This is a genomic window from bacterium (Candidatus Blackallbacteria) CG13_big_fil_rev_8_21_14_2_50_49_14, assembly GCA_002783405.1.
GTDB lineage: Bacteria > Cyanobacteriota > Sericytochromatia > UBA7694 > UBA7694.
Window position 1 is genome coordinate 1 of sequence record PFGG01000083.1, and the last position, 57,671, is coordinate 57,671.

Genomic DNA, 57,671 nt, shown 5'->3' on the forward strand with positions numbered 1-57,671 from the left:
AAATCGTGCCATCGCGAACCACCTTTTTAATTCAATGGGATACTTATATTATATCGCTTTTTGAATCTATTACTAGTTTTTCTACAAACTCAACGATGCAGATATCTTGCGACCGAAGGGAGTCAAGATGATCTGCCTTGTTGGCTGTCTAGGTTTCATATTTAATCCTTAAATGATATATACATTAAACCTGTTGTGCTTCGATTTAAACTCTCAAAAAGTGGAGATCGACTACTATTTACATATAACTGATTTAAAAAATTGGAGCTCACTTTTTGGATGTCTTTAATTTTCATCCAAAATCCAAAATCCAAATCTGAGTTGCGATAATACTGTGGTATAAAAAGACTCTCAGGGGTTATTCGTTGATCTTCTTTAGATATTGCAATTATTTTTGCGCGATAAACAAAACTTTTTTGCTGAGATGTTTTAACTAAAAAAACAAGGTGTTCTTGTTTACTTTGTTCAATTGTGCTTATGTACTCTTGTTTTATTGAGTTACCAAACTTACCAAACCAGACGTAACCATTTTTTTTGGCAATTATTTGATGCTCTGTGATGGTATCTGAGTTTTTTTCTGTAAGTAAATTACGATTTCTATTTATATATTGCTCATTAAATCTAATCATTAAATGTGTGGGTTTTATAGCATTCTTATTGTTCATTTAACTAGACCTAATTCCAACAAGAATTTGGAGGGGAGATAAGATGAGCTGCATTGTTTGCTTAAAGTGAAAATGTTTATCATCCTAATAAGATGCCTTGCCGAAAGTTTATTCAATAACGAGCTTTTCTGTATTCTGAAGCTTTTCCATAATTACTTCTGGATTGTTCTTTGCCAGTCCAAGAACATAATTAGTAAATGGTCTAACCTTATTTAAGATGTAATCTTCAAGTCCATATTGTGTGACAAAATCAATGAAAAATTTACCTTTTATTTCCCCTTCTTGCAAATCACGTATTAATGAAACATGATTAACCTTTACAGGAGTAGGGTTTTCGTCTTGGGAGTTCACATAGAATAACTCACCAGAAGTTACTACAACTGGAAAGCCGAGCCAGATATGATTTTTTCTATTGTTGTATTCTCTTCTTGAGAGGGTAGCTTTAATTAAAGGATAAAAAATTTGATTATAGAACCCTTCATGAACAGCCTTAAGCCTTCCTTTTTCATCTATAATTTTGCAGAATTGAACAGATTTTTGATCAGTTGAGTAATAATAGTGTTTAGAAGCTAAATCAAGCCATTGAAAAGCCTTGTACACATTATAAATACTTCTACCTTCGTCATTTTCAATCGGCTTATTATACTCTTTAACTGGAAAAATGTATTCCTTGGGATAGGGATGGTAGTCTAAGTTATTTTTATTTCTTCCTATAAATACAAATGGACTGGATGAGTTTTTGCACTCGCAAATTATCTCCTCGCAAAAAGTAATAGCGTATTTTTCATGGCTTATCACTTCACCTTTAATTGCTTTAATATCATATTCTCTAGATTTCTTTTCATTGATATCTTCGAAAACAACATTAGTTTCAACTAAACTATATTCAAGGCTCTCTAATTGTGTTGCGATGTCTTGCTCCATCAAATAGCCAGAGCTTTTCAAAGCATCCATAATATCAGATTCTGAAATAACTTTAGGTTGTTTTGTCATTATTTAATCCTTCTATTGATTGAAATCATGATTTCTTTAAAACTTTCAATGCCAGCCTCAAGGTTTTCGATGATATCATTGGCCAAAATATCAGGATCAGGAAGATTCTCAAGATCGGTCAAAGACTTGTCTTTCAGCCAAGTGATATCAAGGCTGGTTTTGTCTCGGTTCAAGATGTCTTCATAGGTAAATTTGCGCCAGCGGCCTTCAGGATTGGTTTCCGGGTGATAAGTTTCAGCTCTTTTGCTGATATTTAAAGGACTGTAGCATTGAATAAAATCTTGCAGGTCTTCAAATTTCAAGGGGTTTTTCTTGAGGGTGAAATGCATATTGGTTCGGAAGTCATAGAACCAGATTTCTTTTGTCCAGGGTTCTTTAGCCGCTGGTTTGTTGTCAAAGAAAAGTACATTGGCTTTCACACCCTGCTTGTAAAAGATGCCTGTCGGCAAGCGCAGAATGGTATGAAGGTTCGTCGTCTCCAATATTTTCTTGCGAATTGTTTCACCTGCCCCACCTTCAAAAAGCACGTTATCAGGTAAAACCACAGCACCACGGCCATCAGATTTAAGCATGGTTCGGATATGCTGCATAAAATTCAATTGTTTGTTGCTGGTTGTCACCCAAAAGTCCTGACGGTTATAGGTTAGATCTTCGCTTTCCTGCTCGCCTTCATCATTGGTGAAGGTCATGCTGCTTTTTTTGCCAAAAGGAGGATTAGCCAAGACATAATCAACCCGTAAGCCGCTGTCGGCGATCAAAGCATCTGTGGGCATAATGAAATTATCGCTCTCAAAGTCTCCGATATTATGCAAGAAAAGGTTCATCAAGGCCATGCGGCGGGTGCCTGGGACAATTTCATTCCCGAAAAAGGTTTTGTGTTTTAAAAACTCTTTTTGCTCACGATCCAAGGTATAGTTTTGAGGGTTGGCAATAAAGTCATAAGCAGCTAAGAAGAAGCCACCCGTACCGCAGGCCGGATCAGCAATTGTTTTGTTCGGTTCTGGTCGAATACAAGCCACCATGGCTTTGATTAAGGCTCTGGGCGTGAAATACTGGCCTGCTCCGCTTTTGGTATCTTCGGCGTTTTTCTCTAATAAGCCTTCATAGATCTTGCCTTTGATATCAGCCCCCATTGTGCTCCATTGCTCTTTGTCGATCATGTCGATCAGCTTATAGAGCTTGGCAGGGTCTTGGATTTTGTTTTGGCTCTTTGTGAATATTTGCCCCAGCACCCCTGTTTTTTGCCCCAGTTCACGCAACAAGGTTGTGTAATGGATCTCTAATTCTGCCCCCCGTTTTTGAGTCAGGGATTCCCAGTTAAATTCAGGAGGAATGGGCAGTTTGCGATTATAGGGCGGCAAACTAAATTCATACGCCATTTTCAAGAAGAGTAAATAGGTTAGCTGCTCCAGGTAATCGCCATACCCAACCCCATCATCTCTTAAGGTGGTACAAAAGCTCCAGATTTTACTGATAATGCTTGATGTGTTGTTGCTCTCATTGCTCATTGGGACTCAAGTTCCTTTTTCATTTTAGCTGTTAAAAAATAGCCACCCGTCTGCGCTGCTTTACCTTTAAATTCGATGAGACCAGCTTCTTTGAGTTGTTGAAGATATCTTTCAATCCGTCTCGCTGAAAACCCTGTTTTGTGCTGATAGTCAGGGACTCTTTTTCCTTCATCTTGTGAAATCATGCTTAAAAGCTGGCTCAGATTTTTCTTAACCGCTTGAGTTGTTCCGTCAATAGCTCCGTCAATAGCTCCGTCAATAGCTCCGTCAATAGCTCCGTCAATTTCCTGTAAGACTGACTTATCTTGGTGATTGAAGAAGGTCAAAGTCACAGAGTGACTGTCTGTTTTCCATTCCGGTTTTGGTAATCCGGCTTCTTCGCAAGCCTCTAAAATTTTGAGTGTCCCTCTACCAATTTTTTCAATCAAGCCTCTTAAATAAAAAATATGTGCAATGTCTGGGTTAACAGGCTTTGAAAGGTGATCTTTCTTTAATTCTTGTATTGTTAAGTTTAATTTTCCTGAATTTGTAATTTCTAATCGATCAGGATAAATTAAAACAGAAACAGTTCCAGATAATTGGGAGTAATCCCGATGAATCAAGGCATTTAATATACCTTCACGTAAAGCTGAAATAGGATAAACGAGGTCATTTTTGCGTTGCCATGAATTAGGGCTAAAATAAGTAACAGATGAGACATGTTTGTTTAAAAAATTAATAATATACTCGATATTATTAAATAAATGATCTTCTAAAATTTGGTCGTCCAAAAACTGGTCTCCGGTTTTTCCTGTTTTTAAAACAGAGACTCTAATTCTTGTTTGTGGAATATATTTTGCAGGATTTTTGACAAATAAAACAACAGCAGCATTTGTAAAATCGCCATTTTGATACAAGCCATAATAACGCATAAAATCAAAAATATCCGTTTTGGGATCTTTTATTCTATTAATCTCCATGGCCTTATCAATGGTTTTTTGGATCTCAGGTTGGTCCAATTCATCCAGATCAACCCCTAAGACAGAACGCCTTTCCCAATGAACTTCCGTCAACTGTCGATTGTGAATAAGTTCTGAAATTTGACGGGACGAAGCTTGAACCGTTCTTTCACCGTGGCGGTAATAGATGCTGCCACCAAAGACATAAGGTTGTTTTGAACCTGGCCAGACTTTAATTAAGAGAAGTTCTTTTTTTTGATGGGTTTCAATCGAAACCATGACAGGTGCTTCTGGAGCAATTTCATTCAGCAGGTAATATTCAAGCTCTTGCTTCCATTTTTGAGCGTCTTGAATCCCAATCACTTTTTTATCATCAGAAACACCAATCAACAGATAACCTCCTTGTTGATTGAGAAACGAACAAATGACTTTTCCGACAATGTCTTTTCGAACGCTTTCTTTAAACTCAAGCTGTTCGTTCTCACCTTGTTTAAGCAAATCTTTGATCAATTGATTTGAGTTCATGGTGCTTGCACCCGCATTTGTTCTACAATTTCTTTGATTCTGACCTTATCCTTAAATTGAGTTTCAATACAGGTCAGAATATCAATCAATTTGAAATACTCATCCACCCAATGACCGACTCGCTCCTGAGGAGGGAGATTGTTTAAAATGGTGTCATTATAAAGTTGAATCACCCGAATATCATCCAGTACCGCGTTTTTGCGATATTGGAAGTCGGGATTGATTGTGCCACCTTGATTGAACATATATTGCTTGAGCAATTGACGAGCAACACTGATATCTCGATGGGCAATGAACCAACGTGGTTTTTTAAGTTCAATTGCTTTGCGCATTTCATAATGTGTAATGGAGCGTTCCCCATCAACAACAGCACCGTATTGTGGGCGAATAATACCAAAAAATAGATCACAGGCTTCGACTGCTTTTAAACAGTTTTCTTGATTCGATAAGCCTGGATGAACAGGAATGGTTCTTTTATAAGAATTTAAAACAGTGTAACCATATCCCTGAAAAGTGGCACAAATCTGCTCCAACTGGTCTTCAAAGCCATAGATGGTTGAAGCAATCATCACTTTTAATCTGGGTCGTCTGCTCATAGAGGAATCATAACTTTCTTAGCTCTCGAAGTCTTGGTTTTCTTGGCTGGTTGGTTCTGCTCCCGCTCCGCTTTGATGCGATCTAAAAGCACACTGGCAGGCTCATCATTGGGATCTTGGGGAACTAATTTACCTTCAAAAGCTTGCTTCAAGATACTTTGCCGTAATGCTTCGGCTTGTTTGAGGCTGTGTTCAATTGATTCTTCGATCTTGTCGCAGACAGAGAGGCGGGATTCTATTTCGGAGACGATGAGGTTTTGTTCGTCAATAGAATGAGGAACAGGAATAATAATCTCTTTTAAAACATTTGCTGGTATCTGAGGTTGAGCTGTTCCAGATTGTTTTTCTTTTAGCTGCTTATAAAAAATTGGTGACGTGATAAATTTCATCAAATATTTATTGTTCAATATGCTTTGGTTTTTAACTCTAAGAATCAACATCCCAGAATTAATTCTAACATCTTTGAATTTTATCCTCTCATCGTAGAGAGCTACATTTCCCAATGTTCCCCTTGTTGTTATCACAACATCATTTAAGTGAAGTTTTCCTCCTCGTAACTGATCATCTTTTTCTTTTGAAATAAAAATATTGTCTTCAAAAACAAATCTATCTTCGCGAACATTTTTTGTGGATAAGAATAAGCAATGGCCAGCATCTAAAAATTCATGTTTTTTAGGATAGTTTTTCCCTCTATCTCCGTCAATAGATTGAATTACTTCGCCTAACTTGAAGCTATGCCACTTTAAATCTTTATCTTTGAACTGAGTTAACAATCCTTCAAACGCCCATTTTAAAACCGCCTGCCGATACACCTTAAGCTGCTGCTGGGCTGTTTTTAGACTTTCAACGCCCTTGTCCAATTCGCTGAAAAGTTCTTCAAGTTTGGCGACAATGCGGTGTTGTTCCGAAAAAGGGGGAATAGGAATGTCTAGTTCTTCCAAATATTGCTTGGGAACTCGCCTTTGGCCGACAGCGCCCGTCATATTTTGAGCGGCATCTTGTCGAGTTTTCGATTGAACTAAATAATAGAATAAATAGGTATTCACAACTGACTTATAACACCTAAAAACGTGAAATTCAGTAGAGCCAAAAGCAATTCTGTTCTTTAGTGAATGAACAGTTGCTATTTTTCCGTTTTCCATACAAGGTGTGATTTTTGCAAAAATCACGTCCCCGTCAGTCATTGGAGTAAACCCTTTTTTCACTTCTGAATACTTTTTAGTTTCAGTTAAATGAATAACATTACTTTCTTCTTCAACTAACTTCATTGGCAAAAATGAAACTTCTAAGTTGTCATCAATTTCCTCAAAAGGCAATTTTTGATTGATTGCACTGATATGTTTAATTTTTGTGACTTCCCAGTTTGAGGGCATAACATTTTCAGACATTTTTAAGCAGCCAAAGCCTCATTTAATTCTTCAAGAATGCTGTTCATTTCATCTCCAAATAATTGCCACATTTTGCCCCGACCGCCCTGGGCATCAAAGGGAGTATAGTCCAAGTCATCAATATCGACATGAATAGAAGTAGCGATTTGTTCTTTGAGCATATAAAGCCACTCCATTTGTTCTTTGCTGAATTTCAGAATACCCGCTTGTTTCTTAAACAGCCATTGCTGAAAATTGCGATCCACCGTTTTATCGTATGCGGTTAAGGTCTCATCAATGCCTGCCAATTTGCGAATCAATGCTACCAAAGCTACTAACTCATTTTTTGGCTGACCGCTGACAGTTTCCAATTGCTCATAAGCTTTCCAGATATTGAGTGGGGCCAGAGTCGGTTTATCTTGAATGAGTTTTTCAGCGACTTCTTTGAGCATTTTGTAGGTCAAATCCCGCCTTTGATATGGTTGACCATAAAATATTTGAAGTGCTATAAGCTCGTCCTTTTTACCTTCTACCCACTCAGAAAAGGTTTTGATGGTTTCTTGCGCACGATCTTTATTGTCTTTGTCCCAGCCTGCATGAATCACTTCATCCGTATTGACTAGATCAATCTTTTGTTCATGAGATCGGCGCACGTTTTCAATATACAGGTTTAAGTCACCTGTAAAGACGTGAGCTGCTTCATTTTGCAAGGCTTCTATTTCTTCTTGAATGGCTGCTTGAATTACAGCCGGGGCTTGTCCTTGTTTTTGCTGTTTGATTTCCTGCTCAATGCTTTCCAGAACATCGGGGTTAAAGGCATTCAAAAGCCCTTTCACGACCTGAGAAATGCTTTGACCCTTGGCTTTTTCTTGAAAAGCTTCCTTTTCTTTGTCGGTCATTTGTTTATCCAGACGGGTTAGACGGTTCGCCAAGGAAGTAAATAGTTCTTCATCTCTGGCTCCAACCGCCACAGCCGCTAACAGTTCTTTGAGGGCAACACCAGGCTTTTTCTCCAGTGGGCGGCTATCTGTTTTTAAGCTTTGGGTGACGCCGATGGCATCCACAATCACAAAATGGTCTTTGGCAATTTTAGCTGAAGGAGACACTTTTTTCAGGTCATCAAAATGAATCACCCGTGTACCTCGGCCTTTCATTTGCTCAAAATAGTTGCGGCTTTTGACGTCACGCATAAAGAGCAAACATTCCAGTGCTTTAACATCGGTGCCAGTGGCAATCATATCCACTGTGACAGCTATCCGAGGATAATAGTCATTGCGAAACTGAGCTAAAACCGATTTGGGATCTTCGCTGGCCCGATAGGTGATTTTCTTGCAAAAGCGGTTTTCTTCATCAAACTCTTCACGCACGATTTGGATAATATCATCGGCATGGCTGTCTGTTTTAGCAAAGATCAGCGTTTTGGGGACTTCAAACTGACCTTGTGAATCCATGCGATCAGGAAACATCTCAGGCAAATGCTCTTTAAATGTGCGAATCACCGTTCGGATTTGACTGGGATTTACTATGTCCTTGTCTAATTGTTTGTTGGAATAACTTTCATCTTCATCTTGCATCGCATAGCGTTTTTTGCGGCTCAGGCGTTCCCGATGCTCAATGTATTCGCCTTTCCAAAGCGTTCCGCCCTTTTTACTAATTTTGGTTTCAATCAAATACACGTCATAGCCAACATTTACCCCATCCGCAACGGCCATTTCATGAGAATATTCCGACACCACATTTTGCTTAAAATAGGCAATGGTACGGGCGTCTGGTGTCGCAGTTAGCCCAACTTGAAAGGCATCAAAATAGTCCAGAACTTGCATCCACAGATTGTAGATGCTGCGGTGACACTCATCTATGACAATGAAATCAAAATATTCAATTGGCAATTTTTCATTGTATTCGACAGGGGGAACTTCTTTGGGCTGCCAACGCTCATTGGGGTTTTCTTCTTCCGCGCTTTCTTCTAGCTCTTGGCCTTTCAAAACTGCATAGAGCCGTTGAATGGTGCTGATATACACCTGATTGTCATCAGGAATATGCCGAGACTTTAAGCGATGAACCCCGTAAAGCTCTGTAAATTTGCGATTGTCGTCATTGGGCAAGAAGGCCATAAATTCTTGTTCCGCCTGCTCACCCAGGTTTTTTGTATCCACTAAAAACAAGATGCGTTTGGCATTGGTGAATTTGAGCAGACGATAAATAAAGGTAATAGCAGTAAAGGTTTTACCGGAGCCAGTGGCCATTTGAACCAAGGCTCTGGGTTTATTGTGTTTGAATGATTGTTCCAGATTTGAAATCGCGTTAATCTGGCACTCTCTTAAGCCTTCAGTGGGAAGGTTGCTCAGTTGCAATAAAGATGCCCGTAGGGATTCAGACTTTTTTAACCATTCTTGCAGGGTCTTCGGTTTGTGGAAGGTAAAGACATTGCGTGCTCTCGGTTTGGGATCTCTAAAGTCCGTAAAAGTGGTGACTTCTGCGGTACTAACGTAGACAAAGGGTAATTTTTGATTATTGAGGTACTTTAATTTAGCAGCCGCATAGTCTTCTGCTTGATCTTCATGTACTGAGAGTCTGTAACCTTCGTCTTTGGCTTTGGCTTCAATCACGCCGACTGGTTTTCCTGCCACAAAAAGCACATAATCGGCTGGCCCCACATCTGTTTGATATTCTCTAACAGCGACACCCAAACCAGCATTTATGTTTATATTCTTTTTATTTTGAATCAACCAGCCACAAGCAATTAATTGTTTATCAATCTCGTCTCTCGCTCGTTGTTCTGGATTTTGATTCATCATTTTTCCTTGATTTTTTCAGTCTAGAATTTTCATCTTCCAAATGTCTTGCGCCAGTCAAGACGATGTAAGAGTTGGCTGTGCAAGCCGAGACCTTTGATTTGTAAGCTTTATGCGCTTTTTTGAAAAGATCACTTGCCCAGTATACCATCTCCATGTATGATTAAGAAGTGTCTCAAAAGCGCATTCTGGTTAGGTTTTAACCTCGGCTTGTCCAGCCAACGCCGCACATGTGCTGCGAACGTAGTGAGTCAGTACGATGTGCATTGTTGCGCGGCATATATTAACATGCAATTTCTTTTTTCATCTGTTTAAACCTAAACATCACTTACATTTTATTAGAAATAGTTATACGTAAAAAAGATCTCTTCCTTATGATTAGGACAAATAAAAACTCTTCCAATTACGGATGCTGGAGAAAACTCTACATAAGCATAGGGATCAAGATGGTAAATATTAGTCATAGGTTGAGAGCATTCTTTACATTTTGCAATTTCATCAAAACCAGCTGATAGTGGCCATCCTCCAAGCTTATCACTTTCGTAAGGGATTTCAAAAAAAGTGTGAGCATGTTTCTCTACTTTTGTAAATAAGGAAGAAATTTGAGGCATAAAATTTGTGAGATACTCTTCATCGGGTAACTCTTCTCCACCATAGTTCCAACTTTTGATTTGAACTGGTGAAAATATTACATAATCAGAATTTTCACCATATTCAGGATACTCTACAATGTTTTCTAACTCTTCAACTGGGACATAAGTACAGAAGTAATTTGGTGAGTTAGCATTTTGCTTAGGATCAAACAATTCACAATCACCAGATTGATCTACACAATAATAAATTTTTAAAGCCCCCTCTCGTATAGTAAAATCGAAGTTTTCAGGTAACTCGCTCAAATTTAGCTGAAGTAGATGAGTCAGCGGGTGCTTACAATTTTTGCAACTAGGATAATTTTTGTTTTTTAAGTAGGATGCACCTCCATAATGACTGGATTGAAGCCAGTCATTAGTCAGCTCAGTTGAAACTTCAGGTAACCAAAACGGTCTGAGTAAATGCTGTTCGATAAGTTTATTTTGAACTATTTGAGTTGTTTGTAGATAGATTTCTGATTCTTCGACTTCGACATAACCATTGGAAATAGCTTCTTCAATCTTTTCTTTGTAAATACTGCTCGCACGTAGGTAATCCGCATCTAAATTTGGACTGCCATCTATACGTCCGAATCTATATCCAGCATCTATTTTTTCGACATTATTTAGAATTGATTCAGCAAGTCCAGAACGAATGATTAAATTTGGATTACTATATGAAATTTCTATTGCTTTTGAAGGAACAATGTTTGAATTCAAGAAATATCGACTACCAGCACGTAATTTTGTGTCAATATTATTTTCTATTTCATTTGATGACATCTGTAATTAATCCTTCTGTATAATTGGAAAATTCTTGTTAAGATTACTATTCTTTCTCCATACCACTTGCGCAGTCAAGTGAGTGAGTTAGTTGCGCGGCGCAGGGCCTAAAATCTAGTTTTTTCTTATGCGCCTTAAATTGATTCATAGTCTAATTTCTTGCCTCACCCGCAATATTTTTACAGCCTAAAACGCGCATTATAACTTGGTTTTAACCGCACAAGTCCGCCGCAACAAGTAATTATCCAGGGGCAGGATAATCCCATCACCACCCCCAGCCCCCTTCTCAACACAAATCCCCATCAGCTTTTCAGCCTTGCGGTATAACTCCACTCTGTCCCCCAAATCAGCGAAATTTAGCATTTTCCAAGCAAGCCCCCAAGGTCCATCTAACACGCCAAAAATCAACTTATCCTGTTTCCGTATAACTCCACAAATCGGAGAATTATACTTCTGAATGGATGATCCCCTGTGAATCTTTCTTCCGTATAACCCCACCCCAGGAAGAATTATCCACTCAAGTAATTTTCCTCTGAAGAATTCTTCGCTTTCTGGATAATTCCTCTTTTTGAAGGGTTATTCGCTTTCTGGATAACTCCGAAAACGGAGAATTCACCACCCATCAAAAAACATCTTTCAGTAAGAGAAGGTATTCAGATTAATGCAAGATCAAAACCACACCCATAGAATACAATTCAATCGAAAAAGAATCAAGATCCCATCAGTACCTCAAAAATTTGTCACATAAGTACAAATTTTTAACAAATAAATGAAATCTGTTAAATTGTATTTTAATTGTCATAATTCAATAGAAATCGCGTAAGGCAAAGCATTACTCTTGGAACATTGAATGCCTCAAAATCGAGAATTCATCGCTTTCTGGATAAGCCACAAAATCTGGAGTTATACAGAAGAAGCACTATTAAAGGTTAATAAATAACTAAAATAAACTTAATTATTGGTAAATTCAAGCAAGACAGATCTCCATCCTCAGGATAGAAAATTATCAGCGGAAAATAATTCCGCCTTATAAATCAAGTGTTAGAGAAAGAGAGTTTCAATTCCATGCGTCAATTTATTATGCTTTCACTCAGTTTTTCAATTCTGGCAGCTTGCCAAGGCCCCACACCTTTGGCGGTAGCCCCCCGCTCCCTTCAAGCAGCCAGCGTCAGCCGTGCTTCTGCTCCCCAGATTCAAAACCCCACCCAAGCCCTTCCCACCAATGCCAATCAGGCTGATGCGCTCTATGGTTTTCGCAAACCTGTGGGCACCATGAAAATTGAGCTCTATTCCTCCACACAGACAGTTGACCGAGAATCAGCCATGCTGCATATTAAAGAGTTCTTTCGCAAATATGTCGACCAGAACGATATCGTCAACTACCAAGTCGTAAACAAAGACGGTGTTCCAGATACCTTTTTTATCAATATCTTTGGCGGCAATAAAACCTTCGTGGTACAAAAATTGCTTCCCGATTTGAGATACTATCTGACTCAACGTACCCGCATTAGAAATCTCGACTATTACTCCAACTAGCTTCTAAATAAAAAGCCTGGCTTTTGCCAGGCTTTTTTCATGGGGAAAACGCTCGCTATTCAAAGCAGAGGCCCAACAGCTTCGGCTTAAAGCGCACCCGCTTTGCGCGCTTTTTTTTCAAGATCCCGGTTCTGACCCAATTCTTTAAAACTCAAGAGCTGTTTGCCCGGAAAAGCATTCACAAACACCATATGCACAGCCCCTGGCCAGGTCAGTATCCAGTTGCGGCCATCCTGACTGGCTTGGTAAAGCCCATTCTGGGCCTGAACCACCAATTCGTGGTTCATATGTTCAGACAGATAGCCAATCGCATCGTCTTTGGGAAAAGGGCGGCCTTCAGAAGCATAGTCGCGGTTCTGAGCAACCAACCAACGGTGAAGTTTCAAAAGATCTGAAAAAGCAGCAAGCCATGGGAAACGCCTGACCTCACGAAGGGGGACGCGCCAGGAGGAAGCAAAACGGGAATTGTTCACATTCAAAGTTCTGCCATTGACAAAAACCTGAGATATTTCTTCGTAGCGTGCAGAGATCGCCAGACTCTGCACCCAGACCGACATCGCTGCCAATCCGGTTTCAGAATGCAAATAGAGTTGAAAATACGTAGTCACATTGGCGGTGAAATTTTCTATCCGATAAGCCCCCTGCACCTCAAAGCCTTCAGCCTCGATTGCTTCTCGGCGGGAGTCGAGCCATTCCTGAATCTCAGGAGATTCCTGCTCTAAAAGGGGGGTGATCTGCACCCGTCGCGTCACCCAATGTTGGGCTTTGACAATCGGTATGCCCACCACCAGGGGCGCGAGCAGATAAACGGCAAGCATGCCGCCAAGTGTTTCAATCAAGGCCATGGCAATACCTCACTGCTTAAGTAAAATCTGTAATTGAGCACGGGCTTCAGTATGGCTGCCATCCAGTTCAAGCACGCGTTGTAGCGCTTGACGGGCCTGTGTTTTCTGCCCCTGGGCCTGATAAACCAAGCCCAGATTAAACCAGGCCTTGAGATAATCAGGTCGCAACTTAACTGCTTTTTCAAGTGCGCTCTGAGCTTCAGGCCATTTTTCTTCCTGCATGGCCAAAACAGCAAAATTATACTGCAAAGTGGGGTTTTCAGGGGCCAGCCGAAGACCTTCTGTCAGAAATCGCCGTGCGCCGCCATAATTGCCCAATTGAATCGCCGTCTGGCCCAAATCGTTGAGGATATTTACATTCTGCTCATCCTCGTTCCAGGCCTTGAGCAGATAAAACCAACGGTATTTGAGTTGTTTTTCTGGGTTTTGCATCGCTTGGGAATCAATTTTAAGATAATCGCTAAAGGCTTCCAAGGCCCCGGCATAGTTTTCTTCCGAGGCATAAATACCTGCCAGCACCTGATACGCTTCGCCATAATAGCTGGGGTCAGAGAGCAGTTCCTGGTAAATCGGGCGGGCTTCATTCAGCGCGTCCTGCATCAGATAGACCGTTCCCAGCATTTGCAGAATCATCGTCCGGCTGAGATTGCGGGGATTCTGGGGCCAATGCGCCAGGGCACGTTTTAAATATTCCTGAGATTTGGGCAGATACGCTTGCCCCAGGCCCAAATACATCAAACCACGTGAAAACTCAAGCCAGGTATCCCCGGGTCTGCGTGCTTCCAAACTTTGATAGAGCTTTTCTGAGGCTTCAAAATCCTGCATCCCAGACAGTATGTCGGCTTTCTCGACCAATAAATCGAAATCATCGGGGGAAATTTTCAAGGCCCGATCAATCACTTCAAGGGCTTTTTCATGCTGACCCAAGGCATTGTAAAACGAAGCGAGCCCATTTAAGACTTCGGGTGATTCGGCCCCCATCTGCTCAACCCGCTTGAGCAGCGTCAGGGCTTCATCATTGCGTTGCAGGCGTACCAAAACCCCCAATTTGGCCAGGGGCACAAAGGGGTTCTCGGGCAAATCGAGAGCGGCTTCATCAAGTAGTTTTTCAATCCAGCCAAAATCGGGTTGCATGCGAAAGGCTTCCTGCAGAATGCCAATGCTGGCCAGGTTGAATTTGAGCCAGGGGTCATCAAAATTGGCACCCAGACTTTTTAAGTCTGCGCGTAGGGCCTTGATATCTATATTCGCCTGTTGAATTCGGGTTTCGATATATGCTGACTGCGCCCCCGTATCGCGGGGATTGATCCGCATCGCTTTGGTGCTCAGCTCCAGCGCTCGGTCGCGGTTCCCCCGGCTTTGCTCTAACCGGGCCAGGGCACTCCAGGCCAAGGGCAATTCAGGATTCAGGGCCAGGGCCTGTTGGGCGTATTGCTCAGCCAAGGCTTCATCGCCAGGGCCTTTGACCTGAAATCCCTGGGCAGGCGGCAAAACCACCAATTGACGGCGTTTGGCCGCCAATTGAGAATAGGCATCGGCCAGACCGGCATAGGCCAAGGCATAATTCGGGTCGGCAGCCAGTGAAGCCTTAAACGAACGAATGGCTTCCTGCGGGGGCAGACCCATACGCTGTTTTTGCAAGCCCTCTAAATAAAAGCGATGGGCATCGGTGGAGGAAGTTTCAGCAAAGGTCTTTTCGAGTTTCTGCACATCCTGCTCAGAGGCTTTAACCGGCATTTGGGCAATCAGCTGCCGGGCCAGGTCTTTTTGCAGACGAAACAAATCCTGAAACGAGCCCTCGACCTGGGTGGCCCATTTGCGCTCGATCTTGCCGGTTTCAACGCGCACAAAGCGCACATTGGCCTGCAATTCTGTGCCCACTTTCTGAAACGAGCCCAGAATCACCACCTCAGCCCCCAATAATTTGCCCAGCATCGGCGCACTGCTTTCATCCACCAGGGCACTCTGGCCAAACTGCTGCTCTTTCATGACCTGGCCCAATTGCGAACGCTCAATCAGCTGCAGGCTCTCAACCTTGATCAGGCCCATGGTCAGGCTCTCTGAAAAACTATCCGAAAGCCAGGCATCGTCTTTGTTTGCGCTGATATTCTGAAAGGGCAGAATCACCACCCGCAGCGGGCTGGTCTGGCTCTTCTCGATTTGAGCCGCCTGGGCAGAAAGCGGCAGGGCCGCAAAATACGTCAGATTCAAAACCAGCCCCAAAAGCGGGCTGAGGAAGCCTTTAGACATGCTATTTACTCCTGTTGATCACCCTTCCAGCCCAAGCCCTATTTTCTGGCGGGAGGGGTTTGCTGGTAAGTATAGTTCAGTTTGACCTGACCCTCAGGGCTGAGTTCAGCGTGGGTAATCTGAATACCGGGGTCCATCTGCTTCTGAACCAAATCGTTCAAATCCAGTTTGAAAACAGATTCGCCATCCGTGCGCTGGTAGTTGATATGCTCAGCCGTCAATTGATTGGCCAATTGGTCGGATAATTTATCCTCGCCATCGACTACCTTGTTGATGATTTCCGCCAAAAGCCCCTTGAGATGCAGGTGGTCAATTTCCACCACCAATTGGTTGTTCTCTATCTTCGGAGTGATATCCAGCTTGGCTGAAATATTCATGACCTTTTTCGGTTTTTTGAACAGACTGGAGAGAATCGGAATATTCACTTCGGTGCCATTATTGCCTGTTTTGCCTTTGGCGCGCACCTCATAGGTCGCGTTTTTGATTTCGATTTGCCCATTGGGCAAAACATCCAGCTCGACATTTTTCAAGCCTGCATCCTGAAGCTGTTGGGTAATGCTGCGATCAATAAAATTGCGCAGGTCAGGGTTCAAACCAAAGGCAATTTCGCCATCTTTAACCCGGAAGCCCTGCTGGTCGGCTTCGGCTTCAGCCCGCCAGTGCACAGCCCCCATATTGACCTTTTCAGGTTTGCGACCCAAATCCAAGGTCATCACAGCATTGTCGAGTTTGGTGTCTTTGACCACTTCAAAGCCCTGAAAATTGAAATCCTTATCAAAGCGGATTTTCATATTTTCGTAGTGAATATCCGCCTGGTTAAAATTCGAGAAATGGGCGTTGATTTGGCTCAGGGCCTGTTTAATACCGGCCTGGGCCTGAGCGCCCAGTTCCGGGCGGGCACTGAATTTTTGCAGGAAGGTCATCAGCTTTTCCTGCTTGGTATTGATATCCCCCGAGAGGTTGATTTCAAACCCGGTGGGAGTGGTATGAAAGAGGCCATTGCGGTTTTGCAACTGCACATCATCCACGCTCACGTCAAAATTGAGTTCCTTGAGGTCAAAACCGCCATCGGGGCGAATTTGCACTTTTCCAGAAGCACCTTCCGGGCTTTGCAGGGTAAAGCCATCCACCAGGCCATTGAGCTTGAGTTTCTCACCGGTCAGCTCCACCCCCTGGGCATTGGGCTGAATCCGCAGTTGGCCTGAAGATTCAGCCTGAATCGGATAGCCATTCAGTTGACCCTCCAGTTTCAGGGCGGAATTCTGGCCGGTCAAACCGCTGAAGCTGAGTTGGCCGGTTCGTGGATCCAGTACCGCTTCGCCTTCAACCTTGAAATTTTTCAAATCCAGATTGCCCATTTTGAGGCTGATCGTGCCACCTGGGCTGCGGAAATGCACTTTTCCCTGGGCGTCTTGAGAGATTTCAACCGGGCCTTGGGTTGAAAGCTGGTCAATGCCCTGTTTGGGCAAACTGGCTGAAACGGGCTGATCCCAGGAGATACTCTGTTTGAGCGGGTCAACGCGTACAGGGCCCTGCGAACTGAGGTCTTTGAGTTGGATCCCGTCGAAGCTGGCGTTCAGGCTCAGACTTTGACCAGGCAGGGGTTCTGCCACAAAGCTTCCCCCCTGGGTCTGAACTTTGACCTGGCCATTTTTAAGGCTCAAATCTTTAACCGCAACGCCTGAAATCGAGCCAGATTTCAATTCCAGCGGGCGGTCTGCGTGGCTTGAAAAGTTCAAAGCCCCAGTCTTTTCATCAAAGGCCATGCGGCCACTGAAGGAGACCCCCTGCAGATCAATGCCCTGTTGGGCATCGACATAATCAATCACAACTGGATTTTTAGAAGTGGTTTCGACATTGAGCTGACCGGGGGTATAATCCAGAGCCAGATTGCCTTTAACCGCAAGGCCCATGCCGGTTTGCAACTGCAAATCTTGGGTCGAGCTGAAACGAACCTGCCCCCTGGGGGAGACCGAGACATTGCCCGCCCCTTTCAAGGATTTTACTTCGAGATCGCCCAGTTTGCCCTGGGCTGAAACATGGGCGTTTTTCAATTCCAAGCCTTTGGCGGGATCCCAATTGAGTTGGCCAGAGCCACTCAGACGGGTCAGATTCAAATCTCCCATTTGCCCGTTCAGCGAAAAGCGCTGGGCATTTAGGGCCAGCGTGCCCCGGTTTAAATCCGATTGGGCTGTGCCTGTGACCTGCAGGTTTTTAAACTGAGCCCCAGGCAAAGTAATCGCAGCCAGGCTGATCGTGGGTTGGGTCTTGCCATTGGCGCCAATATTCAGACTGCCTTTGCTGGCATCCAACTGGAATTGAGAGGGCCCCAGGCTCAGGTTTTGCAGATTGACAGATTCTTTCTGGCCAGCCGGGGTAAAACTGCCTGAATAGCTGATTTTCTTGCCCTGGGGAATGGTAAACGATAATTTATCTGGCTTGGCAGGATCAACCGCCAAATCACCGCTTAATTTGAGCTGGCGGATATTCAGGGTCCCCTGGGGGGTGCTGACCGCCCCCTTGAGGCTGATGTCCTGGGCATTGAGATGGTAAATATTGTCTTTGAGTTCACCGTTCAAAACACCGTGTTCGGCATTCAGGGCAAGTTTCACACCTTGAGCTTCAAGGGCCAGATTCTCAAATTTGAGTTGGCCCAATTCCTGATCAAATTTTGTGATTTTGCCCTGGGGATTGGTTTCGGCTTCAAACTTCAAACCACTCAATTCAAAATTGCCCCCGGCCCCAATCTGCTGGCCCGTAAACTCTTGAATTCGGGCTTTGAGCTGGGCCTGTTCGGGCTGGGTGACATTGACCTTGAGATTGAGTTCTCCAGCGACCTTGGCACTGAGGTCATTGCCCAGCTCAGCATCCACATGCAGATTCAGGGCATCGGCCCCCTCTGCATCTGTGCTGGCCACAGCGCCCTTGGGAGCCGTACTGCCAATCACCTGCGCGCCTTTGAAATTGAGTTCCAGATTGCCCTGGGAATCCAAACGAAAACCATTGCCCTGGGCAGGGTTCAGTTTGATCTCTTCAACCTTGAACGAGGTCTGAGCAGAGAGTGGAATTTCTTTTAAAAGCGGATTGTTCTGTAAATCGGGGGAAAGTTGGTATTCAGTCAGACTTTGGCTGTCAACTTTTAAACCCAGATTGCTGCCCAATTGTTTGCGAATGAGATTATCGACTGCCTGCTGGGGATCATAACCCAGTTTCTTGCCCAGCCAATCGGCGGCATCGGCCAGGCCACCGGCCAAGCCACCCACTTCTACTTTTAATCCGGTGCCAGAGGGTTTCAGGGTAATTGAGCCCAGGCCCACCCCATAGCTGACATCAATCCGGTATTTTTGATCTTGAGAATAGGTATTCAGTTTGAAACTCAGGCCGGTTTCTTTTTCGGCCTGGGCCAGGGCCATTTCAATCATGGCACGATCGACCACGACCTTGCCCTGGAGCGTGCCGGTAATATCCCGTTTTGATTTGCTTTCAATCCCATCTTTGTCTTGAACATTCAGGTCTAAATCTGCCCGCACCAAACTTTGATCGAGGTGGTCGAGTTCAAAGCCCGCAATTTCAAGCGTGCGCAGGGTGCCGTCATCGGTGCGCAGATAGGCTTTGGTGCCGCCCAAACTGGCCACATCTTTGGGGGAGAGAGAAATATTGGCCGTCCCGTCTTCAAAATCTGAGCCTTTGATCGCTTTGCCGGCTTCTGTGGTGGCCACGGAATAGACATTGTATTTGCCATCGGCCCGTTTCAGAATCATTTCTGAACCACTGTGGCCTTTGGCGAAGGCTTCGGCTTCTTCAGCCGTGAGCCCGGTTTTGAGGGGTGTTTTTTGCGCTTTGAGTAAATCCTGGCGATCCATCATGCCACGATCGTGGGTTCCAAGCCGAAGTTCTCCCATGGGGTCAGCACTTTCTCTGATAGTTTAAATTCAAACAATTCGCAGGTAAAAAAACTGCGTACTCAAAGTTTATCCGGGGTTAAACAGCAAAACTTGCGGGTAAGCCCGTCTATTCAAAGGCGCCTGCGTTTTGCAGCAGCTCAAGCACATCATTCCAATGCTTACTCTGGGCATAGTTATATGCATTTTTGCCATCGCGATCCCGCTCATGCAGGGGCACTTTTTTGGCAAGATAGAGTTTGACCAGATCGGCGTGCCCCCAAAAGGCAGCATTGATCAGGGCATTCCGGCCCTTATGGGTTTTGGCGAGCAGATTGGCACCTTTTTCAATCAAGACTTTGACATGCTCAACCTGGTGCGCATCGGCAGCATACATCAAGACCGTGAAGCCCATTTTATCTGCGGCATTGAGATTGGCTTTGCGGTTGAGCAGAAAATAAAAGAGTTCATGTGAACTGCTGGCAGCGGCAAGCATCAAGGGGGTTTCACCGGCTGGGCCACGGGTTTCAATCGAAACGCCTTTTTCAAGCAGTTTTTTAACCAGAGAGAGTTGACCTTCTTTGACGGCCCAGAGCAGCAGGGGTTGGCCTTTAATCTTCAAAGTTTCAGCCTTTGCGCCCTTTTCAAGTGCTTTGTCCACGGCTTTTTCAATTCCTGCCATGTCCATGCGGGAAACGCTTCTTTGCAGATCTTCTTCTGGGCCAGCCCAGGCATTGAAACTCACGTGAAGACTCAGGGCTGAAAGCATCAGGGTGCAGGCAAACTTCTTCATGGCGGCTCTCCTCTTGCGATAGTGGCTTCAGTGTATCAAGGAATCCGGCCAGCTTCCACACCTGATTTAAGAAAGCCCGCCCGGCTCCAGTTTCCAATCCACACGTTCAGCCCAGGCCTGGGCTGCGAAGAAGATCAAATCCACAGCCGGATCTTTAACCTCAGAATAGACCTGCGAATTGGGCAGCGTTTCTGCCAAACGCTGTTTTAAACGGGCATAGGCTTCTGCCATGGGGGGATGGGCCCTTAAATAATCGCGAAAAAGCAAGGGATAGATCTGATTGGGGCGGCCCATTTGGCGCACATGGGTATGCGTCGGGCGCTGCCCTGGGGGGGGGCGGAAATACAACTTTTGCCAATCTGAATCGGGGCCGACGGCTGCTGGGGGCCGATGATCACAGCGCACCTCAACAAAATGCTGATAGCCCAAAGCCTGAAGCGCTTCAATGATGTCTGGGGATAAGGCAGCCACCGTAATTTGAAGATCAATAATATCCTTGGCAGCCAGGCCAGGAACCGAGGTCGAACCGATATGGTCAATCCGCAGGGCCAAGGGGCCCAAACCGGCCCGCAATTTGGCAGCAATTTCTGCAAATTCTTCAGGCCAGAGTGGTGAATAGGCTTGAATTGTGACCATGCTTAACTCCTTGATTCAGCGCAGAGATTCTTCCGCCAGATTTTCGGAAAGAGCCTTTTTAGCTTTGCCACGATCTGACGGTCTTTTCAGTTTAAGCAAAATCTGAGGGCCTTGGGGCTGGAATTCCCCCTTTAAGCGCGAAGCTCGGCTTGGAAGAATACAAAATAAAAAAGTTTTCAGGGGCAAAAGACTTGAAATTCTGATTTAAATGTTATTAAATAATAATTAAGAAACTGTTAAATCGAAAGGTTCATTGCATGACAAGCGCACAAACAGCCATTCTCCGCAAGTCCACCCAAGCCACCTGTATGCTGCGTCTGGACCCCGTTGAAGAAGTCATGTTTTTTGTGCGCCGCTTTCTTCAGAACCCTGAAACGATTTATACCCTGCTCAACCTGATCGAGCGCCTGATTGATCATGAAGCCCATTTTTCACAAGCTGAAAAGGAATGGGTCGAAACCTATCTGCAACTGGCCCTGCGTCAAACCCGCCAAGGCACCCAGCTCTATGACCGCCGTGGCCTGGCCCTGGATACCCCTGAACTGCTGCATATTCGCGATCAAATTTTACATTTGACCGAAAAACAAGCACTTGCCCTGGTTCAAGCACCTCGCCAACACTCCCAGAACAAGGCTTTTAAGCAAGTTTTAACAAAAAACAGCTATGATCAACTCAGCCAGGAAGAAACCCAACTCCTCCGGGAGGGCTATTTAAAGGTCAGACAGGGACAGATTTTTACCTTGAGTGGCCGTTTAATTGCATCTCCTTCCTGGACCCAACGCTGGATCTGGAAGTTAATCAGCTAATGCCAAATGTTCAGAACAATCCGCCCGCAAATCCCGGCTTAATCGCTCCCGGTCAACTCTGGAGCCCCAAACCGCAACCGGTTGTGCCTGCGCAAGCGCCCGGCACACCTGCCCCCAGCACACCTGCCCCCGGAACGCCTTCGGGTCTCAACAGCCCCGACCAATTGCGCCAGCTCATGAACAATAAAATGCCCCCGATAGGTCAGATTCCTGGCCAAGTACCTTTGGTGGGCCCTGCCCCCAGCGATTTAAAAGGGCAACTCGGGCAGCTTCAGAACCTCATGAAAACTGCCGATCAGCAGACCCTCGCCCCCTATGGCGTGGTCGTACAAAGCAATGCCCAAGGTCAGGTCACGGGCTATCTGCTCAATGGTCAGCCTGCCACCGCCCAACAGGTTCAACAGCATCTTCTGCCCCTCTCTACCCGTCTTCACAAGGAACTGCTGCAGACCAAGGCCACGGTCGATCAGGAATTTAACCAGTTTATCCAGCGCACGCAAAGCCAATTTGCACAAATGAACCCCGTTGAGCAGAATGCCGTCAAAATTCAGCTTCAGGCTGTTCAGTCGATTTATCAGGAGTTCCTGAATCGTTTAAGTCAGGTGGATAATTTAATCAAATGATGTTCAATAGCAATTTAAAGACCCAACCCCTCGACCCCAAGGTCTTGCAGTCGCTTGAACCGAGCCCGCCCCGTTCTCAGGTGCCTGCCACAGCGCCCTTGAGAGAACCTTCCCTGCTTTCAGACAGAATTCAAACCCAAGCGCCCCCCAGTGGTGTGCCCGCCCAGAGCATCTCACTGGCAGCCCCCAGCCCGCAGCTTTCAGGTCAGGAAGCCACCTTGCTGCTGAATATCAGCGAAAAGCTGGGCAATCTTTACAAAACCGACAAAGCCAGCTTTCAAAATGCCATGCAGGCGCTTGAAAGTGTGACGCGCAGTGGCAACGTAGATTTCAGCTGCCTGAGTGCCCAACAGCAGCAGTTGCTCTCCTCTCTCGGACTGACCTCACAGAATACAGCCCAGGTCTACCAACAGCTCTATCAGCTGCTGCTGCCCACGCAGCAGAGCCAGACCAGCAATGCCTTTCAAACGGTGCAAAGCTCGGTCACCAGTTTTCTCTCCAATATCGACCTCAAGCAACAGACCTTTCACCAGATTGAAACCCAGGCCCGCGATCTTTCCTGCATTCAGGGCGTGGTCTCCAATCTCTCAGCCAGCAGCATTCAAAATCTGCTCGCCGACCAGACCGCTGGGGTTTTTGACCTGGCCGTCAGCAAAATTACCAGCCAGAACTTTAATATTCAATCGGGTATGGACTATACCCTGGGCCATTTTGTGGTGCTTTCACAGGATTCTCCCCAAACCCTGCAAGCGGTTGAGGGCATTCTGCAAAAAGTGCGCAGTGATCAGGCCGTCAGCCCCCAGGATCGCCAATTGCTGAACAAATACGGTCTGAATATCACCCCCGAAAACAAATTGGAAACCCTTGAGCGCAAACCGCTTTCTCTCCAAGAGGTTCAAAACCTGGAGTCTGTGGTCTACAGCATGCAGGACCCCTCTCAGGATTACCAGAAAGTGCTGCTCGCCAGCGCTGACGTGATCCGTCAGTCTAAAAAATTAGAGGAATTGGGCCAAAGAGCGACCTTTGAGGTAGCTCAGGTTCAAAAAACAACCACCGAAGTGGTCACCCAGAACCAGGCCCTGCTGCAAACCCACCAGGACACCAACCAGATCAATGCCAAATTGCAGACCGCCCAGAGCCAGGCCCAGCAATTGCAAACTGTGATTACCTCTTCCCCAAGCTTGAGTGTAGGCGCAGCCGCCTCTCCCAGCTTGGATATCAGCCCGATTTTTCTGGCTCAATGGAATATCCGAATTGAAAAAGGGGCTGAAGGTTCAAAAATCTTTATTGGCAACCGCCAAGCCAGCCCATTAGAACTGATGCAGTATTTGGGCCAATTATTGCAAGAACAGCAAGCCACGATTCAATCCATGGCCGCTGATCTGGCGCGCAAAAAAAGCGAAGCCCTGAAAGCAACCGCCAATTTGGCCCAAAGCACGCAAAAATTGGAAACCCAAACTGAGCAGTTAGAAAATACCCGCAAAGAAATCCAGACGGAGACCCTCAAACTTCAGGATTTGGAACTGGTAAGGCTGGATGTGATCAAAGAAGCCAGTCCCCATCTCAAACCTGAAGAACTTGAACTTGTCAAAACCGTGATCGACCCTGCGGTCAAACAAACGGTCAAAACCGTTCAGACCAAAATCGCGAAACTCGATCAGGAAATTGGCAAAACCTTGCAGGCCGCTCACCAGGCCATTCAGGAATCACAGTCGGTTCAGGAAATGGTCACCCGTGATGCCCGCCGTTGGGAGCAAACGCTCTCGCAGGCCCATGATTTGGATCAAAGCATTGACCAAACCCTTGCCAAATTGCCTTCTGTTAAAACAGATAAGCCCAGCTCTGAAAAGGTTGCTGAAGAAAACAAACTTCAAGCACAGCCTGAAGAGTATCAATCGCCTTCGCTCTTGCCTGAAAATACAGATTTTGAAGCCGATCCTCTCAAGCTGAAACAGTCTGAACAGCGCAAAGCTGAAAAGAGCATTGAGCAGGGGCATATGGAGCGCAAGCACCAGCAGGAAATCCAGGAAGAAGCCCGTCAGGCAGAGCGCCTGAATCAAAAACGGGCCGACTTGGACAAGGAAATCTTCCAGCAGGAACAGAAACGCCTGCGCAAAGAAGAAATCTAGGCTCAGTTTGCGTCATCAGCCTTGAAGGTCAAGGCTTTGAAGGCATCCAGGCGTCCCCAACCGCTTGCGGAGTCAAAACCTGTTTTCACCATCGGCGTAGCCGTCACCATCAGGCGCGCACGCAATTGGGTGGGATTTAAATGGGGTTCCTGGCTTAAAATCAGCGCCAGGGTTCCGGTCACATGCGGGGTGGCCATGCTCGTGCCAGAGGTTGAGGCATAACCCAGAGTTTCAACCGCCAGCTTAAAATTTTCAAGCGTGGGATAGGTTGGCCAGGTTGAAAGGATCTTCTCACCCCCTTGCAGCTTAGATCCTCCCCCCGGCGCTACCAACTCAATTTCAGGCCCCCCATTGGAATAATCGGCGATTTGAAGTTGGTCGGTTACAGCCCCCACTGAAATGACGCCTTCATAAAATGCCGGAGCCGAAATCCGAGCCACTGCCGAACGGCTGCGCTGGCTTTCATTGCCTGTTGCTGCAACTATGGCAATGCCCTTGGTCTGCACCAAGGCCACCATGTCCTTTAGGGCCTGAGAGCCTGAGGGGTTGCGAAGCCCCACAGTGCCAATGCTCAGATTGATCAGCTCTGCGTCTTTGTCCATCGCGCGTTGCAAAGCCTGGGTCAAGAGATGGGCGTCGGTTGCGCCTTCAAGATTGGTGGCTTTGATCGGCAAAATTTGAATCGGGCCCTCGGGTTTGCCCTGGTTTGCCACCATCTGGATAATGCCTGCAATATGCGTACCATGCCCATTGCCGTCTCGACCTTGGTAGTCCTGATTAAAACTGGGGTCTCTCAGGTTTCTGAGAATATCCTTGCCCTGCACTTCATTCCAGATATCTTCAAGCGGCAAAAGATTCTGTTTCAAAAAAGGGTGCTGGGGATCGACTCCTGAATCAATGATCGCCACCTTCACTGGCTGGGGGTTTTGAAGCTGTTTCCAGGCCTCAGGCACTTGAATCGTTTTCAGATTCCAGAGCGATTCCATTTTGGGAAAAATTTCTGCAGCAAAGGCTTCAGGTGTGTCGGGGAGATCTGCGACCTGAAAAGGCTCCATTGGATAGATCTGAGAAACTTCAGCATAGCGAATTTGGGGATCACGCTGAAAATTTTGCAAATCCTGCGCCAGCTGATGCCCCTGCGGAACCCGCCAGGCATACAAATTCAAATCGCGATTGATCAGCGTCAGACCCACCGGGGGAATTGCAGGGGGCAGCTGGTAGCGCACCAAGATCTCATGGCCAAGGACAGCAGGGGGAGAAAATTGCTGGGGTTCAGTATTCAGAGCTTGCTGACACCCCGCAAGTGCAAGCAAGAGCACGCTGGCGCCCAGAAAACGACAGCAGTGGGAACGCTGAAAAGACATCGCAAACCTCCCCGGTTCAAATCCTGGATGGGTCTATCTTAAATCCAAGTCAAGCTTGAATGAAAGGCTTTAAGACCCGAGCCAACAGAAACTGAGCTGATTTGAGCAAAACTTATCCTTTTCTTAAAGGCTGCCCTGCATGAAAACAGGGATTTTGGGGCATAATAAGAATAAGTCAAAAACAGGAGTTTCAAAATGCCTCAGGTTCAGCAAGGTCTGCAACCCCTCACCCAACTTTATCAAGCTGCTCCTCAGGTTCCCAGCTACCAGCCCGTTCAAGCTGCGCCCCAACCCCAGGCCTATTCTCAGGATCAAGGCCAATGGCAGGTTCAGAATCAAGGCATTCCAGCCACCACCCTTCAACAGATCGACCCCAATGCCTATTATGCTCAGCAACAGGCCCAGCCATACCAGCAGCCTGTGCAGACCCAACAAATCGACCCCAACGCCTACTATGCCCAGCAACAAGCCCAGCAGTACCAACAACCTGTACAGACCCAACAGATCGACCCCAACGCCTACTATGCCCAGCAACAGGCCCAGCCATACCAGCAACCTGTACAGTATCAACAACCTGTGCAATACCAACAGGTTCAGTATCAGCAGGTTTCTCCCCCCGATTTTGCAACGGCCCAAGGCCCTGTCGAGTATAAAAAAGGTGGGTTTCCCCTGCCCCATACCCTTGGCGGTGCGGTTCTGGGGGCTGTGATTGGCTCAAAATGGAAGGGCCGTCCCATTTTAGGGGCCGCCATCGGTGGCGCGATTGGCTTAACCGTGGGCGTCATTTCTCAACAGTGAGATTCGCGTTTTTAAGAGATTCCCGCAGCGAAAACCCTGCCTTCTGGGAAGCCTACGGTGAAGGGCGCGCTGAATTGGATCGGATCCGTGCAGAGGGCCCGACAGAAAATCTCTTAAGACTCTTGGGGGCCTTGGGTTCCTACGCCCGTGTTCTTCACCGCCTCGACGAAGCCATCGATTTTCTCACTGAAGCGCTTGAGCTTTCGCGTTTTCTTGACAAAAAATCCTTTGAAGCAGCCAATCTGATCCGCTTGGGGACGGCTTATCAGTATGCGGGTCAAGCCCATCAGGCAGAGGTCTTGTTTAAACAGGCCCTGGATTTGACAGAAGAACCTGAGGCCGCCAGCTACCGGGATTTTGCCTGGCAACATTTGGGGAAACTGCTGGTCGAAGAGGGTCTGTTTCAAGAGGGGCGGCATTGTTTGGAAGTTGCCCTGAAAATTCGCATCGCCAAGGGCGACGCTGAATTGATTCACTCCACTCAAAGTGCGCTTTCAGCCCTGCGTGCCCTTGAAAACGATCCCTATTCCCCCTATTGAAGACAAGTCCTGCTATACTGTCTGCACCTAAGTGAACCCAGGAGAAAACCATGAAATCGACACTTTTGCCCCTGATCATTTCTATTCTCGCACTGGCAGCCTGCGCCCCTTCTGAAAACAAAACCGAAAACAACAAGGCCCAAGGCCTCAAAACCCAGTCCCAGGACGCAAACCCTGCCGCCAGCCCTTCTGCCAATACAGAACATGCCCATGAAGACAGCCAGCAAGCGGCTGAAGCCCCCAAAGCCAAGATCTTTTTTATCTCCCCCAAAGAGGGAGCGACGTTGAAATCACCGATCAAGGTTGAAATGGGCATCGAAGGCATGGAAGTGGCCCCTGCTGGAGAACTCAAGGCCCAATCTGGCCACCACCACCTAATTATTGATGGTCAAGCCTTAAAGGCTGGCGAAGTGGTGCCCAAAGACGAACAACATATTCATTTTGGCAAAGGCCAAACTTCAACTGAATTGATTCTGAAACCCGGTGAACACAGCCTGACCCTTCAATTTGCCGATGGCACGCACAAATCTTACGGGCCAGAACTCAGTTCCACCATTCATGTCAAAGTTGAATAAGCAGCTTATTTGACCGCTGAATAATCCTCTTCGCTGAGGCTATAGGCCCCTTTTAAATCGGCGAAAACAGTCAGGTGCAAAAGCCCGGTTTTGCCTGCTGAATTGGTAAATTCCACTTCCAGGCGGTGATTGCTGCCTGCTACCACTTGGGTGGTATAGCGCTTAATCGTGGTCAGAAAAATACCTGCGCCTGGGTATTTTTGATTGAGCAGGTTCTGCGCCTTGATTTTGATATCCTCAGCCTGGGCACTGGCTGAGTCCTGCGTGGTTTCGCCCCCAGGCAGGGTTTCTGAAACGCTCGGTGAACTCACTGGCGAAGGGGTGCCGCTGCCCTGCGCACTGGGTGAACCATTGCTGCCCTGACAGGCACTGACTAGCAAGATTGCGAAAATCAGAGATTTTTTCATACACATTCTCCAGTTAACTCTTGATGCTTCAGTATAGCGCAGCCCCTTCAGGCTTAAGCCTGCGTTCCAGAATAGCAGGCAATCGCCTGACTTAAAAAGGCCGCCAATCCAGGCTGAATTTTTTCATAATAATCACGAAAGCGTGCATCCTGCATATACATCTGCCCCAAACCCGCAAAGATCTCAGGGGTACAGTCATAATAATATCTGCAAAAACTGGCGCGCAGGTCTGCCACTGCCGCTTGAACTTCCGGGGACTCAGGACGGCCTTCCATGCCTGCGACAATCCGCTGGTAGATCTCGGCCTGCTCGGCCTGAATTCGCGCCCAATCCTCGGCAGTATAACCCGCTGTGCGCTTTTGACTTTCGCGATAGGCCTCCGTTTGCCCCCAGCGTGCTTCTGTTTCTTGGGCATACTGGGCCTGGTGGGCTTTGATCTCTTTGAGAGAGAGTCCTTTAAAAAGCGCTTTCTTTTTCATTTTATTCCCTTTCTTAATTGCTTCAATGCTCTTATCAAGCGTTTCCATCAGCGTATCCAAACGCTGCTTCTCCTTTTCAAGCCATTCTTTCTGGCTTTCCAAAGCATGAAGTCGCGCATAATCCGGAGATTCAACCAAAGCCTGAATCTGTTTCAAGGAAAACCCCAGGGTTTTAAAAAACAAGATTTCCTGCAGGCGCTCAAGATTTTGATCACTGTAAAGCCGGTAACCGGCCTCTGAAAGCTGATCGGGCTTCAAGAGCCCACAGCGGTCATAGTGGTGAAGGGTACGCACACTGATTTGAGCCCAGTGGGCCACTTCGTTTACTAAATAGGCCATGTATTTTTCTCCTTCTCTTTAGTGATAAACCATGCCCCTAGGTCAGGGTCAAGTCTGCCAAGAAAATTTCGCTCAAAAAATGCTAAACTGGGTTTTCATGAATGCGATCAAATTGCTCTATCCGGGTTTAAACGCCTATACCCTGGCCTTTCAAAGCGATTGGCTGGAAGAGATCAGGGCCTCTTTTGCTGCCGAAATTTCGCCTTTTCTAGAGGCCCAAGAACAGGCCGAACTCTTTGTAGGTGGCCGCTATCTTCACCAGCCCTTGAAGACCGAGCCCTGTGATTATGCGCTGATCTCCTATGATACCTGGCCCCTGTATTGGTTTCCCAACCATTCCCCAGCAAGCTGGCAGATTTTTCACAGATTTTTTGAAAAACTGAAGCTGAGTCAAGCGCTGAAAGGCCACCTGCACTTCAAACGCAGACTGGTCATGTATGCTGGTTTTTTTGTAATTGGCAACCGCGCCCTGGAAGAAATGTGGCATTTTGATTACCGCCCGGGAGCCCAAGCCATGACCTTGATTGCCCCTCTGTTTGAGCTGTCTCCTGAGCATGGGCATGTGCTCTACCAAACCCCAACCCAGGCATCCTCACGCTATACCTACCGCCCCAATCAAGCCCTGATTTTTGGAGCGGGCTTTTACCACAGCACCGAACCCTATCCCCCCAGTTCAAATTTCAGAGTGCTCTTCAGTCTGACCTTTGGCAGCGACGATTGGCAGGACTGGCCCCTGATCAAAGAAAATATTGCCGAGCAGAGTGTGCTCTATGGGCTGCCCTGTGGGCATCTTTCAGGTCGCTGCGACTGTGAAGAAAGGTCAAAAAATTCATGGTTCCAGCGTTTTAAACAGAAATTCAGCTCAAAATAGACCTTTGCGTTTCTCTGGGAGGCCAAATAAGCAGGCCCCGGACTGGATCAATTTTCTAACTCAGGTACAATAGTATCTATGCAGCCCAATACAAATCCAACCCCTTATCTTGCGGGACTTTCCCGTGAACTGATCCGTATCCAGACCCGTGGCATTGGCATGATGGGTTATGGCATGTTACATAACCGTGCCGAAGGCATGGCCTCTGATCTGTTCGTCAGAGCCTGCAGCCTGGTTGATCAGGCCGGCCACCGCCTGGTTTTCGTCAATGCCGAAATCTGTTTTATTACCCTCGCGATTCGCTCTGCGGTTTTAGATAATCTGCAGCAACGTGCCCCAGAAGCTGACGTGCGCGAAGAAAATCTGGTTCTGACTGCGCAGCATACCCACAGCGCGCCCGGTGGGTATTCGCATTATTTTTTCTATAATGTGACCATTCCTGGCTTTCAGCCTGAAGTTTTTGAGGCCATCGTCGCGGCGATTGTCGAGGCCGTACTCAGCGCCATCGCCCATGAGGCCCCCGCTGAATTGGAATATGTGCATGGCGCTTTCCCTGCAGAGAAGGAAGTGGGCTTTAACCGCTCGCTCACTGCCTATAACCAGAACCCCGAAGTCAAAAAATACAGCCCCTATGAAACCCATCTCGCCATAGATCGGCAAATGTACCTGCTGCGGGTACTTTCACCCGCAGGAAAACTGCGCGGCGTGCTCAATTGGTTTGGTGTACATGCCACCAGTATTGGGCCCGATAACTGCCGCATTTCTTCTGATAACAAGGGCTATGCCGCCCGCTATCTTGAGCAGAAATTCCACCAGGCCAGTCAAGACACAGAATTTGTCGGCATTTTTGCCCAAGGTGCAGCGGGAGACGTCTCGCCCAATTTTTATGGCAAGGGCTTGAATTGGCCCAAAGGCAAGTTTGAAGACGATTTTGAATCGGCCCGCTACAATGGCCGCTTACAGTATGAGCAGGCCCTCAGCCTACTCGAAAAACCCGGCAAGCGTTTATCCGGTGAGCTGCACAGCGAAATGGTCTATGCCGATTTTTCAAAAATCGACTGCGATCCCCAGTTTACAGGCGGAAAGACGGGCTGCCATACAGCCCCGGCAGCCCATGGGGTTGCCTTTTTTAAGGGCACAGCCATTGATGGCAAAGGGGTCAGTGATTTGGCCGGAAGTCTGCTCTCAGCGCTTTCACGCAATTTACGCAAATCTGAAATCAAAAAAGCCAAAGCGGTTTCAAACGAGCAAACAGACAAGATTTTAGCCAAATACCAGGCCCAAGACCCCAAAGAGATTTTGATTGATGGCGGAGAACGCCGTTTTTTGGGCATCTCGGAATTAAAAAACCTGCCTGTTCCCGATTTTCTTGAGCCGGTAATCGCTGAACTGAAACGTCTGCATCGGATTGGGGCGATTGAAGAGCATTCCTGGGTGCCTCAAGTCTTGCCCGTGCAGGTGGCCCAAGTAGGGGAAATCTGTATTGCTGCGGTGCCGGGAGAAATCACCACCGTAGCGGCCCAGCGCTTGCGTGCCAGCCTTGAACATGAACTCAAACCCTTGGGCATTGAGACCACGATTGTCTCAAGCTATGCCAATGCCTACCAAGGCTATATTTCAACGGCTGAAGAGTATCAGATTCAGAATTATGAGGGCGGCCACACGATTTTTGGCAAATGGACGCTTGCCGCTTTTCAAACCGTGTTTAAACAGCTCGCGATCGCCTTGAAAAGTTCAGCAGCAGAGGCCCAGCTCGATAAAGACCTGAGACCGCCCGTTTTTTCTGAGCGGGAACTGGCCCTGCGAACCTATTCTGAGAAAGCCACCTCGTGAGTGAGCGTTCCTATGCGGTCTGGCAGGATTGGTTTAGAGCTCAGTCGCTGCCCTTGGCCTGGATAGATCTCGACGCCCTCGATCAGAATATTCAGGCCCTTTGCAAACGGGCCGGAAAGCTGCCGATTCGCATCGCCACCAAATCGATTCGGGTCAGATCGGTTTTAGACTATCTGCTGGCCGCCTCTCCCCAAATTCAGGGCTTGATGACCTACAGTGCGGCCGAAACCGCCTGGTTGGCAGAGGCAGGTTTTGACGATTTGCTTTTGGCCTATCCCAGCACCGATGCTGTAGCTTTGCGCAGGATCGCAGCACAAATTCGCAAGGGCAAAACCATTCGCCTGATGATCGATTCCCTGGCCCATGCTGAGCGTTTAGAAACGCTGGGGGCGTCTGAAAACTGCATTTTCAATCTCTGTTTGGACATTGATATGTCAGTCGATTACCCAGGGCTGCATTTTGGCGTCTGGCGCTCACCCCTGACCCAGGCAGAACAGGTGAAAGCGCTTGCTCAGGAAATTTTAAAACGGCCCCATTTAGAGCTCGATGCCTGCATGGGCTATGAAGCCCAGATTGCCGGAGTGGGCGATGCCCAAAAAGGGCTGGGGGCCAAAAATTTTGTTATTCGCAAACTCAAGGCCCAGAGCATTCCCACCCTACAGGCCAGACGGGCGGCTGTCAAAAACGCCCTGGAAACCCTGGGCATTGAGCTTAAGCTCTTCAATGGGGGCGGCACGGGCAGCCTGGAAAGCACAGTCCAAGACCCCAGCGTCACAGAAGTGACCGTGGGTTCGGGCTTTTATGCTCCAGGGCTTTTCGATCTCTATGCGGATTTTAAACACCAACCCGCAGCCGGTTTTGCCTTGCCCCTGGTCAGAATTCCTGTGCCCGGCATGATCACCTGTTTTTCAGGGGGCTATATTGCCTCAGGCAGTATCGGCAAAGAAAAATTACCTTTGCCCTTTTCTCCGCCGGGTCTGCACTTGCTTGAGAATGAAGGGGCTGGTGAAGTCCAGACTCCTTTGCGCTATTCAGGCCCTGAAAAACTGCAACCAGGAGATGCCATCGTCTTCCGACATGCCAAAGCGGGGGAACTGATGGAGCGCTTTAACCAGGTAGGCCTTTACCGGAGCACAGGGAAAATCAAAGACGTTCCAAGTTACCGTGGAGAGGGCCAATGTTTCGGATAAATGCCCCCTTAGCACCGTGATCAATCTCAAACCCTTACGCAGCAAACAGTTTCCGCGTATTTTTCTTGATTTGCTGATGCTTTTTCTTGCGGTGGTGCATCTCGTGCTCTTGGTATTTGACAGCACCTATCTCCATTTTCGCAATCTCTATTATTACTATCTGCCCACCGTTGTCAAACAGTATGATCAGGTCAAAGGCATCACCCCCCACCAATTTACAAGCGAATACCTGGGGCTTGCCAGCGAGTATTTTAATGCCTGTCGCAGCACGGGACAGGTCGATCGCAGCTTGCAAAACCGGCTGATTGAACGCTCCGATCAGATGATCGAAGAAAATCCTTTCGAAAGAGCGGGTCAAACTGGCCAGCTTGAAACCGTCAAAGAGAATATCCGGCGCTTTACAGGCATAAAAACCAGTTCTAAAAAAGCCTTTCGAAGCTTTTGGTCGGAGGGCTGTGCCCGCCTTGAACTGCGTGAGAATTTTTACCACCGCCGTGTGGCGCGCTATATCCAGACCAATTTCTGGCGTGCGATTGATACCAACGGCCAACCCGTCGATTGGTTTGTAGGGGTTGATTTGGGTTTTATTCTGATCTTTTTGCTGGAATTTTTAATCTCCTGGATTTTGGCTGTGCGCAGAATGGGAAGTGATCAAAAAATTCTCTTCCCGCTTTACCATTGGTATGATCTGGTCAGCTGTATTCCCCTGCGGGAATTCCGCTATTTAAGACTTTTGAGAATTCTGACAATCTATTTTCGCCTGATTCAATCTGAAATTATTCAAATCAAAGATCACCCACTCTATCTGCGTTTTGTCAAATACCAGAAAATAATCCTTGAAGAAATTTCTGATCAGGTCGCAATCAATATCCTCAGCAATATTCAGGCCAAAACCCGCTTGGGTACCAATCGGGAAATGCTCGAAGAAACGCTGAAATCTTACCGCCACGAAATTCAGGAAGTGATTTTGCTCAATTTGCAAAAGTTCAGGGTTTCGACCTTTCATACCCGAGGCGATCAGATCAGTGAAATTATCAGCTCACTGCTCTGGGAAAGCATACAGGCCAGCAGCGATTACAAGCGTCTGCGCCAGATTCCGCTGGTCAAAGAGGCTGTCGATCAGGCCCTCAATCCTGCCCGTCTCGAACGGGTGGTGGGCGAAAGCCTTGCGCATTTCCTGGCTTCACTCGACCACACCCTCAAAAGCCCTGAAATGACAGATTTTCTCAGTCAATTGATCAGCGATATAATCGACGAAGTGATTTTGATTCTTGAAGACGAACGCATCCAGGTGCTGATGGAAGATATCAACCTGAAAGTGCTTGAAGAATTGAAAAAAAGCAGTACCGCCAAAATCTGGAAAACCTTCCCCGCAGGATCGGGTCAAAGCCCGCGTCAGACCCAACCTTTAAACGATCCAAAAAACTAAAATTCAACTGTATATTTCGCTTGATTTTTGTATACAAAAAAGATACAATAAATATACAGGCTTATACAGATTATTTCAACTCAATAAAAGCCTTAATTCATTAAAATAAAGCTCATTCTCTGAATTCGTTCAAGGTCTGAGTGACGGAGATTTTCTGAAGTGCGCATACAAAAACGCATACATCCTGATCAAGGCTATTTTACAAGCCTGCAAAGCTGCTCATGCCCAGATTTTCGCTTTCGAGGCGGATCCTATCGTTCGGCAGACAAACAGTGTTGTAAACATATCCGCCGTCTGGAACAGGAAATCACCTATTTCAATTCTGGCTGGAATCACTACGCCAAAGCCTGGCTTTGCCTTTGCCATGTCTTTGAAACTGAGGAAGACTGTCCTCATATTCAAGCCCTGTGCGCTGAGCAGAATCAGGCCCTCGCCCAATGATTTCAAATTTTCTATTATCTATTTAAAATGAGGTATTCCGAATGCGTGTAAATCAAGATGCTTTGTTGGCCCTGCGTCAAGAAATTCCCTATAAGTGGAAAGTGCAAACGGCCCGGAGTTGGGGCTGTGAATGCGTGGCCTATATTGACGCCCGGCAGGTTATGGATCTGCTCGATGAGGTCGTGGGGCCAGAAAACTGGCAAGACCATTACCGTGAAGTGGCTGGCAAGATTTATTGTGATCTCTCGATTTTGATTGAAGACGAATGGATTACCAAATCTGACTGTGGCACCGCCTCGCATTTTGAGGCTGACAAAGGTCAGGCCAGCGATGCCTTTAAACGGGCCGCCGTCAAATGGGGGATTGGCCGCTTCCTGTATCAACTGGGCACCGTGCGCACCAAATCGCTTGAAATTGGCAAAGACGATCGTGGCAACCCCCGCTTTGGCCCCGCCGATGAACAGAGCCAACGGATTTACAATCTGACAGGCTATATTCACAGCATGCAGACCCGCAAAAAACAAAACCTTGAACCGCTTAAAAAGCAGGCTGCCGCGAACAAACCCGTAACCCCAAGCGTTGAACCTGCCACCCAGCCCCAACGCGATGAAATTCGCATGCTCTGCGAATCTCTGGGCTGGTCTGGAAGTGAATTCAGCAAATACCTGCATGCCCGTGAAATTCGCTGGAAAGATCTGAACCGTGAACAGGCTGCACGCTTGATCAACACCCTGGAAAATCAGGTGAGCACTGAAAACAAGCTCTTCAGCAAAATCTAATCCTGAAAGCTCAATCTGGGAAAGAGATCTGCTTTCCCAGATTTTTGCATTCAGCCTTGCTTCAGCCCAGTAAAAGTTCTGTCTCTGGCTGCCAAAGAAAGCGCTTCAAATCACACTTTCCCGCTTCAAAAACAATACCTTCGGCTTCCAAACGGGCCATTTGCAAGTCACCGACGCCCAACTTCCAGGTAGAGACTTCTCCCTGGGCATTGAGCACCCGATGCCAGGGCAAGGCATCCTCCTGGCTGGCACGCAGAATTGTTCCCACTTGTCGGCTGGCCCTGGGATGTCCTGAGAGGGCGGCAATTTGGCCATAGGTGGCGACTCTGCCAGCCGGAATCCGTTTGACCCAGGTTTTGACCTGCTCAGACCAGCTCATGCCGGCAACGAAATCCAGGGACTCAATAATTGAATCAGTTTTTTAATTTCTTTGCGATGGGGAGAATCCGCTGCTTCTGATAAAAGGGTTTGCAGATATTCCGCTTTGGTTTTGAGCGGGTTCAGAAGAGCTTCCAAGCCAATCCGAAAGCGCTCATGAACCTGCAAATGCAATTGATCAAGTTTCGCTTGGGAATATTTTTGATTCTGCCAGAGGGTTTCAGAAAAATCTGCGAGTAAATTTTTCTTTTCTTTCAATTTTGCTTCCTGAGCTAAAATTAGCTGATTCAAAGCAAAATCTAAATTTTCAAAAATTTTGGCAAAGGCGCGAAAGAGTTCAAGAACATCGGGGGAGTTTGGCGTGGGAGCCAGCTCCAGATTTTCTTCAAGCGCATTGGCAAGTTGAATCAAGGCCTCAGCTTCGGCACTGAGCCCCCAGGCAGGAGCTGCGGGCGAATCCTGACCAGGATTTTCTTCAAGCCCCTGAAGGGAAGATGCCCTTTGATTTTTCTGGGCCTGCAAACCTTTTTGCAGGGCTTGTATCCAGGAACTGGGAAAATCTGGATTGTTCAGGCTTTCAAGCCAAGCTTCTGCCTGCTGAACATTGGGAAGCGTCGAGCGCATCTGTTCTAAAACAGTGGCTGCCAAAGGGGCCAGAGCTTGGTGATTGGTTTGCAGACTGGAAAGATCCAAAAGACTGCGGGCCTGCACAAAGGTCTCCATCAAGCGTTCGGGATTTAAAGCCTGAGGATCGATCCAAAGGGGGGCCTGAGAGGTTTCTATTTTCAAACGGGTCGCTTGGTTGGGGGCAATCCCGTATTCAGACTTGAGCGTGGCAAGTAAATCTTCAACTTCTTTGACAAAGGTCTGCGCACCTTGCAGATTGGTTTCTGCATTTTGCAAGGCTTGAAGTAGATGGGCCTGATTCAGATGTTCCATGCCAATTTCAAGCGCTGAAGAATCTTCTTCGGCTTGAATATACAATTTGGCAGAAAGCCAGTCAGTAGGCCTTAAAACCTCTTGAACCCAATTTTCATGAATCGGGTCTTCTGATTTGACTGCTGGCATGGTTGCAGAAATTTGACCCATGTTTTGATTCTGCGGGATGATGGGGGTTTCATGTAATTCTGTAAGTTTCATTCAAACTGCTCCTTGTGGAAAACTGAGCTTCCACATTACCTATACCCGAACTCAGCATAAAATAAGCAAAAAAAAGAAAAAAGCCCCCCTGGTTTAGCCAGAGGGGCTGAATCCTAGATGCCAAATTGACGGGTTAAACGCACAAGCTCGGCGAAGGAAGCGGGGTCTAAACTCGCTCCCCCCACCAGCGCGCCATCGATATGGGGCTGCTGAATCTGGGCCTCAATCGTACTGGGTTTGACACTTCCGCCGTAGAGCAAGCGGATTTTCGCAGCCGTGTCCTGGTTGTAGAGGCGGGCAAGATGGGCACGAATCAAGCCCAAAATCCGGTTGGCCTCTGCATCGTCACAGGTTTTGCCGGTGCCAATGGCCCAAATGGGTTCATAGGCAATCACCACGCGATCGGTATAGGAGGGAATCATTTGCACTCCTTGAAGCCCCAACTCCACTTGGCTTAGAATTTTGTCTTCAAAACCACCGGCTTCACGTTCAGTCAGGCTTTCACCGCAACAGAGGATCGGATTCAAACCCGATTTTAAGGCCAGGGCCACTTTGCGATTGACGATAACATCATTTTCCTGAAAGTATTCGCGCCTTTCAGAATGGCCAATCACCACATGGCTGCAGCCTTCCGCCAATATCATCTGGGGTGAAATTTCACCTGTATAGGCGCCAGACTCTTCAAAATACATATTTTGTGCGCCGAGTTGTACCCGCGTTCCTTTCAAAGCCTGGTGAAGGCTTGTCAGGGCAGTAAAGGGAGCACAAATCACCATTTCAACAGCATCTTCCTGACGTGTTTCACTTGAAAGCGCTTCAGCGAAGGCCAAGGCCTCACTGCTCGTTTTATTCATTTTCCAATTTCCGGCCATCATGGGCTTACGTGACATTGTGGTTTATCCTTTCAAGGTTTCTAATACAGCAACGCCGGGCAGGGTCTTGCCTTCTAAAAATTCTAGCGAAGCACCTCCCCCGGTCGAGACATGGGTAAATTGATCCGCCAGTCCCAATTTTTCAACCGCGGCCACAGAATCGCCACCGCCAACCACAGAAACCGCACCTTTTTGCGTTATCCGGGCCACAATTTTTGCAATCGCTTCAGTACCCGCCGCAAAGGGGGGATTTTCAAAAACACCCATCGGCCCATTCCAGAGCACGGTTTTGGCAGGTTCCAGAACGGCCTCAATTGCAGCGACAGAGTCAGGCCCAATATCCACACCACTCAATTCAGAAATATCTTCACCTGGGGCATGCAAATCCACGACCAGCGTGGCTTCAATGGCATCCACCCCCGTTGCCAGGACCGTATCCACCGGCAGAACAATCTGCTTATTGAGTGCTTTGGCCTGGTTGAGTAAGGCCAAAGCCGTCTCAAAGAGTTCGGGTTCGGTCAGAGATTTACCCACGGAGAGGCCTTGGGCAGCCAAAAAGGTATAGGCCATGGCCCCGCCAATCACCAGGGCATCGACTTTGGGCAGGAGATTTTCCAAGACAGCCAGTTTAGAAGAAACCTTGGCTCCGCCAATAATCGCGACAAAGGGAGATTGAGCACTCTCTAACATGCCCCCCAAGGCATTCAGTTCTTTTTCCATTAAAAAGCCGGCATAGGCGGGCAGATAGGCTGCGACCCCTTCTGTGGAAGCATGGGCCCGGTGGGCGGTGCCAAAGGCATCATTGACATAGAAGTCGCCTAATTTCGCCAATTGGGCAGCAAATTCAGGATCATTGTCTGTTTCCTGGGCATAAAAGCGTGTGTTTTCAAGCAGCACCACAGGGGCCTGTGAGCCAGAAACGGCTTCTTCTACAGCTGTTCCAATGCAGTCATCAAGACAAAGCACCTCAAGCTCTAAAAGTTTAGCCAGATAATCACCTACAGGTTTCAGTCGAAAGGCATCCTGGGGTTTGCCTTTGGGTCGGCCCAAATGTGACATCAGAATCACACGGGAACCCGCATTCAATAAATAGCGCAGAGTAGGCAGAGCGGCACGGATACGCTGATCGTTGCTGACCTTCCCCTCTTTGATCGGCACATTGAAATCAACACGAACCAAGGCGCGTTTCCCGCGAAAAAAATCAGGGTCAAGATTTTTTAAACTTACAAATTCAGGCATACTTCAAGTCTCCCTCAAATCGAAGAATAGAACCACCATCAGGGTAGCATAATTCTGAAAAAGGAAAGCATGCAGTGCTTGAAGCCACTTTGATTCAAGAGTAAAATCAAAGCATAGACGAAGCCTGATTTCAGCCTATAAGTTACAAATGTACAGTATAAAAAGAGGTAAGCAATGGGTTCAGACGCAAGAGATCTCAATGCAGACGCTAAAAACAGTATCATTGAATTCTTTCAGGCTTTCAGCCAAGGTGAAATGCCTCCCCTGCCAGACCTCAGTACTGCTCCAGAATATGTCTGGATGGAAAACTTAATGAAGAGTATTCTTGAACGGCGCAGAATGAATTTTTCTAAGCGAGAGGCTGAACGGAATGATTGGCTGGCCCAAACGAAGGGCTTGATGGAACAATTGGTGACCGCCAAAGAAATCAGCACCCAACTGCTGAGCAGTACGCAGGATACGATTGCATCAGCCGTTTTCGCAGCCCAAAAAAGTCAGGAAATCAGCCGCCGCAACCATGCCTTGGCAAGCAGCATTGAAGAGATGGGCAATGGCATCAAAGAAGTGGCTGAAAAAAGTTCAACTTCAGCATCGATCGTCAAACAAGCCAAAAATCTCAGCCAGAACGCTTCTCAACACATTACCTCCCTGCATTCCAGCAGCCACGAGATAGGCCAAATTATCAAAGTGATTGAAAGTGTCGCCTCACAAACCAAACTTTTGGCCTTGAATGCCACCATAGAAGCTGCCCGAGCAGGAGAATGGGGCAAAGGTTTTGCGGTGGTTGCCAGTGAAGTCAAAGAATTGGCAAAAGAAACCTCGGCTTCTGTCACTTCGATACAGGACAAAGTTCTGGGCATTCAATCTGAAACCGAAACAGCCATCGGATTTATTCAGGAAATATCGAAGATCATACAAAACCTCGAAAATATCACCCTGATCATTGCCTCTTCTGTTGAAGAACAGGCAAGTGTTTCGCGCGAAATCGGCCTACATGCCAATAATACAGCCCAAGACAGTTCAGAAATCACCAGCAAAATGGATGAGGTGACACAATACAATCAAATTGCTGCTGATATTATTGAAGCGCTAGAGGCAAGCCACCAAGAGATGGTGGGATTCGCTCAGCAACTCAGTCAATCTATGCTCCAATAATTACAATTTATTAAAATTTTTGCGTCATGTCGCGAAAACAGTCAAAATCGTCAAAGAAAACAAATCAGAGTAATTATTCTGATTTGTTTTCTTTCTATTTAATCATTTGAATTTTCAAATCTGACTTGAAGTCTAAGTTCATGTGGGAGTAGAATGCTTTATATCTCATTTATAATACAAAATTGGTCATATGTTACAATCCAAGCATTTATCAACACATTTTGTAACAAAGTGCATCAAGTTAATAAATGGAAGCAGCGTCATATCTCAATTTTATTGAATAGAATTTTTAATTTCAGGAGGATTCATATTTTGGCAGGTCAAATTAAAACCCTGTTGGATCAACTTATTCAGGTTAAAGCAAATGGCGACCCGATCATGGAAAAACTCACCAAGACGAAACTGTTGGTGAAAGGGATTCGTGTGGATAGTTTTTCCGATCAATCGGAAGATGATCCTGCTTTGATTCAAAAAGTCATGCAGGCAGCTACAGATTTCGGTGTTGCGCTCAAAGTTTGAAAACCCTTGAAAACAAATCCAAAGGAAAACAAAACCCGATGAATATTAAGACCCTTTACAGTCAAGCCTCTTCTCCTGAGCAGGCTGTGGCTGAATTGAAAAGTCAGTTAGACAGCCATTTTGAAACCAAAATGTTATTGGTATTTGCATCCAGCCAATACGACCAGGAAAGTTTGAATCAAACCCTGGAAAAAGAGTTTAAGGGCGCGACCATTGTCGGTTGCAGCACAGCCGGTGAGATCGTCAGCGGCCATATGTTGCAAAATTCTGTTGTGGCCATGGCTTTCTCGGTAAATGCCCTGGATGACTTGAAAGTCGAAGTGCTTGAAAATATTAAAAGCGAAACCCCAGTAGACCAAGCCTTTGCCTCTTTCTCTGAATATTTTGGAACCCCCATGAACCAGATTGATTATCAGAAATACGTGGGAATTATTCTGCTGGATGGCCTTTCCATGGCAGAAGAAAAAATTATGGAAAGCCTGGGCGATAAAACCAATATGACCTTTATTGGTGCCTCAGCAGGGGATGATCTTCAGTTCAAGCAAACCTTTGTCTATGCCAACGGCAAAGTCTATAGCAACGCTGCGGTATTGGCAGTCTTGAAGCCCAGCAAGGGCTTTGATTTCATCAAAACCCAGAGTTTTAAAGAACAAGGCCAAAAGCTGACGCCTACCAAAGTGGATTCAGCCACCCGTACGGTGCTTGAGTTCAATGGCAAACCTGCAGCTCTGGCCTATGCCGATGCGCTCAAGACAGAGGTAGATAAACTTTCAGATTATTTTATGAGCAACCCTGTCGGCTTGATGGATGGAGACGAACCCTTTGTGCGCAGCCCGATGATGGTCAAAGATTCAGCCATGGCCTTTTATTGCAATGTCGTGGAAGGCATGGAACTCTCTCTGCTGGAACCCTTGGATATTGTCGCGGATACGCAGAAAGCAGTCGCTGAAAAACTAAAAGCTTTGGGACATATCAGTGGGATCGTGGATTTTCACTGTATTCTCAGAACCTTGCAATTGCGCAATGAGAATAAGACCGAAGCCTATGGCAAGATCTTTTCTGAGATCCCCACAGTAGGTTTCAGTACCTATGGTGAAGAATTCATTACCCACGTCAATCAAACCTCGACGATGTTGGTGTTTAAGTAAACCCCAGCCCTCCTTGATTGTGATCATCAAGGGGGGCTTCATTCATTTCAAACTGAGCTGACAATATTTAGACCTTGGAGAAACCCATGCCCACTGAAACCCTGACCCGTCAAAATTCTGATTACCAAAAATTAGAGACCTTTTTAAAGCAAATGGCAGCGGGTGATATTCCTAAAATTCCTGATTTTTCTGAATCTGCAATCTTTTCAGATTTACAACCCACTTTGGCGGCTCTGCTCAATCGCCGCATCTTCAATCAAACCCACCGTGCGGAAGAACGGCAGGAACTTCGCATAAAAGCGGAAAGTCTGGTGGATCAACTGCAAACCTCTCAAGAGATCAGTGCCCAACTTTTAAGCAGCACCCAGGATACCATCCATTTTGCCAACTATGCCTCCAGCAAAGGGCATGAAATCAGCGAAAGAAATAAATCACTGGCCAGCAGCATTGATCAAATGGGTTCAGGCATCAAAGAAGTCGCCGAACAGACCACTGCCTCTGCAGGGATTGTAAAAAAAGCCAAGAGTTTAACCCAAGACGCCACCGAACATATTCAGGGCTTGGGAAACAGCAGCCATGAAATTGGTGAAATCGTCAAAGTAATTGAAAGTGTCGCTTCTCAAACCAAACTTCTGGCTTTAAATGCCACAATTGAAGCGGCACGGGCCGGAGAAATGGGAAAAGGTTTTGCGGTGGTCGCCGCTGAAGTCAAAGAGCTGGCCAAAGAAACAGCAGCCTCAGTCAGTTCAATTCAAGCCAAGATTGAAGCCATTCAAAGCAGCACGCAAACAGCGATTGGTTTTATTGAAGAACTCTTCAGCATTATCAACAACCTCGAAGGCATTTCCATGACCATCGCTTCTTCGGTTGAAGAACAGGCCTATGTCTCGCGCGAGATTGGCCTCCATGCCAATGATACGGCCAAAGACAGCACTGAAATCACCAGCAAAATGGAAGAGGTTTCGCTGTATAATCAGGCGGCTGCCGAAATTATCGAAGCGCTGAAAACCAGCAATCAAGAAATGGTTGGGATTGCCGAAACCCTGCAAGCGGCCTTAACAGCATAGAATTCAGCTCTGGGCTATAATGACTGCAAACCTGCAGGAGAATTGCCATGGCCCTGACTGATTCTGCTCCGCTCATGATTTACGGAACTGCCTGGAAAGAAGAGAACACTGAAACCTGTGTTTTAGCAGCCCTCAAGGCAGGCTTTCGCGCCATCGATACTGCCAATCAGCGCAAGCATTACCACGAAGCGGGGGTGGGCAACGCGCTTTTAAAAGCCTATCCCAGTCTCGGTCTAAAACGAGAGGAGCTCTTTCTTCAAACCAAATTTACCTACCAAGCAGGGCAAGATCACCGTTTGCCCTATGATCCTGCAGCCCCCTTCTGCGATCAGGTTGAACAGTCGTTTCAGTCTTCACTTGAGCATTTACATTGCAGCTATTTGGATGCCTATCTCTTGCATGGTCCCTCAACACGCCAGGGCTTAACCGCTGCTGATCTTGAGGTCTGGCAGCAGATGGAGAAGCTCTACGCGCAAGGAAAAGTAAAAAAACTGGGGGTTTCAAACTTTTCTCGCGATCAACTCGCTCTTTTACTTGAAAAAGCGCACATTGCCCCCCGTTTTATTCAGAACCGTTGCTATGCTCAATTGGGCTGGGACGCAGAGGTACGTAGCCTCTGTCAATCTTCAGGCATTCAGTATCAAGGCTTTTCGTTATTGACCGCCAATCTTCGTGAATTTCAACGCCCATGGGTCGCAGAACTGCTGGTTCAATATGCCTGCAGCCTGCCTCAACTGATCTTCGCCTTTGCAAGACAAATCGGCATGCTGGCCCTAACAGGCACAACCAACCCTGCGCATATGCAAGAAGATCTTGCTGCATTTGAACTCACGCTCTCGCAAGCGGATCTTCAGGCTTTGGAAAATCTCGCCTTCTCTTGAACAGTCTGAGTTTTCGATCTGTCTTGAATATATCAAACACATCAGGAAAGTGCCCATGAAACGTAAAATCGTTCTGTTCTGTCTGGTTCAATCCCTGGTTTTACCCGTTTTTGCGAATGAAAAAAACCTCCCCGCGAAGGTAGATTATCAAGGTTTTCAAAACCTGACCCAAGAAGCGGGAGCCTATCGGCAAACCCGTTTGATCCCGATTCAAACTTTTTTGAAAATGGCAGAAGATCCCCAGACCCTGATTCTCGATACCCGCTCAGAAAGTGCTTATCAGCGCAAACACTTCAAAAACGCAGTCCACCTCAATTTCTCAGATTTTACCCAAGAAAAATTAAACAAATTGATCCCCAATACCCAGACCCGAATTTTGATTTATTGCAATAACAATCTTGAAAATGATCCCCAGAGTTTCCCCACCAAAATGGCGCCTTTGGCCCTGAATATCCCAACATTTATCAATCTCTACGGGTATGGCTACCGCAATATCTATGAGCTCTCTTCGCTCCTGGATATCCACGATCCCCGCTTGAAATTTGAGGGCAGTGATGTCTCTTAATACCCCAAGGCTCCCAAAAGCATCCACCACAGCGGAACACTGAGCAAACACAGGGGAATGCCCACCCCTACCATCTGGCTTGCCAGAGCGGGATTCAGTTCTGCCTCGGCCGCCATCAAGGCAGAGGTGATCATGGGGCCCATTGCATTTTCCAAAACGATGATCTTGAGCAAGGCTGGCTCAACGCCAAACGCCAAACAGGTGATCCAACTCAAACTGGGCGCCAGCAACAGTTTATAACTCAGGCCCGTCCAGAGCAAGGGCTTCAATTCCCTGCCCTTTTCCTGTTTTAATTGCAGCCCCACAGCCACCAAGGCCAAGGGGGAAAGTAAAGCCGAAATCCCTTCCGCCAGTGCGGCCAAAACGCCTGTCAGTTGAACCCCCATGAACAACATCGCCCCCCCTGTCAAAAAGGCCAGGAAGGGGGGAAATTGAAACAATTGCTTGAATAACTCCCAACCCGAGCGCGATTGTCCCTTGGCTTTTGACAAGAGAAAAATACCCAAAGTGCCCAAAATAAGAAAGGAACCCGCAAGATCCATGACAATCGCAGGGGGCAGTGCTTCACTGCCAATCAGGCTGATCAAGAGCGGGAAGCCCAAAAAAGAAGTATTTCCCAAGCCCATGGTCAAGGCCAGACAGGTCAAGCTTTGCGGATTCCATTTGAATTTTTTCTGCCAGAATTTGGCCCAAAGCCAAGCAAAGCCAAAGCTCATCCAAACCGTGAAAACGGGCAAGAGACTGCTCCATTTTATCGCCAAAGTAGGCAATTTCAACAAAGCCAAGGCTGGCAGACAAATCCAAATCACGGCTTTCAGAATCCAAGTCAAAAACCGTTCAGAAAATCCTGAAATCCGCTGCAACCCCAGACCCAAGAATAAATAAAACAGGATCAGTAAAAAGGCCAAGTCAAACTCGTTTCAAAAGTTTTCCTCCTATCATAATGCAAAAAGACAGGCCTCAGGGCCTGTCTTCTGTTGGTACCGATTGAGATTATCGCTGTAGGCGACGAGGACGTTGCATTTGACCTCTATCGTGATTGCGATATTGGGCTGCCCGTTCTTCAAAATGCTTGACCAAATTCTGGCGTTGTGAAGGGGTTAAAACCGCATGAAACTTTTCCATCATCGAAAGCCGCTGCTCCAAATGGGTATTCATTTGCGTGGCTGCGCGATCGAGTATTGCCTTTACACTGGCGACACTGGGATTGCCTGCCTGAAACAGTTTGACCAATTCAGCTTTTACAGATTTGAACTCTTGAAATTGCCCTTGCCGCTGGGGTTGGGTATTTTCAAAGAACTGGGTCAACTGAAGTTTCTGATCTTCACTCAAACCCAATTCTGATGCCAATATCTCAAACCTATTGCCAGGCCCTTTGGCCATTTTATCCGCAAAAGGCATTTTTGAAAATGTATCAAAACCTGCCTCTAGCTTGTCTAATTTTTCAAAAAATTGTTTTCTTTGCTCAGGCGTTAGAATTTTGTGAAAGCTTACCAGTTTTTCAGCCATGCGTTGTGTCATAGCCTCTTTCCGGGCCTGAATCATGGGCTGAAGTTTTGCTTTGAGGGCATTTGCATCAAAACGATCATTCAAAAATGCCTGTTTGAAAACCGCCTTAAAGGCATCGCGATCTTGCCGATGGTTTTGAAACTCACTGCGGGCAGCTTGGCGCATAGCTTTGAGTTCAGCTATCTGGGCATCTGTTAAATTCAAATCTTTTATCAGGGCTTTCATCCGATCCAGATGTCTCCCCGGGCCAAAATGAGAGCCCTGGCCCCGACGGCCTTCGCCAGGCATGCCCTGGGCATAAACAGGAGCATCCAGCCCCATCAGGCTAAAGGCATCTTCAGAAGGTGCAGGGTTCTGTCCTGGTTGTGGAGAAGCACAAGCTGCAAGTAAAAGCGCACTGGTCAGAAGAACTGAGAGTTGTTTAACGATTTTCATGGGAAATACCTCTAAATCTTTTGCTTGATTTCAGTATGGCAGGCCAGTGTTTTGAAAGTTTCAGAAAAGTGTAAAGACTTTGTAAAGCTGGATCTTAAAACATCCAAGTGACCAAGGTGATTCGTTCTCCGGCCAATACAGGCTTGACTTCGTGCATCAGATCCGAGCGAAAGGCAATCAATGCCCCCGGTTCCGCCTTCACAGGCAAGCCAATTAGTTTATCTGACTTGCCTTGAAGCGAGGCATAGATCACCAGTTCACCCCCCTGGTATTCCCTTTCTCCGGGGGTCTGTTCAACCTGTTCGGATAAAAAGATAATCGCACTGACCTGACGAGGCCGCATATCTGCAAGTTCGGGCTGGTGATTGAGTTCAGCTTTCCAATCCCGATGGGCTCTAAAATAATAACCTGTCAAATATTTTAATACAGCAGGGGCCTCACAGCCCGAAAGCTGAAGCTTGAAAAAATTTTCAAAGGCAGTTTTTTGCGTATACAGTTTTTGTGAAATCGCCTCCCGCATTGCCGCAGAAATATCTATTTGCGCAGTTTTGCGATCAGAGGCATTCAATTGTTTTCCCCCTGTTTGGGTATACACAGGAGCCATATCTTCAGGGCAGGTTTTGAGAATGGCATGCAGCTCATTCAACTCAGCAGGCGTAAAGAAGTGAGGTCGATAAAAAAGCAGGCCCTGTTTTTCAAAAAAGACAGGATCAATCATGAGGCAGGAAAGGCCTTTTGCTTTAAAACTGTCAATTCTGCCTCACTCAGTCTGGCAAGCCCTTCGAAAATCATAGCGCGAGCCCCCTTCACACTGATAAAAATCCAATCGTCTGCTTGAACTTGCAGAAGCATATCCCCAGCGGAAGTCTGAATCGTGGACTTTTCAGGATATCTTTTTTTAAGGGTTTGCAGATAGGCCTGAACGAATTCCTGAGCCTCCTGCGGTTGATCCCAGACAGTGAAAAAGCCCAGCCGACTGCGCTGATCGGGCAGCTCATAGACCTGATACTGGTCTCCGCCCCAGCCTTGAGAGGCTTGCTTGGCCTCGGCAGGCTCCAAATAATGTCTGAAGTATTGACGCCAGCCCAATTCCCCCAAAACGCCCTGGGTCAAGCGACGTGCCTTAGGCTGAAGTTTCATGAGCCCGTCACTGATTTTCAATTCAAGCGGTTTTTCTCCATCCAGATATTTTTCAGGACTGAGAATCTGTTCAGTGGACTGGGGAGGATTCTGATAGAGCACTTTCATATCTTCCCAAGACCACCCTTCCTTGCGAAAGGCTTGCATGAATTTTAAACCCTGTTCATAGGGAAAAAGCATCGATTCTCGGATAAATCGGGGAGCTTGTCTTAATTTTTCAAAGCTGATATTCATTTTGACGGCATTCATAAAACTGCCCAACATATCGAGTAAATTGAATTTTTTCTGCATCAAGCCTGCAATATACTCTGTGGAAGTCAGAGTGGCGTCCCCCTCGATCAGCGCCATATGCGCCAATTGCCGATCAGAATTCGCTTCCTTCGATTTTTCCATCAGCTGATTGAGACCAAAATTCTGATCCTGAAGGGCATGGGTTAATTCATGGGCCACCAAGAGTTCCTGATCCATAGAAGACAGACCCATATTCTTGAGAAGAAACAACTGACGGGTTTTGGGGTCGTAAAAGCCACCAATTTGCTCAGTATACAGGCCCAAGATAAAATCCAGATAATTAAAATTTTCAGGCAACATTCCCCAGCGGATATACAGGGCTTGTTCCCCGCGAATTTCATCAGGCAATAAATCCTGTTGAATCTGATCGTTTAGTTTCTGATAGAGTTCATCTCGGCCCATGATGTCCAATTGAACCGTTTCTTTGATGGGCAAATTGCGCAAATTTGAAACATTGGCGAGTACCTCAGAGACCTCATCCAATAAGCCGTATTGACCAGCCTGAAGCTGGGACTGGGCACGTGGACTGAGTTTTACAAGTGGCTGTGAAAATGCAGGGGCCATCAAGAGCAGACCACTCAGAAAGACAAGCCAGGAATGAATTTTCATGGTGCTGGCAAGGAAGCGGCGCTGGGCGTGGCTTGAGGCTCAGGCACGGGTGTTGGGCTGGGCAAGACCAAAGGGCCATTTAAGGGGAAAGATGTTGAACCTGTGGTGGATGAACCAGAGGTAGAAGCAGTATTGCCCGGAGTGCCTGTTGAAAGAGCCAAAGGCGTCACGGTGGGACGGGGTGTCGCGGAACTTGGCGGTTGCTGGGGATTCAGGGGAGTAATGACAGGCACAGGGGTCAAAGTTGAAGGTGTGGCCTGGGGAAGCGGCTGATTATTGGAAGGCGGAATATATACATCCGGAACCTGTTCACAACGGCGGTAAATCCGAGGGGTGCCCTCTCCAGTAAAGGTTCTTGAGATCTGGTTCAAATCTTCACTGATGCCCCCCACAGAAAAAACAGTTCCCTTGGGAAAAAAGGGTTTGTTTTCATCCAGATTGACTTCTTCAAAAGTATAATCTTTAACCCGCAATTTGGTACGACTGGCATTGATTTCAAACACAAACGCATTGGGTTCAACTTTGACCAATTGAAAGCGAGAACCCAGAGGCGTTCCACTGTTTTGGCCATAGACTTCGCGCCAACAGCCAGAGATATCGACTGAGTCTGGCACAGGGGGTGTAGCCGTCGCTGAAGCAGAAGGCTGAGGCGCCTGAACGGGCGTTGACTCACCTTCAGCCTCACAACCCAGCAGCAAAACTAAACAGACGAGGAGGAGCCGAAAAGACTCAGGTCGTCCATTCATCCACGGGTCCTTTGATCTCCCTTTTCCAGAAGCAGGTGGTCAGACCTGTCTGATTGGGCACAGCTTGGAGCATTTCCCAGCCATTTTTACCGAGTTTTTCAAAACTTTCAAGTGCTTCAGCATTCTTGGGTTTTTTGGCATCAAAAGGAGGGTTCAGCATAAACTGAACCTGAGTCACTTTATATTCCCATTTTGGCATGCATCTTACCTCTTCGATTTTCTGGAAATACGGAAACTGACGCGTTCATTATACAATATGGAACGCGTCAGAAAGCAGTTCGCTTTATTTAACAGCCAACAATTCAACTTCAAAAATCAGGGTGGAGTTGGGGGGGATAACGCCCATATCGCGTTGACCATAGCCCATTTCAGGGGGAATGGTCAATTTGCGAACGCCGCCTTCTTTCATTCCTGCAAAGCCTTGATCCCAGCCCTTGATCACCTGACCAGCACCCAATTGAAACTCAAAGGGTTGGTTGCGATCTTTGGAGCTGTCAAATTTGGTGCCATTGGTCAACCAGCCGGTATAGTGCACAGAAATCATCTGGCCTTTGGTGGGCTCTTTGCCCGTGCCGACTTTGATATCTTCCATTTTAAAAGCAGGTGCTGTGGTTTCTTGATTCATAGAATTTCCTTGTGAGGCATCATTTTTTGTAGAACAACTGGCACCCCCCAGCAAAAAATAACTGAGAAAAAGTGCGCTAAGCGAAAACGAATTCAGACGTTTGGTCATGAAAGACTCCTGATGGGTTAGCTAGTAGCAATCGTTCCAGACACTCATCATACCAGGAATTGAATGCTCAGCCCAATAATTCAACCGTAGAACGTAATTTTCCAGGCTCGGTCTGGGCATAAATCAGGGTGGTATCGAGGCGGGAATGGCCCAGCAATTTTGAAATTTGTTCCAAGGGCGCGCCCTTGTCGAGCAGTTGGGTTGCAAAGGTGTGGCGCAGCTTGTGGGGACTGTAATTGCCCAAACCCGCTGATTTTAACTGGGCTTTGACAATCTGGCGCATGGCCCCGTAGCAGATCCGATCGCCCCGGTGGTTTTTACCCATGCTGACAAACAAAGCCTCTGATTTGAGATAGTCTAAAGACTCTCTGACACTTACCCATTCTTCAAGGGTATAAATCAGCTTCTGCGAGATCGGAATCAGGCGTTCTTTGTCGCCTTTTCCCAATACCCGCAATTGACGGGTCTCCCAAAGAATATGCTCCATATCCAATTGTTGAATTTCACCAATGCGCATGCCTGTATAAAAGAGCATTTTCACAATCGTCATATTGCGGATTTCTTCTGGGCCCTCATAGCTCAAGGTATCCAGCAGTTTGCGCACGTCTTTTTCACTCAGGTATTTGGGCAAACGGCGCGGCAAACCGGGGGCAGAGAGATTGCCAGCGGGATCTTCTTTGATATAGCCATGGCGCTCGGCATGGTCATAAAAACGTTTCAGGGCGATCAACCTGCGTCTGACGGTGGTGGCTTTCAGCTCTTCAAGGGTGGCCATATAGTGAAAGAGTTCTTTTTCACGGGCCTGAATCAGTGGCTTTTGCAGAAAATCTTCGACCAACCGAAGATCGGATTCATAGGCCGTCAGGGTATGTTTGCTCAAACGCCTTTGTTTGAGTAAATTCAAAAAATCCTGAATTTCAAAGAGATCGCTTTCAGAGGGTGACATGGGCAGCTTATTCTCCTGGCAACTGATAAGGATGAGATTCGGGTTGGAATTCTGGAAAAGCGTAGACAATCACGCCATCTTCACGCAGTACCATCTGGGCGATTTGCTGGGTCACCAGATCCTCCAGCAAGACTTTGCTCTGCGGCAGGCTCAATTGGGTTTCAGCCGCCACTTCCAAAAGGGTGAGGGTGCCCTGGCTCTGTTTGGCCAGGCGCAAAACACTGCGAATCTGTTCATTTTCACTCAGCACAGGGTCTTCAGGGTGCGGCTGGGCAAATCCCCAGCGGGCCAGCAATCCCCCAGAAGTCAAAGTACCCAGAAAGAAGATCAACAAGGCCCAAACCACACCCATGCTTGCTTTGTAATTATGTCCGCCCAGAATATCGCCAATGGCCATCACGACAAACATCAGGCTAAAAAGAGCCACTACAACCCCCAAGGCTCCCAAAGCACGTCGCACCAATTTATTGAAACTCGCCATAAAAATTCTACCTCTGTTACGAATTATTGTACATGAAAGTCGCCTCTTACTGTTGTGATCGAAGAACGGCAAGGGCCCAAATCGCTTTTTGGCTTGACAGCGAAGTGTGTCAATGGGTACTTTAGGGCAGAGGCAAACCACAAGAATGAGAACAAGGCAAAGGCAGACCATGAAAATATATACGCGAACAGGCGATACAGGTGAAACCGGTCTGTGGGGCGGGCGCAGGGTTTCCAAGCATGACTTGCGGATTCAGGCCTACGGCAGTGTCGATGAGTGCAATGCCCTTCTCGGTCTGGCAATTTGTGAGGCCCCAGAAAGTCTGAAGCCCCTGCTGATTGACTTACAGAATCAGCTCTTTGTACTGGGAGCCGATTTGGCAAGCCCTGAAGCTTCTGAACATATTCCCCGTATCCAGGCCGAGCAGGTAAGTGCCTTGGAAAAGGCCATTGACGCCGCAGAAGCAGATTTGCCGCCGCTCACGCAGTTTATTTTGCCTGGGGGCTCAAAAGCTGCTGCTGGGTTGCATTTGGCCCGAACTGTAGCGCGCAGAGCCGAACGCGAAGTTGTGGCATTGATGCAGGCCGAGGCCATCAATCCCCACGCCCTGACCTGGCTCAACCGACTCTCGGATTTACTCTTTGTAATGGCGCGAAGTGCCAACCACTTAGCGCAGATCAGCGATATTCCCTGGCAGAAACCCTAAGCGTCTCAAGATTTCGCTGAGAAATGAGTTGCTCCTACCGGCCTCTTAAAACTCGTAGCGCAGACTGAGGCCCAAAACATCTTTGAGATAACTTCTGCTGATGGCGTAATCATCGGGGGTGATATTGGAGACATTGGTGGTGCGGGTATAACGGCCCTGAAGTTTGAGCTCTCGTGATATCGGCCAATCAAACTGCGCGTAAAAATTGAGACGCTGATCCTGCCTGAATTTCTCGATATTGCCAGCCGTCAGCGCCTGAGGTGGGAGTTGAAGCCCCGTCAGAGGATTCAATCGAATCACGTATTGCTGAACCTGTTCAGGCTGGGTATAGTCGATCATGTCAAAACGACTGCCCACTTCAAACTGAATCGGCCCCACAGGAAAGCCAAAGCCCAGGCCCAGTTGATGCGAAACACGGGAATTGGCGAAGCGAAAATCGACTTGAAAGAGCGTGGTTCCCTGCTCAATTTCACGCCTTTGAATCTGATCACGGGCATAGACCTGAAACCAATCGTAGCTGAAACGCAACCAAGTCTGGCTATTCCAGAGATAAATAAATTGCTCAAAGCCAATTTGATGATTCAAATTGTCTCTTTCACTGTATTGGGGATAAAGTTCACCCCCCAGGGCAAGATTGGCACGGGTCACCAATCGTTCAGTCAGATACCAAGTCAGACTGGGACGGAAATAGGCATCCCACAGAAAGGGGTCTTTGCCCAGCCATTCAAAATCGCCTTGGGTATTCAGGCTCAGTTCGAGTTGGTCGGAAAGGGCAAAGCGATTGCTGAGCGAGAGACTGTTGAGGATCAAGCTGAAATCGGTGCTGCTCAAGCCTTGACTGGTCTGACTTGAGAAGCCCAGATACTGCTGGGTATAGAGGTTGTATTTCAATCCCAATTCAGGAAACCATTGGTAACCTGTCGCCAGATTAAAAATCAGCGAGCCATCGGATAAATTCAGATTGCTGCCCTCGGGCAAGCTGGTATTGTTGTCGCGGGGCCCCCCAAAGTTGACGTTTGAATCGGTGGTAAAACCCAAATTCAGGCTGCCATAAAAGGGTCTTTGAGGTTGATCCTTGCCCAGTTTTTCAATCACCTCAAGGGTTAACTGGGCTCTTTGTGCCAATTCTGTGCCCGGTTCTAACCGGATCACTTCCTGAAAATGGAAGCGGGCAAGATCATAGTTTTGGGTTTGAATCTGACTGGCGCCTAAATAATAGTGAAGCTCGCCCGAATTAGGCAAAAAACGCAGGGCTTCTGTCAAATATTGACTGGCTTCACTGAAACGCCCCTCTTGATAGGCTTTCATTCCCTCCTGGTAGACACCACTCTGGTCCCGAAGGGTCAGCATCAGCTGGTTTTCTGCCAAACCAATCAACTCAGAATTGCTTCTGGGATCGGCTATCACCCGGTTTAAATATTCCTGGGCATTTTCAAGATTGCGGGTATAGTAATAGCTCATGCCCAAAGAAAAGAGCAGGGTGGGCGGAATTTCTAGGCTTCTCTGTAGCGAGGATTCAAAGGCATCAAGTGCCAAGGCATAGAGTTTGAGATTATAATAGGCCAAACCCAATTGATAGTAATAATTGGCAAAAGCTGAGCGCTCTGTGCTCTCAGACTCTTTTGAAATCAGTTCTAATAAAAGCGGAATTGCGCTTTCATAATCCTCTTTTTGCAGGAGGGCCTGAATCTCTTGATTCTGTTGAAGCCACTCAGCCCCCTGAGACAACTCTGGGGAAACTGGCTGCTGTGCCTGGGCCTTGAAGCCCAGACACAATCCCAGCACGAGTCCTGTTGCAAGAACAGTCCAAGCCCTCTGCATGGTCATGAAAAATCAGGAGGAACTGACTTGGGCCAGTAAATCAATGAAATGGTCTAAATCTGCAGGTCGATTCATTTCAGTGACAGTAACCAAAAAATGATTTTCCAGTTCTGGATACCAGGTTTGGAGACGAAGCCCAGGCAAAACGTGTGCTTTTTTCAGACGGGCAAACAGAGTTTCAATTGGCTCCGTCGATTTGACTACAAATTCATGGAAAAAGGGGCCAGAATTCACCACTTCAAAGCCAGGGAGTTCTGCGATGCGTTTCGCCAAGTGGTGCGCCTGTTTCAAACAGAGCGAAGCCAGTTCCTGCAAACCTGCTTTGCCCAATAGGCTCAACCAAACGGTAGCAGCCAATGCCATTAAGCCTTGATTGGTACAGATATTGCTGGTTGCACGCTCACGGCGGATATGCTGTTCACGGGTCTGCAAGACCAAGGTAAAAGCACGTTTTCCTGCCTGATCTTGGGCCAAACCACACAGGCGACCCGGCATTTGCCGCAGATGCGCTTCTCTGGCTGTCAGGAAGCCCAAATAGGGCCCGCCCAAACTCAAAGTATTGCCAAAGGACTGGGCTTCGCCACAGACAATGTCGGCCCCCAAATTTCCGGGTGCTTCCAATACGCCTAAAACCGTGGGATCTGCCATGACCACGATCAAGAGACCTTTGCGCTGGTGAACCCAATTCGCGAGGGCTTGAAGATTTTCAAGCTCCCCAAAGAAATTGGGGTATTGCACCACCAGGGCAGCCGGTTCAGTTTCTGATTGAAACGACTCACTTTGGGTCTGAAAACCTTGCAGAGCAGAGGTTTCAAGCGTTAGGCCTGTCGCATCGGCGTAGGTTTTTAATACTTCACGGTACTCGGGGTGCAAGGCAGCCGAAACCAGGATATGGTTACGACGGGTCAGGCGGTGGGCCATCATCATGGCCTCTGCGGTCGCTGTTGCCCCTTCATAGGAAGAGGCATTGGCAATCTCCATGCCCGTCAGGGTACAGAGCAAAGATTGAAATTCATAAATCACCTGCAGGGTTCCCTGGCTGACTTCTGCCTGATAAGGCGTATAGGCTGTCAGAAATTCTGAGCGTGAAACCAAGGTGTCTAAAGCCGCTGGAATAAAATGATGATAAGCTCCCCCGCCCAGAAAACTGATTTGAACAGGCTGATTCTGTTTTTGCAGGGTTTCAAGTTCCTGAAGAAGCTCCAATTCACTCAGAGCAGGAGGCAGTTTTAAATCAAACTGCTGCAGGCTTTCGGGAATACTGCTGAACAGTTCAGCCTGGGTCGTAAAGCCCAGGCTTTCCAGCATGGCTGTGCGCTCATCTGCGGTATGTGCCAGATAGCTGTGCTGACTCATGAAAGACCGTCCAGATATTCCTGATAAGCCGCCTGATCCATGCACTGGCTCACTTCATCGGGTTGGGAAAGCTCAATTTTTAGCATCCAACCCAGTTTCAAGGAATCGTCATTTACCAATTCAGGTTGCGCATCCAGCTCTGAATTGATGGCCACCACTTTGCCACTGACGGGCGCGTAGAGTTCAGAAACCGTTTTTACAGATTCAATTTCGCCAAAGCTCTCGCCTTTGCTCAGTTCGCGGCCCACTTCAGGCAATTGTACGAAGGTGATTTCTCCCAATTGATCGACTGCATACTCTGTAATCGATACGGTGGCTGTCTGGCCCTCAAGACTGAAACACTCGTGTGAAGTCGTGTAATAATATTGGTTTTCACTCATGGAATTCTGTTGGGTCTCCTGTAAAAAGGTAATTTTATCGGTTCAATGGGCATCCGTTGGCCCCGAATATCTATTTCAATCGCCTGAATTTCTTCAGCAGTCAGGGCTTCAATTAAAGCCAGACCAATCGGTTCGTTTAAGCTGGGAGAAAGGGTGCCACTGGTCACCAAACCAATCTGTCGCTCTCCCAGCCACAGGGTATAGCCCTGACGAGGTGCACGGCGCGTGCCCGTCAAGCGAAAACCCAATCTTTTTTTGCGCAAGCCCTGGTCCTTTTGAACCTGCAAAGCACTTTTGCCAATAAATGCCTGGGGTTTATCGAGCTTGACGCTCCAAGCCAAGCCTGCTTCTAAAGGCGAAGTTTGCAGATCCAATTCATGGCCGTAAAGGGGCATGGCTGATTCCAGCCGCAGGGTGTCACGCGCCCCCAGCCCACAGGGACGGATACCCGCCCCCTGCCCAGCCTGAAGCAGCAGCTCCCAAACCTGACGGGCTTTTTCGGGTGCAACAAAGATCTCAAATCCGTCTTCACCGGTATAGCCTGTACGCGCCAAAAGCAGGGGAAAACCCAAGGCATCTGTGGGGCTGAGATGATAGTTTCCAATCGTGCTTAAATCCTGATTCAGCACCTGGCTCAAAACCTGGGCAGCCATGGGGCCTTGCAATGCCAAAATACAGGTTTGCGCGGAAAGGTCTTCAAACACAACCCCCTGTTCAGGCAAATGGGAAGTCATCCAATCCCAATCCTGCTCCCGGTTGGAGGCATTGACCACCAATTGAAAAACCGTCTCATCCAGGCGGTAAATCAGCAGATCATCCAGTGTTCCCCCCTGTTGATTGCAAAGCTGGGTATAGAGTGCTTTGCCAGGCACCAAGGCACTGACCCGGTTGGGAACCAGGCTTTCCAGCCATTCCAGGGCCTCCGGGCCAGAAGCCCGGAAAGTGCCCATATGCGAAACATCAAAAATTCCCAATCTTTGGCGAACCGCTTGATGCTCTTCAGAAATTGAACTGTACTGAACCGGCATATCCCAGCCGCCAAAATCTACCATGCGGGCCCCCAGTTCACAATGAACCGGGTGCAAAGCCGTTTTTTTCAATTCAGTCATTTTCGCTCAAACCCCATACCAGCCGGTAATCGGAGAGGCTTCATTCAATTCCACATAGACGTTTTTGGTTTCGGTATACATATCCAGTGCGCCATAGCCCAATTCACGCCCAAAACCGCTCTGTTTATAGCCCCCAAAGGGTGCTTCAATCGGCAGAATATTGTAGGTATTGATCCAGACATAGCCGGCTTGAATCATGCGGGCAAAATTATGGGCGCGGCGCACGTTTTCGGTCCAGATTGCAGAAACCAGTCCATAGGGAATTTCATTGACCAGACGGGCAGCTTCAGCGTCATCCTTGAAACGAATCACTGAAAGCACTGGGCCAAAAATCTCTTCTTGGGCAATCCGCATATTATTGTCAACATCTGTGAAGACCGTGGGTTGTACAAAGAAACCCTTTTTCTCAGCTTGTAAATCCTGGCCACCAAAGGCCAGTTTTGCGCCTTCAGATTTGCCAATTTCGATATAGTCTTTGACTTTATCAAATTGCTCCTGAGAGACCAATGCCCCAATTTGGGTGGTGTTTTGGGTGGGATCGCCGACACGCAGTTGCGCCAGTTTGGCCACCAGTTTTTCAACAAAGCTATCGTAGATTGAATCTTGTACAAACAGGCGGGAACCCGCTGTGCAGATTTGACCTTGATTAAAATAGATCGCAAAAAGCGCGCCATTGACGGCCTGTTCAAGATTGGCGTCTTCAAAAACCACATTGGGAGATTTTCCGCCCAGTTCAAGCGAAACCCGTTTCAGGCTGCCAGCGGCATTGATCATAACTTTTCGGCCCACTTCAGTAGAACCTGTAAAGGCAATTTTATCGACCCCAGGATGCTTGACCAGGGCTTCACCGGTGGAGCCGTCTCCCGTAATCACATTGACCACACCATCGGGCACACCCGCCTGCTTGAAAAGTTCAGCCAGACGCAGAGCGGTTAAGGGGGTCTGTTCAGCCGGTTTCAAAACGATGGTATTGCCAGCTGCCAAGGCGGGAGCCATTTTCCAGGCCGCCATCATGATTGGAAAATTCCAGGGAATAATCTGCCCGCAGACGCCCACCGGCTCTTTCAGGGTATAGGTCAAGGCACCCGGTACAGGAATCGCCT

Annotated in this window: 55 protein-coding genes (1 of these 55 running past the window's edge); 20 read left to right on the top strand and 35 right to left on the bottom strand. The window is 47.2% G+C overall.

What is annotated here, in order from left to right; all coding sequences use genetic code 11:
* Positions 1–161 precede the first annotated feature (161 nt).
* The 9 genes from COW20_24320 to COW20_24360 form a co-directional block, all read right to left on the bottom strand.
* Complete coding sequence (locus COW20_24320) at positions 162–665, bottom strand: hypothetical protein (protein PIW44273.1); 504 nt, start codon at positions 663–665, stop codon at positions 162–164.
* A gap of 108 nt (positions 666–773) precedes the next feature.
* Complete coding sequence (locus tag COW20_24325; protein PIW44274.1) at positions 774–1,658, bottom strand: hypothetical protein; 885 nt, start codon at positions 1,656–1,658, stop codon at positions 774–776.
* A complete protein-coding gene (locus COW20_24330; GenBank protein PIW44275.1) occupies positions 1,658–3,166 on the bottom strand; it encodes a DNA methyltransferase in 1,509 nt (502 codons plus the stop codon). Before COW20_24330 ends, COW20_24325 begins: the two co-directional genes overlap by 1 nt.
* The gene (locus tag COW20_24335) at positions 3,163–4,629 is read right to left on the bottom strand and encodes a transcriptional regulator (protein PIW44276.1); all 1,467 of its coding nucleotides are present in this window, start codon (positions 4,627–4,629) and stop codon (positions 3,163–3,165) included. Before COW20_24335 ends, COW20_24330 begins: the two co-directional genes overlap by 4 nt.
* Positions 4,626–5,225: a hypothetical protein gene (locus COW20_24340; GenBank protein ID PIW44277.1), complete on the bottom strand. Its 600-nt coding sequence runs from the start codon at positions 5,223–5,225 to the stop codon at positions 4,626–4,628. The genes COW20_24335 and COW20_24340 overlap by 4 nt, the downstream gene beginning before the upstream one ends.
* Positions 5,222–6,598: a hypothetical protein gene (locus COW20_24345; protein ID PIW44328.1), complete on the bottom strand. Its 1,377-nt coding sequence runs from the start codon at positions 6,596–6,598 to the stop codon at positions 5,222–5,224. The genes COW20_24340 and COW20_24345 overlap by 4 nt, the downstream gene beginning before the upstream one ends.
* 17 nt (positions 6,599–6,615) lie before the next feature.
* Entirely contained in the window at positions 6,616–9,390 is a 2,775-nt protein-coding gene (locus tag COW20_24350) for a restriction endonuclease subunit R (GenBank protein PIW44278.1), read from the bottom strand.
* 335 nt (positions 9,391–9,725) lie between these two features.
* The gene (locus COW20_24355) at positions 9,726–10,799 is read right to left on the bottom strand and encodes a hypothetical protein (protein PIW44279.1); all 1,074 of its coding nucleotides are present in this window, start codon (positions 10,797–10,799) and stop codon (positions 9,726–9,728) included.
* 198 nt (positions 10,800–10,997) lie between these two features.
* Entirely contained in the window at positions 10,998–11,297 is a 300-nt protein-coding gene (locus COW20_24360) for a hypothetical protein (protein PIW44280.1), read from the bottom strand.
* A gap of 567 nt (positions 11,298–11,864) precedes the next feature.
* On the opposite strand from COW20_24360, the gene COW20_24365 reads away from it, so the two are divergent.
* Entirely contained in the window at positions 11,865–12,335 is a 471-nt protein-coding gene (locus tag COW20_24365) for a hypothetical protein (GenBank protein PIW44281.1), read from the top strand.
* An 86-nt stretch (positions 12,336–12,421) separates the two neighbouring features.
* Here the strand turns inward: COW20_24365 and COW20_24370 are convergent, their stop codons facing one another.
* The 5 genes from COW20_24370 to COW20_24390 form a co-directional block, all read right to left on the bottom strand.
* Positions 12,422–13,180 carry a hypothetical protein gene (locus tag COW20_24370; protein PIW44282.1) on the bottom strand — a complete coding sequence of 253 codons (759 nt, stop codon included), beginning with the start codon at positions 13,178–13,180 and terminating at the stop codon, positions 12,422–12,424.
* A gap of 9 nt (positions 13,181–13,189) precedes the next feature.
* Complete coding sequence (locus COW20_24375) at positions 13,190–15,430, bottom strand: hypothetical protein (protein PIW44283.1); 2,241 nt, start codon at positions 15,428–15,430, stop codon at positions 13,190–13,192.
* A gap of 38 nt (positions 15,431–15,468) precedes the next feature.
* Positions 15,469–19,332: a hypothetical protein gene (locus COW20_24380; GenBank protein ID PIW44284.1), complete on the bottom strand. Its 3,864-nt coding sequence runs from the start codon at positions 19,330–19,332 to the stop codon at positions 15,469–15,471.
* A 109-nt stretch (positions 19,333–19,441) separates the two neighbouring features.
* Positions 19,442–20,104, bottom strand: coding sequence for a hypothetical protein (locus tag COW20_24385; protein ID PIW44285.1), 663 nt, complete (start codon positions 20,102–20,104; stop codon positions 19,442–19,444).
* A 66-nt stretch (positions 20,105–20,170) separates the two neighbouring features.
* Complete coding sequence (locus tag COW20_24390) at positions 20,171–20,740, bottom strand: hypothetical protein (protein ID PIW44286.1); 570 nt, start codon at positions 20,738–20,740, stop codon at positions 20,171–20,173.
* 257 nt (positions 20,741–20,997) lie between these two features.
* Between COW20_24390 and COW20_24395 the strand changes: the two genes are divergently transcribed.
* The 3 genes from COW20_24395 to COW20_24405 are packed head-to-tail and all read left to right on the top strand — an operon-like array spanning position 20,998 to position 24,298.
* The gene (locus COW20_24395; GenBank protein PIW44287.1) at positions 20,998–21,546 is read left to right on the top strand and encodes a hypothetical protein; all 549 of its coding nucleotides are present in this window, start codon (positions 20,998–21,000) and stop codon (positions 21,544–21,546) included.
* A complete protein-coding gene (locus tag COW20_24400) occupies positions 21,546–22,169 on the top strand; it encodes a hypothetical protein (GenBank protein PIW44288.1) in 624 nt (207 codons plus the stop codon). The genes COW20_24395 and COW20_24400 overlap by 1 nt, the downstream gene beginning before the upstream one ends.
* Complete coding sequence (locus COW20_24405; GenBank protein ID PIW44289.1) at positions 22,169–24,298, top strand: hypothetical protein; 2,130 nt, start codon at positions 22,169–22,171, stop codon at positions 24,296–24,298. The genes COW20_24400 and COW20_24405 overlap by 1 nt, the downstream gene beginning before the upstream one ends.
* A gap of 2 nt (positions 24,299–24,300) precedes the next feature.
* On the opposite strand, the gene COW20_24410 is transcribed toward COW20_24405, so the two are convergent.
* Entirely contained in the window at positions 24,301–25,662 is a 1,362-nt protein-coding gene (locus COW20_24410; GenBank protein ID PIW44290.1) for a hypothetical protein, read from the bottom strand.
* A 195-nt stretch (positions 25,663–25,857) separates the two neighbouring features.
* Between COW20_24410 and COW20_24415 the strand changes: the two genes are divergently transcribed.
* Genes COW20_24415 through COW20_24425 form a run of 3 tightly spaced genes read left to right on the top strand, consistent with a single transcriptional unit; the run spans position 25,858 to position 27,574 of the window.
* On the top strand, positions 25,858–26,460 hold the full coding sequence (locus tag COW20_24415; GenBank protein PIW44291.1) for a hypothetical protein: 603 nt from the start codon (positions 25,858–25,860) through the stop codon (positions 26,458–26,460).
* A complete protein-coding gene (locus COW20_24420; GenBank protein PIW44292.1) occupies positions 26,382–26,999 on the top strand; it encodes a hypothetical protein in 618 nt (205 codons plus the stop codon). Before COW20_24415 ends, COW20_24420 begins: the two co-directional genes overlap by 79 nt.
* 50 nt (positions 27,000–27,049) lie before the next feature.
* Positions 27,050–27,574 (top strand): hypothetical protein, encoded by a 525-nt coding sequence (locus tag COW20_24425; protein PIW44293.1) that lies wholly within the window; start codon positions 27,050–27,052, stop codon positions 27,572–27,574.
* 5 nt (positions 27,575–27,579) lie between these two features.
* Here COW20_24425 and COW20_24430 read toward each other — a convergent pair whose 3' ends face one another.
* Entirely contained in the window at positions 27,580–27,981 is a 402-nt protein-coding gene (locus COW20_24430; protein PIW44294.1) for a hypothetical protein, read from the bottom strand.
* A 53-nt stretch (positions 27,982–28,034) separates the two neighbouring features.
* A complete protein-coding gene (locus COW20_24435; GenBank protein PIW44295.1) occupies positions 28,035–28,799 on the bottom strand; it encodes a MerR family transcriptional regulator in 765 nt (254 codons plus the stop codon).
* Between the two features lie 97 nt (positions 28,800–28,896).
* Here COW20_24435 and COW20_24440 point away from each other — a divergent pair, with 97 nt between their 5' ends.
* From COW20_24440 to COW20_24465, 6 genes are all read left to right on the top strand, one after another.
* Entirely contained in the window at positions 28,897–29,670 is a 774-nt protein-coding gene (locus tag COW20_24440) for a hypothetical protein (GenBank protein ID PIW44296.1), read from the top strand.
* 78 nt (positions 29,671–29,748) lie between these two features.
* On the top strand, positions 29,749–31,503 hold the full coding sequence (locus tag COW20_24445) for a hypothetical protein (protein ID PIW44297.1): 1,755 nt from the start codon (positions 29,749–29,751) through the stop codon (positions 31,501–31,503).
* 47 nt (positions 31,504–31,550) lie between these two features.
* Positions 31,551–32,693: an amino acid aldolase gene (locus COW20_24450; protein PIW44329.1), complete on the top strand. Its 1,143-nt coding sequence runs from the start codon at positions 31,551–31,553 to the stop codon at positions 32,691–32,693.
* Positions 32,694–32,709: 16 nt separating this feature from the next.
* Positions 32,710–34,122, top strand: a complete 1,413-nt coding sequence (locus COW20_24455) for a hypothetical protein (GenBank protein PIW44298.1) — start codon at positions 32,710–32,712, stop codon at positions 34,120–34,122.
* A gap of 159 nt (positions 34,123–34,281) precedes the next feature.
* The gene (locus COW20_24460; protein PIW44299.1) at positions 34,282–34,563 is read left to right on the top strand and encodes a hypothetical protein; all 282 of its coding nucleotides are present in this window, start codon (positions 34,282–34,284) and stop codon (positions 34,561–34,563) included.
* Between the two features lie 41 nt (positions 34,564–34,604).
* Positions 34,605–35,342 (top strand): hypothetical protein, encoded by a 738-nt coding sequence (locus tag COW20_24465; GenBank protein ID PIW44300.1) that lies wholly within the window; start codon positions 34,605–34,607, stop codon positions 35,340–35,342.
* A gap of 61 nt (positions 35,343–35,403) precedes the next feature.
* Here COW20_24465 and COW20_24470 read toward each other — a convergent pair whose 3' ends face one another.
* The 4 genes from COW20_24470 to pgk form a co-directional block, all read right to left on the bottom strand.
* Positions 35,404–35,721, bottom strand: coding sequence for a cysteine methyltransferase (locus COW20_24470; GenBank protein ID PIW44301.1), 318 nt, complete (start codon positions 35,719–35,721; stop codon positions 35,404–35,406).
* On the bottom strand, positions 35,718–36,860 hold the full coding sequence (locus tag COW20_24475) for a hypothetical protein (GenBank protein ID PIW44302.1): 1,143 nt from the start codon (positions 36,858–36,860) through the stop codon (positions 35,718–35,720). Before COW20_24475 ends, COW20_24470 begins: the two co-directional genes overlap by 4 nt.
* 113 nt (positions 36,861–36,973) lie before the next feature.
* Entirely contained in the window at positions 36,974–37,750 is a 777-nt protein-coding gene (locus COW20_24480; GenBank protein PIW44303.1) for a triose-phosphate isomerase, read from the bottom strand.
* Positions 37,751–37,756: 6 nt separating this feature from the next.
* On the bottom strand, positions 37,757–38,971 hold the full coding sequence (pgk, locus tag COW20_24485) for a phosphoglycerate kinase (protein ID PIW44304.1): 1,215 nt from the start codon (positions 38,969–38,971) through the stop codon (positions 37,757–37,759).
* Between the two features lie 174 nt (positions 38,972–39,145).
* On the opposite strand from pgk, the gene COW20_24490 reads away from it, so the two are divergent.
* The 6 genes from COW20_24490 to COW20_24515 all read left to right on the top strand — a co-directional run bounded on the left by COW20_24490 (position 39,146) and on the right by COW20_24515 (position 44,306).
* Positions 39,146–40,126, top strand: coding sequence for a hypothetical protein (locus tag COW20_24490; GenBank protein ID PIW44305.1), 981 nt, complete (start codon positions 39,146–39,148; stop codon positions 40,124–40,126).
* Positions 40,127–40,438: 312 nt separating this feature from the next.
* On the top strand, positions 40,439–40,645 hold the full coding sequence (locus COW20_24495) for a hypothetical protein (protein ID PIW44306.1): 207 nt from the start codon (positions 40,439–40,441) through the stop codon (positions 40,643–40,645).
* A gap of 38 nt (positions 40,646–40,683) precedes the next feature.
* Entirely contained in the window at positions 40,684–41,793 is a 1,110-nt protein-coding gene (locus tag COW20_24500) for a hypothetical protein (protein PIW44330.1), read from the top strand.
* Positions 41,794–41,879: 86 nt separating this feature from the next.
* Positions 41,880–42,860 carry a hypothetical protein gene (locus COW20_24505; protein ID PIW44307.1) on the top strand — a complete coding sequence of 327 codons (981 nt, stop codon included), beginning with the start codon at positions 41,880–41,882 and terminating at the stop codon, positions 42,858–42,860.
* Positions 42,861–42,907: 47 nt separating this feature from the next.
* Positions 42,908–43,741, top strand: coding sequence for an aldo/keto reductase (locus tag COW20_24510; protein ID PIW44308.1), 834 nt, complete (start codon positions 42,908–42,910; stop codon positions 43,739–43,741).
* Positions 43,742–43,796: 55 nt separating this feature from the next.
* A complete protein-coding gene (locus COW20_24515; GenBank protein ID PIW44309.1) occupies positions 43,797–44,306 on the top strand; it encodes a rhodanese-like domain-containing protein in 510 nt (169 codons plus the stop codon).
* Here the strand turns inward: COW20_24515 and COW20_24520 are convergent.
* The 9 genes from COW20_24520 to COW20_24560 all read right to left on the bottom strand — a co-directional run bounded on the left by COW20_24520 (position 44,303) and on the right by COW20_24560 (position 51,196).
* Complete coding sequence (locus COW20_24520; GenBank protein ID PIW44310.1) at positions 44,303–45,214, bottom strand: transporter; 912 nt, start codon at positions 45,212–45,214, stop codon at positions 44,303–44,305. The two genes, COW20_24515 and COW20_24520, sit on opposite strands and share 4 nt — an antisense overlap.
* 85 nt (positions 45,215–45,299) lie before the next feature.
* On the bottom strand, positions 45,300–46,250 hold the full coding sequence (locus tag COW20_24525) for a hypothetical protein (protein ID PIW44311.1): 951 nt from the start codon (positions 46,248–46,250) through the stop codon (positions 45,300–45,302).
* Positions 46,251–46,344: 94 nt separating this feature from the next.
* Positions 46,345–46,968 (bottom strand): hypothetical protein, encoded by a 624-nt coding sequence (locus COW20_24530; GenBank protein PIW44312.1) that lies wholly within the window; start codon positions 46,966–46,968, stop codon positions 46,345–46,347.
* Entirely contained in the window at positions 46,965–48,290 is a 1,326-nt protein-coding gene (locus tag COW20_24535) for a hypothetical protein (GenBank protein ID PIW44313.1), read from the bottom strand. The genes COW20_24530 and COW20_24535 overlap by 4 nt, the downstream gene beginning before the upstream one ends.
* Positions 48,287–49,036: a hypothetical protein gene (locus tag COW20_24540; GenBank protein PIW44314.1), complete on the bottom strand. Its 750-nt coding sequence runs from the start codon at positions 49,034–49,036 to the stop codon at positions 48,287–48,289. Before COW20_24540 ends, COW20_24535 begins: the two co-directional genes overlap by 4 nt.
* Positions 49,020–49,235, bottom strand: a complete 216-nt coding sequence (locus COW20_24545) for a hypothetical protein (protein ID PIW44315.1) — start codon at positions 49,233–49,235, stop codon at positions 49,020–49,022. The genes COW20_24540 and COW20_24545 overlap by 17 nt, the downstream gene beginning before the upstream one ends.
* Before the next feature lie 84 nt (positions 49,236–49,319).
* Positions 49,320–49,661: a peptidylprolyl isomerase gene (locus tag COW20_24550; GenBank protein PIW44331.1), complete on the bottom strand. Its 342-nt coding sequence runs from the start codon at positions 49,659–49,661 to the stop codon at positions 49,320–49,322.
* Positions 49,662–49,836: 175 nt separating this feature from the next.
* Positions 49,837–50,715, bottom strand: coding sequence for a hypothetical protein (locus COW20_24555; GenBank protein ID PIW44316.1), 879 nt, complete (start codon positions 50,713–50,715; stop codon positions 49,837–49,839).
* Between the two features lie 7 nt (positions 50,716–50,722).
* Positions 50,723–51,196 (bottom strand): hypothetical protein, encoded by a 474-nt coding sequence (locus COW20_24560; GenBank protein PIW44317.1) that lies wholly within the window; start codon positions 51,194–51,196, stop codon positions 50,723–50,725.
* Positions 51,197–51,365: 169 nt separating this feature from the next.
* Between COW20_24560 and COW20_24565 the strand changes: the two genes are divergently transcribed.
* Positions 51,366–51,902, top strand: a complete 537-nt coding sequence (locus COW20_24565) for an ATP:cob(I)alamin adenosyltransferase (GenBank protein ID PIW44318.1) — start codon at positions 51,366–51,368, stop codon at positions 51,900–51,902.
* Between the two features lie 45 nt (positions 51,903–51,947).
* Here the strand turns inward: COW20_24565 and COW20_24570 are convergent, their stop codons facing one another.
* The 5 genes in view from COW20_24570 to COW20_24590 are tightly spaced (at most 48 nt apart) and all read right to left on the bottom strand, a layout consistent with a single transcriptional unit that may run on beyond the window.
* The gene (locus COW20_24570; protein ID PIW44319.1) at positions 51,948–53,687 is read right to left on the bottom strand and encodes a hypothetical protein; all 1,740 of its coding nucleotides are present in this window, start codon (positions 53,685–53,687) and stop codon (positions 51,948–51,950) included.
* A gap of 48 nt (positions 53,688–53,735) precedes the next feature.
* A complete protein-coding gene (locus tag COW20_24575; GenBank protein ID PIW44320.1) occupies positions 53,736–55,079 on the bottom strand; it encodes an aminomethyl-transferring glycine dehydrogenase in 1,344 nt (447 codons plus the stop codon).
* Positions 55,076–55,459 carry a glycine cleavage system protein H gene (gene gcvH / locus COW20_24580; GenBank protein PIW44321.1) on the bottom strand — a complete coding sequence of 128 codons (384 nt, stop codon included), beginning with the start codon at positions 55,457–55,459 and terminating at the stop codon, positions 55,076–55,078. The genes COW20_24575 and gcvH overlap by 4 nt, the downstream gene beginning before the upstream one ends.
* On the bottom strand, positions 55,456–56,568 hold the full coding sequence (gene gcvT / locus COW20_24585; GenBank protein PIW44322.1) for a glycine cleavage system protein T: 1,113 nt from the start codon (positions 56,566–56,568) through the stop codon (positions 55,456–55,458). The genes gcvH and gcvT overlap by 4 nt, the downstream gene beginning before the upstream one ends.
* 6 nt (positions 56,569–56,574) lie before the next feature.
* Positions 56,575–57,671, bottom strand: the 3' portion of a protein-coding gene (locus tag COW20_24590; GenBank protein ID PIW44323.1) for a betaine-aldehyde dehydrogenase. Its footprint extends 394 nt past the window's final position; only the last 1,097 of its 1,491 coding nucleotides appear in the window; its start codon lies off the right edge, out of view; it ends in the stop codon at positions 56,575–56,577.

Coding starts and splice junctions, on each gene's coding strand:
- COW20_24320 (PIW44273.1), bottom strand. CDS start 665: ATGAACAATAAGAATGCTATAAAACCCACACATTTAATGATTAGATTT.
- COW20_24325 (PIW44274.1), bottom strand. CDS start 1,658: ATGACAAAACAACCTAAAGTTATTTCAGAATCTGATATTATGGATGCT.
- COW20_24330 (PIW44275.1), bottom strand. CDS start 3,166: ATGAGCAATGAGAGCAACAACACATCAAGCATTATCAGTAAAATCTGG.
- COW20_24335 (PIW44276.1), bottom strand. CDS start 4,629: ATGAACTCAAATCAATTGATCAAAGATTTGCTTAAACAAGGTGAGAAC.
- COW20_24340 (PIW44277.1), bottom strand. CDS start 5,225: ATGAGCAGACGACCCAGATTAAAAGTGATGATTGCTTCAACCATCTAT.
- COW20_24345 (PIW44328.1), bottom strand. CDS start 6,598: ATGCCCTCAAACTGGGAAGTCACAAAAATTAAACATATCAGTGCAATC.
- COW20_24350 (PIW44278.1), bottom strand. CDS start 9,390: ATGATGAATCAAAATCCAGAACAACGAGCGAGAGACGAGATTGATAAA.
- COW20_24355 (PIW44279.1), bottom strand. CDS start 10,799: ATGTCATCAAATGAAATAGAAAATAATATTGACACAAAATTACGTGCT.
- COW20_24365 (PIW44281.1), top strand. CDS start 11,865: ATGCGTCAATTTATTATGCTTTCACTCAGTTTTTCAATTCTGGCAGCT.
- COW20_24370 (PIW44282.1), bottom strand. CDS start 13,180: ATGGCCTTGATTGAAACACTTGGCGGCATGCTTGCCGTTTATCTGCTC.
- COW20_24375 (PIW44283.1), bottom strand. CDS start 15,430: ATGTCTAAAGGCTTCCTCAGCCCGCTTTTGGGGCTGGTTTTGAATCTG.
- COW20_24380 (PIW44284.1), bottom strand. CDS start 19,332: ATGGGAGAACTTCGGCTTGGAACCCACGATCGTGGCATGATGGATCGC.
- COW20_24385 (PIW44285.1), bottom strand. CDS start 20,104: ATGAAGAAGTTTGCCTGCACCCTGATGCTTTCAGCCCTGAGTCTTCAC.
- COW20_24390 (PIW44286.1), bottom strand. CDS start 20,740: ATGGTCACAATTCAAGCCTATTCACCACTCTGGCCTGAAGAATTTGCA.
- COW20_24395 (PIW44287.1), top strand. CDS start 20,998: ATGACAAGCGCACAAACAGCCATTCTCCGCAAGTCCACCCAAGCCACC.
- COW20_24400 (PIW44288.1), top strand. CDS start 21,546: ATGCCAAATGTTCAGAACAATCCGCCCGCAAATCCCGGCTTAATCGCT.
- COW20_24405 (PIW44289.1), top strand. CDS start 22,169: ATGTTCAATAGCAATTTAAAGACCCAACCCCTCGACCCCAAGGTCTTG.
- COW20_24410 (PIW44290.1), bottom strand. CDS start 25,662: ATGTCTTTTCAGCGTTCCCACTGCTGTCGTTTTCTGGGCGCCAGCGTG.
- COW20_24415 (PIW44291.1), top strand. CDS start 25,858: ATGCCTCAGGTTCAGCAAGGTCTGCAACCCCTCACCCAACTTTATCAA.
- COW20_24420 (PIW44292.1), top strand. CDS start 26,382: ATGGAAGGGCCGTCCCATTTTAGGGGCCGCCATCGGTGGCGCGATTGG.
- COW20_24425 (PIW44293.1), top strand. CDS start 27,050: ATGAAATCGACACTTTTGCCCCTGATCATTTCTATTCTCGCACTGGCA.
- COW20_24430 (PIW44294.1), bottom strand. CDS start 27,981: ATGAAAAAATCTCTGATTTTCGCAATCTTGCTAGTCAGTGCCTGTCAG.
- COW20_24435 (PIW44295.1), bottom strand. CDS start 28,799: ATGGCCTATTTAGTAAACGAAGTGGCCCACTGGGCTCAAATCAGTGTG.
- COW20_24440 (PIW44296.1), top strand. CDS start 28,897: ATGAATGCGATCAAATTGCTCTATCCGGGTTTAAACGCCTATACCCTG.
- COW20_24445 (PIW44297.1), top strand. CDS start 29,749: ATGCAGCCCAATACAAATCCAACCCCTTATCTTGCGGGACTTTCCCGT.
- COW20_24465 (PIW44300.1), top strand. CDS start 34,605: ATGCGTGTAAATCAAGATGCTTTGTTGGCCCTGCGTCAAGAAATTCCC.
- COW20_24470 (PIW44301.1), bottom strand. CDS start 35,721: ATGAGCTGGTCTGAGCAGGTCAAAACCTGGGTCAAACGGATTCCGGCT.
- COW20_24475 (PIW44302.1), bottom strand. CDS start 36,860: ATGAAACTTACAGAATTACATGAAACCCCCATCATCCCGCAGAATCAA.
- COW20_24480 (PIW44303.1), bottom strand. CDS start 37,750: ATGTCACGTAAGCCCATGATGGCCGGAAATTGGAAAATGAATAAAACG.
- pgk (PIW44304.1), bottom strand. CDS start 38,971: ATGCCTGAATTTGTAAGTTTAAAAAATCTTGACCCTGATTTTTTTCGC.
- COW20_24490 (PIW44305.1), top strand. CDS start 39,146: ATGGGTTCAGACGCAAGAGATCTCAATGCAGACGCTAAAAACAGTATC.
- COW20_24500 (PIW44330.1), top strand. CDS start 40,684: ATGAATATTAAGACCCTTTACAGTCAAGCCTCTTCTCCTGAGCAGGCT.
- COW20_24505 (PIW44307.1), top strand. CDS start 41,880: ATGCCCACTGAAACCCTGACCCGTCAAAATTCTGATTACCAAAAATTA.
- COW20_24510 (PIW44308.1), top strand. CDS start 42,908: ATGGCCCTGACTGATTCTGCTCCGCTCATGATTTACGGAACTGCCTGG.
- COW20_24515 (PIW44309.1), top strand. CDS start 43,797: ATGAAACGTAAAATCGTTCTGTTCTGTCTGGTTCAATCCCTGGTTTTA.
- COW20_24525 (PIW44311.1), bottom strand. CDS start 46,250: ATGAAAATCGTTAAACAACTCTCAGTTCTTCTGACCAGTGCGCTTTTA.
- COW20_24530 (PIW44312.1), bottom strand. CDS start 46,968: ATGATTGATCCTGTCTTTTTTGAAAAACAGGGCCTGCTTTTTTATCGA.
- COW20_24535 (PIW44313.1), bottom strand. CDS start 48,290: ATGAAAATTCATTCCTGGCTTGTCTTTCTGAGTGGTCTGCTCTTGATG.
- COW20_24540 (PIW44314.1), bottom strand. CDS start 49,036: ATGAATGGACGACCTGAGTCTTTTCGGCTCCTCCTCGTCTGTTTAGTT.
- COW20_24545 (PIW44315.1), bottom strand. CDS start 49,235: ATGCCAAAATGGGAATATAAAGTGACTCAGGTTCAGTTTATGCTGAAC.
- COW20_24550 (PIW44331.1), bottom strand. CDS start 49,661: ATGAATCAAGAAACCACAGCACCTGCTTTTAAAATGGAAGATATCAAA.
- COW20_24555 (PIW44316.1), bottom strand. CDS start 50,715: ATGTCACCCTCTGAAAGCGATCTCTTTGAAATTCAGGATTTTTTGAAT.
- COW20_24560 (PIW44317.1), bottom strand. CDS start 51,196: ATGGCGAGTTTCAATAAATTGGTGCGACGTGCTTTGGGAGCCTTGGGG.
- COW20_24565 (PIW44318.1), top strand. CDS start 51,366: ATGAAAATATATACGCGAACAGGCGATACAGGTGAAACCGGTCTGTGG.
- COW20_24575 (PIW44320.1), bottom strand. CDS start 55,079: ATGAGTCAGCACAGCTATCTGGCACATACCGCAGATGAGCGCACAGCC.
- gcvH (PIW44321.1), bottom strand. CDS start 55,459: ATGAGTGAAAACCAATATTATTACACGACTTCACACGAGTGTTTCAGT.
- gcvT (PIW44322.1), bottom strand. CDS start 56,568: ATGACTGAATTGAAAAAAACGGCTTTGCACCCGGTTCATTGTGAACTG.